The following is a 57,339-nucleotide window of genomic DNA, read 5'->3' on the forward strand; positions in this document are numbered from 1 at the left end:
GCATCACCTTCTTGTCCGCTTCGTCGTAGACGATCACGGCCTCGCTGCGGTCACTGTAGCCACTGGCCACACGCAGCGCGCTGCCCGCCAGCGCCTGCCACTCACCGCTGGCATCGTGGCTTCCCCCAGTGGATACACCCTCGACAATGGCGCCATCGCGCAGCATCTGGGTGCCGTAGGCCGGCCCGCCCATGCCCAGCTCGCCCCACTCCAACAGGACATCATGCGTGGGCGGCCGGGTGGCGAAGGGCAGCGTCGCCCGCGAGCGCAACAGTGCGCCACCTACGGCATCGCCAACCAGATCGAAGCGCTGCAGCACGCCGCCCAGGGCAAGGCAGGCAGCCAGGCCAACGACCACGCCCCAAGGCGACCACCACACCACGCAGATCGCTACCCATATCAGGAACGGCAGCCACTGGGTGAAACGGCGGAGGGCAATTCGATCAACGGTCATGCGGGCATGGTGGCGGCGACTGCGCACCATTCAAACCTTCAACGCTGTGCCAGGCAATGGGGTTCGAACCGGCAATGCCGCTAGACTCTCGCTGATGATGCAATCGATGACTGCCGTGAATCGCCGGAATCTGCTGCAGGACATGCTGCCGCGATGGAGAGCACTGGCCAAGGCCCCGGGCCAGCCGCGCCGCACGCTTCGCCTGCCGGATTGGCAGGCGGACTGGAACGCAGGCATGGCCTTGCTTGCACGCCATGCGCGCAATGGCGGTGAATCTGCGGAGGAACCGCTGCAGGGACATGCGGCCCTGGAGCATGCCTACGGCTGGGAGACGGTTGCACAGACCGGCAGCAACCTGCTGCTGAAAGGCGTTGATCGCGGCTTCGCTCCCGCGGTGTTGCAGCAGATGCATGCCGACGTAGCAGATCTCTGGCTCGAGCATGCGCGCTTGCTGGCCATTGCCCGGGAAAGCCTGCAGCAACAAGGCCACGACATCGCGCTGGCTGCGTCGTTGCAATCGCGTACAACGCAGCACTACGAATACGCACTACAGCTGTTGTCACTGGGCGTGCTGCTGGATGCGCAGGAACGCCTGCCGGCGCTGGTGGAGAAGGTGCTCTGTTTCGACACCGACCGCGTGCTGGACTACCTCAGCGCGCCGGCGCTGGGCCTGGTGGAAGCCAGTGATGAGGTCTTTCATCCGCGACCGTTCGCCGAGCTGTTCGCGCCGCTGCGCGACGGTGAAGCGTTCGACCCTTCACTGCTGGCCGGCTACCTGCAGGTGCAGTACCGCGACTTCTTCCTGCTGCCGCCAAAGGCTCAGAAGCGGACCCGACGCCTGATCGGGCCGAACGCGTGGGGCTACTGGGCATTTGAAGTGGCTGCGCTGGTGGTGCTGTATGGCGGTGACGACGCCACGCTGCGCACCTGCCCGCACTACCCTTCCGACCTGGTGGATTTCGTCCGGCGCTGAGTCAGGCGCCCGGCAGGCCGGAAATGCCGCCGAATCGATTCTCTTCCTCGTTGCCCGGCAGGAGCATGACCGGGAAGAGGACGAATACGCCCAACGGGATGAAGGCGATCACGACGTACCAGCCAGACTCGTCGATGTCATGCAGTCGTCGAACGGCCAGGGCCAGCATCGGCGGAAGGAGGACGATGACCGCGCAGACCGTCATGACACTCCCCAGCGTCCGGAACGGCTCGAAGGCCTCCCCATCGAGCAGCACAGTGCCCGTCAGCCAGTATCCGCCGTCCATCAAGGTGTAGCCCACTGCCACCACAAGGGCAGCAGACAGGGAGTACGACCAGAACTCTTTCCGGTTGGATCGCCCTGAAAAATCAAAGCAACGCCTGATGGGCAAAAGTGCGGGGATCATTCGCGCTCCGGGCAGCGGACGATGGGTCAACGGTTAACGATCTTTTAGCATCCCCAAGCCCAGCACCAACTGAACCCTGCGGCCCGACGGGCTCGCCAGACAGCGGAGGTTGCCCCGGGGCGGCCACGCAACTGCAAGCAAGGTGCGAACTGCCGCACATTTCCATAGCCGTGAGCATTTTGAATCGAGTCGCTGGCTCGCCGAAGTGGCGGATGGGTTCTATTCCCGTTTTCCAGACTCATGCCTCTGCTAGCGTCACGACTCACTCATGGATTCGAGGTTTTGAATGGCTGCGATTTCTTTTTCGCTGATGCTTGCACTGCTTTCCGCGCAGGCCCCGATGGCCGCAAACGCCGAACGTGATTACACCGGACCGGCAGGGACATCCTCGATCGGGCCTGGCATCTGCGACCCCGGCATGGACATGCTGCCGAACGGCGGAGGCGTGGTGATCCGGCGCTGCGGCAAGAATGGTACGGTCGCGGGCGTTGGCAGCAATATCGATGCTGCGACGGCCAACACCAATGGCTTCCTGGCCGTCGCCGAGGAAGGCCCGGTATGCAGTGTTTTCGCACGCGATCCCTATGTCAGCATCCCGGCACCGGGTGTGGGCATCAAAGGAGAGTGCAGTTCCACTCCGATTTCCGCCTATGGCATGACGACCACCACTGCGGGACAGAACCTGCTTGAGCTGGCCATCACTCTGGCGGCGACGCGGGCGCGGTGCAATGTCGACTACTACTATGGGTCGGCACATGGCTATAAGTATCCCTACGCCTGCACTCGCCCAGGCCAGTCCTGGAGCGTTGCCGGTCTTGGCTCCAGCGTCGACGATTCAAACGCCATGGCAATGCGGCTTGTGAAGAAATCATCCAAGACCGGTACGCACTGCTATTTTGACAACGCCGAGTTGAATGGCGTCGTCTTCCGCGCATACCTGCACTGCAACGGATCGACCTATACCGGTTTCGGGAGTTCCGTCACTGCCGCGGCCAAGGACGCGGCTGCGCAAGCGGGCGCATAAGCCGCTTCGGGCTGTGGTTCGGAGGAGCCACAGCCCAACACTGAGGAAAGAAATTCCGGCGCTGCCGCCACACGCTGGACTTGGGTGTGGTTCAACGATTGCGCCGCGTCTACCTGGGGTGAATACCCTGGAGACATGGAGCGGGCGATGGGAATCGAACCCACGTCAGTAGCTTGGGAAGCTACAGCTCTACCATTGAGCTACGCCCGCATTGCGGATGAAAGTCTATGCGGAGCGGCCGGTGTTGCGCAATGGTGCTCGCCACATCGGCACGGGGCCGGATCGCTTCCTCGCGGAAAGGGATCCGGCCCCGCCGGGTTCCTGCTTAGAAGCTACCTTAGAAGCTACCGCCCACGGTGGCGAAGATCGTCGCGTCACGGGCGCGCTTCTGCGCGGCCGTGGTGCTCAGGCCAACGTTGCCCTGCAGGCCGAACAGGTCCATGCGCGCACCCAGAACAGCGGTGGCGTAGTTCTTGTCGAAGTCCAGGCCCGGCACGCGGTAGCTGCCCAGTTCCGGCAGGGTCTGCAGCCAGGCGCTGGCCTGCTTGGTGTCCTCGAACTCGTGGTCGTAGGTCACCTGCACGTACGGCTTGACGGTGCCGCCATCGAAGCGGGCCTGCCAGCCGACGCGGCCGACGGTCGAGTCGACGTTCTGGCGGTCGTAACCCAGCGCGGTGGCCATGGTGCCGGCGGTGGCGCTTTCGGTGTAGCCGTCGATCTTCACCTTCTGCCAGATCACCGAAGCAATCGGGCCGTGGCGGAAGCCGCCTTCGGTGCCGAACTCGTAACCGGCATTCAGTGCAGCGGTCAGGTTGCTGCCGTCCGGCGAGCCACCATGCTCACGGGTGGCCGGGCCCAGCTGGACCTTGCGGTTCACGTCATACGACAACCAGGTGTAGCTGACCTGGCCGTTGACCCAGACGCGGTCGCCATACCAGGCAGCGAACAGGCCGGCGGTGGTGTCCTTCTGGGTGAAGTCGCCGCGGCTGTTGCCGAAGTCGGCACTCATGCGGCCGAAGCCAGCGAAGCCGCCGACCACCACGCCGTTGCGTGCCCAGTCGACACCGAACAGGCCGGCCGGCGCCACGCCGTCATACAGGTCGGCGTGGTCATAACGCTGCATGTCCCCACGCACGCCACCCCACCACGACAGGCCATCGGCCGGACGTGCGCCCAGGTGGTTGCTGACCTGGTCGGCACGCGAACGGCCGACGGTCTGTGCCGAGTGGCTCAGCACCTGCTGCAGGCGCGGGGCCTCAAGCACCGAAACCGCGTACTGGCCCAGCAGCTGGTGACCGGTCACGGTGGGATGCACGCCATCGGCGAACAGATAGGTCTGGTACGCATCCGGGCTGACGTAGGTGGTCGGGTTGCAGCCGATGATGCTGCCCGTGGTGTTGGCCGGGTTGATCTTGCAGGCGGTGCCAGTGACGTTGGTGAAGCCATACATGCCCGGGTTGGCGGTCACTTCGCGCAGGATGCTGAAGGTGTCGAGCGGAATGAACTCGATGCCCGCCTGCTTCAGGCCGCCATACAGGGCCTTGTTGTAGCCGACCGACATGGCGGTGGCGGCTGCCGCGTTGGGGCCGCGGAACTGCGGGGTGATGCCCACGTCCGGCAGGTTCGGCACCAGCACGTACTGGGCACCGGCCTGCTTCAGGGCGCCGACCAGCGCGATCTGGTCGGTGACCGCCGCGCCGATGATGCCCTGCACCTGGGCCGGCGGCGCACCCGCACCGGCAGCGCCGGCGGCGGCAAACAGGTCGTTGGCGCCACCCCATACGGTATACAGGGCGTTGCGGTCAGCCTTGCCACCGTTTGCAGCCAAATAGCGGGACGCCTGCGACTTCAACGACGGGATCGCGCCAAGGGCACCGCCGCCTTCAACCGACACGCGGGCACCACCGACGGCATAGTTGTCGCCGTTCTGGCCGTTGCCGTTGGGGTCCTTGTTGAGGCCGTAGTAGTTGGCGACCTGCTGCGACCACACCCAGCCCGGGTTGGTGGTGAACTGGCCGGAGAGCCCCTGCGTGGCCTCGGGCAGCAGCGGGCGGAAGTAGCCGGCGTCGGTGAGGCTGTCGCCGAAGAACACCGCCTTGGAATACGGATTTTCGCCTGCCATGGCCGGCAGCGCGGCGAGTGCGATCGCAGCCGCCATCAGGGAGCGGATCGGGTGTTTGCTGAGCTGCATCTAGGAACTCCTGTGGGGTAAATAGGTTGGAATCCGGCGCACGTACGCCGGCGCACGGTCAATGGTTTCACCGCGCCGCCGTTTGCTCACGCTGCGCCGCCGCATGGATTGTCGCCTGATCACGCCGAAACCCGCTGTGCTGGAGCTGGCGCCCGGTTCAAATTGCAAACGTTCCGATCCCGACGGGCTATCAGCGACAATGCAGGGATGAACATCCAGCTCAACGGCGAACCCCGCACCCTGCCCGCCTCGGCGACCCTCCACGACCTGCTCGAGGCCGAGCAGTTGCTGCAGCGCCGGGTGGCGGTGGAGGTCAACGGCGAGATCGTCAGCCGCAGCCGCCATGGCGAGCACGTCCTGGCCGAAGGCGACGTGGTGGAGATCGTGCACGCGCTGGGCGGGGGCTGAGGCCATCCCGGGTAGTGCCGGCCCCTGGCCGGCAATCCGACGCTGCCTGACGCCTCACATCTGCCGGCCAGCGGCCGGCACTACCCACATCGATCCACGGCCGGCACGCCATTGCGTGATCCCATCCTTCAGGCGGATAAGCGATAATCGCGCCATGAACGTTCATGTCTCCCCCGATTCGCTGGTGATCGCCGGCAAGACCTATGGCTCGCGGCTGCTCACCGGCACCGGCAAGTTCAAGGATCTGGAAGAAACCCGCCTGGCCACCGAGGCTGCAGGCGCCCAGATCGTCACCGTGGCCATCCGCCGCACCAACATCGGGCAGAACCCGGGCGAGCCGAACCTGCTCGACGTGCTGCCGCCGGAGCGCTACACCATCCTGCCCAACACCGCCGGCTGCTATACCGCCGAAGACGCGGTGCGTACCTGCCGGCTGGCGCGTGAGCTGCTGGACGGCCACAACCTGACCAAGCTGGAAGTGCTGGGCGACCAGAAGTCGCTGTACCCGGACGTGGTGCAGACCCTCAAGGCCGCCGAACAGCTGGTCAAGGACGGCTTCGAGGTGATGGTCTACACCTCCGACGATCCGATCCTGGCCAAGCGCCTGGAAGAGATCGGCTGCGCTGCGGTGATGCCGCTGGCCGCGCCGATCGGTTCGGGCCTGGGCATCCAGAACAAGTACAACCTGCTGCAGATCATCGAAGACGCCAAGGTGCCGATCATCGTCGACGCCGGCGTGGGCACCGCGTCGGATGCGGCAATCGCGATGGAGCTGGGCTGCGACGGCGTGCTGATGAACACCGCCATTGCCGGTGCACGCAGCCCGGTGCTGATGGCCAGCGCGATGCGCAAGGCAGTCGAGGCCGGCCGCGAGGCCTTCCTGGCCGGGCGCATCCCGCGCAAGCGCTACGCCAGCGCCTCCTCCCCGGTGGATGGGCTGATCGGCTGATGACCAATCCTTTCGACAGCGCCGGTTCCAAGGCTCCCCCCAAGCCCTTCACCGTGAGCGAGGGCCGCCGCGAGGTGCGCAGCTTCGTGTTGCGCCAAGGCCGCTTCACCCCTGCCCAGCAGCGCGCGTTCGACGAACGCTGGCCGCGCTTCGGCATCGACTACAACGGCCAGCCGCGTGACCTGGACGCCACCTTCGGCCGCCCGGCGCACAAGGTGCTGGAAATCGGCTTCGGCAACGGTGCCGCGCTGCGCTTCGCCGCCCAGCACGACCCGTCGCGCGATTACATCGGCATCGAAGTGCACGCGCCCGGCGTGGGCCGGCTGCTGAACGCGCTGGCCGACGACAACGCCGACCACGTGCGCCTGTACCACCACGATGCGGTGGAAGTGCTGCAGAACGAGATCGCCGATGGCGCGCTCGATGAAGTGCGCATCTACTTCCCGGACCCGTGGCACAAGAAGCGCCACAACAAGCGCCGCCTGCTGCAGCCGGCGTTCGCCGAGCTGCTGGTGCGCAAGCTGCGCCCGGGTGGCCGCCTGCACTGCGCCACCGACTGGGAAGACTACGCCGAGCAGATGTGGGACGTGCTTGACGCGACTGCCGGACTGGTCAACCGCGCCGGCCCGCGTGGCAGCGTGCCGCGCCCGGACTGGCGCCCGCAGACGCACTTCGAGACCCGCGGCCAGAAGCTCGGCCACGGCGTCTGGGACCTGTTGTACGACCGCACCTGACGATCGCCTGAGGACGCCGCGCCCCACATGGATACCGCGCTGACGCTGACCAACGACATGAAGCTCGTGCTCGGGCTGGTCGGCTTCACGATGGCGATGTTCCTGTTCGAGCGCATCCGCGCCGACGTGGTCGCGCTGGTGGTGCTGGTGGTGCTCGGTGTCACCGGGCTGATCGCGCCGGAGGAAATCTTCGGCGGCTTCTCCGGTAACGCGGTGATGAGCATCATCGCCACTACCATCCTCGGTGCGGGCCTGGACCGCACCGGGGCACTGAACCGGCTGGCCGCGTGGCTGCTGCGGCGCGGCCACGGTGTCGAGCAGCGGCTGCTGATGATGACCACGGCCATCGCCGGCCTGAACTCGTCCTTCATGCAGAACCCGTCGGTGATGGCGCTGTACCTGCCGGTCGCCTCGCGACTGGCGGCGCGCACCGGGCTGACGATGCAGCGCCTGCTGCTGCCGATCTCGGCGGCGATCGTGATGGGCGGCGCGCTGACCATGGTCGGCAATTCGCCGCTGATCCTGCTGAACGATCTGCTGGCCTCGGCCAACAACAACCTGCCCTCCGGCCTGGCCACCATCGAGCCGCTGCGCATGTTCGCGCCGCTGCCGATCGGCGTGGCCCTGCTGATCGCTTCGCTGTTGTATTTCCGCTATTACGGTGACCGCAAGCTGGTCGAGGAAGAAAGCCTGGTCAACGACGGGGTCACCCCGGCGCGCACCGAAAGCTACTTTGCCAAGACCTACGGCATCGAAGGCGATGTGTTCGAACTGGTGGTCAGTGCCGAAAGCCCCCTGGTGGGCATGACGCTGGGCGAAGCGGAGAACCTGCACGATGCCCCGCTGCTGCTGGCGCTGAAAACCGGCAATGACACCCGCCTGGCACCACCTGCAGAGATGCGCATCTGGGTGGGCAGCGTGCTCGGTGCAATGGGCCCGCGCGAGCAGATCAACGACTTCGCGCAGAACCAGTTCCTGCGCATGTCTTCGCGCCTGAAGCACCTGGGTGACCTGTTCAACCCGAGCCGTGCCGGTATTTCCGAGGCGGTGGTGCCGCCGACCTCGAACGTGATCGGCAAGAGCGCGGCCGACCTGCGCCTGCGCAAGGAGCGCGGCATCAGCCTGCTGGCGATCAACCGCGACAAGCAGGTGATCCGCGAGGACGTGCGCGACGTGCAGCTGCGTGCCGGCGACATGCTGGTCTTCCACAGCATCTGGACCGACCTGGCACAGGCGGCCAAGAGCCGCGACTTCGTGGTGGTGACCGACTACCCGACCGGCGAACAGCGCCCGCACAAGTTCAAGATCGCGATGGCGATCTTCGCGTTGACCATCCTGATCGCGCTGACCAGCAAGCTGCCGGTGGCGCTGACGCTGATGACCGGCGTGGCCGGCATGCTGCTGACCGGCGTGCTGCGCATGGACGAGGCCTATGCCTCGATCAACTGGAAGACGGTGTTCATGATGGCCGGGCTGATTCCGCTCGGCTGGGCGATGGACTCCAGCGGTGCGGCGGCATGGGTGGCCGGCCACACCATCGACAAGCTGCCCACCGGCATCCCGGTGTGGGTGCTGGAGGTGGCGCTGGCGCTGCTGACCACGGCGTTCTCGCTGGTGATCAGCCACGTGGGCGCGACCATCGTGATGGTGCCCATTGCGGTGAACCTGGCACTGGCGGCCGGCGGCAACCCGACCGCGTTCGCGCTGATCGTGGCGTTGTCGGCGTCCAACAATCTGATGACGGCCTCCAACCCGGTGATCTCGATGATCACCGGCCCGGCCAATTACACCCCACGCGAGATGTGGCGGGTCGGTGGACCGCTGTCGCTGATCTACACCTGCGTGGTGGTGCTGATGATCAACCTGATGTTCTGAGGGTTGGGTTTGTTGGCAGGGCTGCGCCCTGCACCTGCAGAAGCCGAAGCCGAAGCCGAAGCCGAAGCAACAGCGGGCATTCCGTGGGTTGGCGGGGCACTGTGGGTTTGCGGGGACGCCGTAAACCCATCCATGGGGGCTTGGTCGCGGCATCCATGCCGCTCACACCCCGCAAACCCACAGTGCCCCGCCTTCGACAGTTTCACGCGGCTGGTGGTGGGTGCCGACCGTTGGTCGGCACGGATCTCGCTCTGGTAGCTGTCGACCTTGGTCGACACGGCTTTTGTAGAGTCGAGCCGTGCTCGACTGCTTCCGTCCTCAAGCCAGGTAAACCTGCCCGTCGCGCACGTCCACCGGCACCGCGCGCAGGCGGTCGCCCTTGCAGGGTCCGGCGATGCAGTCGCCGCTGTCCAGAGTGAACGAAGCGCCATGCGCGGCGCAGACCAGGTGGCCTTCACGGCTCTTCAGGAACTGGCCCGGGGCCCAGTCCAGGCGGCGGCCGGCGTGCGGGCAGATGTTCAGGAACGCACGCACCTGCGCGCCATCGCGGTACAGCACCAGCGACTCGGCATCGCCATCAACCACCGCTTCGACCTCGGCAAACGCGCCATCGGCAATGGCATCAAGGGCGATCAGGGCAGCAGCGGCAGTCATGGCGAAGGCTCGGACAGTAAACCGGCATTGTCGCACGCCCACTCAGGTGACTGGCTGCGACATGAACACAAGTCATTGATCCGTAATAAGCACAGGCTATATTTAACGAGTTTTTCACTCAATGACAGTGGCGCGTCCCGATACTCTGGTTTCGCTGATCCCAGCCTATCGAGCCGCCATGTTCAATCGCGCATCCGCCTTCAACCAGTTCCGCACCCTGTTCGCGCCGCGCAAGCCGCGTCACCCGCTGGTGCGCGTTGCCGTGGGCCTGCTCGGCCTGGCGATCCTGGCCGCGATGGTGTTCATCGGTGTGTTCGTCGGTGCGGCGATGATCCTGGTCGGCCTGGCGTGGAAGCTGCTGGCCTCGCGCAAGCCGGGCGTTGCCCGTCCGGTCGACCCGACCGTGGTCGAAGGCGAGTACCGCGTGGTGCGCAAGCCGGTGTTGCCGGCCTCGCGTTGATCCAGGTCTTCCGCGCCCGCTGACGGCAGGCGCCATGCGTTCTAGACTGCGGGCACGCCCTTCCTGGATGCCCGCATGTCCGATGTCTCCGATGTCTCCGATGTGATCCCTGCTGTAGCCCTGCCGCGTGTCCCGGTGGTGGGCGGAGGCAGCTTCCCCGTGCACCGCATCTACTGCGTCGGCCGCAACTTCGCCGACCATGCCCGCGAGATGGGCGCGGCAGTGCCGGCGGCCGATGACCGCGGCCGACCGATGTTCTTCAGCAAGCCGGCCGATGCCATCGTGGTCGGCCACGACGATGCCATCCCCTACCCGCCAGCGACCGCCAACCTGCACCACGAAGTGGAGCTGGTGGTGGCGATCGGTCGCGATGCACCCGCGGGCGAGCTGGCCGTGGCCGACGCCGATGCGCTGGTCTATGGCTATGCCGTGGGCCTGGACCTGACCCGCCGCGACCTGCAGGCCGCCGCCAAGGACAAGGGCCACCCGTGGGATGCAGCCAAGGGCTTCGATGCCTCCGCGCCGATCAGCGAGATCGTGCATGCCGCTGAAGTGGGCGACCTGGCCGCGCTGAACCTGTCGCTGGAGGTCAACGGCGAGGTGCGCCAGCAGGCGCTGCTGGACCAGATGATCTGGAACGTGCCGGAGATCCTGCACGAGCTGTCCAAGCTCTGGCAGCTGCGTGCCGGCGACCTGGTGTTCATGGGCACCCCGTCCGGGGTGGCCGCACTGAAGCCCGGCGACCGCTTCAGTGCCCGCCTGGAAAACGTGGCCGAGCGCCACGGCGTGATCGCCGGCTGACATCACCTGCGCTACCCTGCGCGCTGTCCACTTCCCCCACCGGAGAAAAACAACAATGGGAATGCTCACCGAGTTCAAGGAATTCGCGATGCGCGGCAACGTCATCGACCTCGCCGTCGGCGTGGTGATCGGCGCGGCCTTCGGCAAGATCGTGACCGCGCTGGTCGAGAAAATCATCATGCCGCCGCTGGGCATGCTGATCGGCAAGGTGGATTTCTCGCAGCTGGCGTGGACGTTGTCGCCGGCCAGCATCGGTGCCGACGGCAAGGAAATCCCGGCCGTGGTGATCGGCTACGGCGACTTCATCAACACGTTGATCCAGTTCGTGATCGTGGCCTTCGCCATTTTCCTGGTGGTCAAGACGATCAACCGCCTGTCGCGCAAGCAGGACGCCGCCCCGGCCGCACCGGCCGAAGAAGTGGTGCTGCTGCGCGAGATCCGCGACAGCCTGAAGAAATAAGGCCGCAGAACGGTAGTGCCGGCCGCTGGCCGGCAACATCGGAACATGCGGGAGCCGGCCAGCGGCCGGCACTACCGCTGCTGCACGAAAGCCCCGCCCCGGCAGGGCTTTCGCTTTGCCGGTCATGGCGGAAAACAGCGTTCGCGCCAGCCATGACCTCCCGCCCATGCGCCGGGCTGAACGACTGTTAAGCTCCAAGGCTTGGTCCCTTCCCGGAGCTGTCCATGCGTCGCCGCGTCCTTGCCATCGCATCCTCCCTCGCCCTGCTGGCCGCCCCGGCCTTCGCGGCGCCACACACCACCACCCTGCCCCCGGCGTCGCTGGCCACCGCCGCACAGCTGCGCGACCAGGCGCTGGCCGATGACACCGGCTGGAAGGTGGTCGAATCGCTCACCACTGAAATCGGCCCGCGCATCGCCGGCAGCGAGGCTGATGCCCGCGCCGTGGCCTGGGCCGAAGCCAAGTTCAAGGCACTCGGCTTCGACAAGGTATGGAAGGAACCGGTGACCTTCCCGAAGTGGGAGCGCCGCAGTGAACACGCCGCCGTGACCGGCAGGAATCCGCAGCCGCTGCAGATCACCGCACTGGGCGGCAGCCCGGGCGGCACCGTGGAAGCCGAAGTGGTGCGCTTCGCCGACTTGGCCGCACTGCAGGCCGCACCGGCCGGTTCGCTGAAGGGCAAGATCGCCTTCGTCGATTACCAGATGCTGCCGTTCCGCGATGGCCGCGACTATGGCCGTGGCGGCGCGATCCGCAGCAAGGGCCCGTCCGAAGCGATCCGCAAGGGCGCGGTCGGCTTCCTGATGCGCTCGGCCGGTACCGACTCGCACCGCGTGCCGCACACCGGCATCACCCGTTTCGATGACGGCCTGACCCCGGTGCCGTCGGCGGCGCTGTCGGTGCCCGATGCCGACCAGCTGGCGCGCCTGCTGGCGCGTGGCAGCACCACGGTGAAGGTGGTGCTGGATTGCGGTTGGGATGGCACCGCTACGTCGTACAACGTGATCGGCGAGATCACCGGCCGCAGGCTGCCGAAGGAAGTGGTGGTGATCGGCGGTCACCTGGATTCGTGGGACCTGGGCACCGGTGCGGTCGATGACGGCGCAGGCGTAGGCATCACCATGGCCGCCGGCCACCTGATCGGCCAGCTCAAGCAGGCACCGAAGCGCACCATCCGCGTGATCGCCTTCGCCAACGAAGAACAGGGTCTGTACGGCGGCAAGGCCTACGCCGAAGCGCATGCCAAGGACGTGACCCTGCATCAGCTGGCCGCCGAGAGCGACTTCGGTGCCGGCCGCATCTATGCCTTCAACACCGGTTCGCCGAACCCGGAAGGCTCGCGCGAAGCGACCAGGCAGATTGCCGAAGTGATGAAGCCGCTGGGCATCGAGTACCAGGCCGACAAGGGTGGCCCGGGCCCGGACGTCGGTCCGCTGGCCGCCAAGGGCGGTGCGTGGGCGTGGCTGGCGCAGGATGGATCGGACTACTTCCACCTGCACCACACCGCCGACGACACGCTGGACAAGATCGACCCGAAGGCACTGGCGCAGAACGTGGCCGCGTACACCGTGTTTGCGTATCTGGCGGCGGAAGCCGATGGCAGCTTCGGCAGCGAGGCCAAGGCGACCACGCCGCCGAACGAATGATGCGGTAAACGCCGGGCCATGCCCGGCGAACGCAACGGGAAAAGCGGTACGAACCAAGGTTCGTACCCACCACGGCGGGTCCTGCATCGGTAGTGCCAGGCCATGCCCGGCGAGCGCAGCGGCGGAAGCGGTGCGAACCAAGGTTCGCACCCACCGGACACCCATCAGCCGCGGCGACTTGCCCACTGCGCCAGCAGCACGGCCGTGGCGGAAGCAACGTTCAGGCTTTCCACCGCGCCGCTGCCGGGAATCGAGACCTGCAGGTCGCATTCGCTGGCCAGGCCGCGGTCCATGCCCTCGCCTTCAGCGCCCATCACGTACACAAGACGCGACGGCAGCGACGCACGGAACACGTCGTCGCCACCCTCAACGAGGGTCGCCGCCAGCCCGAAGCCGGCTGCACGCAGCTGCGCCATCGCCTGAGCGATCTCCGGCAGCTGCACCAGCGGCACCGACTCCGCACCACCCTCGGCCACACGCGCGGCGGCACCGGACAGCGCCAGTGTGCTGCCAGCCGGCAGCAGCAGCGCCTTGGCGCCGAAGTGCGCGGCCGAGCGCAGGATCGCACCGAAGTTGTGCGGATTGCCGACACCGTCCAGCCACAGCGCCAACGCCGGGCCTTCGTCCAGTTCCTCCAGCCACTGCGCCAGCGGCACCACCGGCGCGCGCAGCACGTCGGCCACCAGGCCTTCGTGATGGGTGGTAGCGGCCAGCTTGTTGAGGTCGCCCTCCTCCACCACGCGGTAGCCCACGCGGTTGGCCACGCACCACTTCAGCACCGGCTGCATGCGCGGAATCAGCGCGTCCACCAGGTACAGCTTGCGCAGCGCCTGCGGGCGCTTGGCGAACAGGGCCTGCACGGCGTTCCAGCCATACAGGCGCAGCTCGTCGTTGCCACGCCCCGGCGGTGGCGGGGTGCCGCCCTCACGCGGTGGCAGCGGGGTGGCCCGCGGCGGTCGCGACGACGGGCGGCGGGCATTCTTCCAGGGATCATTCACTACGGGACAACTCCAGCTTGCGTTGACGCCAGAAATCGGCGTTCTTGATGCCCAGGGCATCGGGGTCGAAGGTCGGATCGAGGCCGAGCTTCTTCTGTCGTTCGTAATCACGCAGGGCCAGCATGGCCGGCTTCTGGATGATGAGGATGGCAATGATGTTCAGCCAGGCCATCAGGCCCACGCCGATGTCACCCAGCGCCCAGGCCAGGGTTGCATTATGGAACGCGCCGAACACCACCATGCCGATGATGCCCAGGCGCAGCACCAGCACGGTCAGCGGGCGCTTCTTGTTGTGGTTCACATAGCTGAGATTGGTCTCGGCCATGTAGTAGTACGCCATGATGGTGGTGAAGGCGAAGAAGAAGATGGCGATGGACACGAACGCCGAGCCCCAGCCCGGCAGCACGGCTTCCACACCGGCCTGGGCGTAGCCCGCGCCTTCCGGAATGCCGGCCAGGCCCTGGAAGATCGGCGGGGCGCCGGCACCTGCCGCCGAGTACACGTTGTAGGTGCCGCTGGCCAGGATCAGGAACGCGGTGGCGGTGCACACCATCATGGTGTCGAAGTAGATGGCGAAGGCCTGCACGTAGCCCTGCTTGGCCGGGTGCGAGACTTCCGAAGCGGCCGCAGCATGCGGGCCCGAGCCCTGGCCGGCTTCGTTGGCGTAGATGCCGCGCTTGATGCCCCACTCCACTGCCAGGCCCATCATCGCGCCGAACGCGGCGTGGGTGCCGAAGGCGCTGCTGAAGATGATGCCGAACATTTCCGGCACGCGGTCGTAGTTGATGATCATGATGACGATGGCCATCAGGATGAAGCCGGCGGCCATGAACGGCACCACCACTTCGGCGAAGTTGGCGATGCGCTTGACGCCGCCGAAGATCACCACGCCCAGCAGCAGCGCGACCACGATGCCGATGCCCAGCTTCAGCGCCTGCACCGACTCCATGCCGAAGGCCTGGCCATCGAGCGGGCCGCACAGTGCGGTGCCACGGCAGGCGTTGATGATGCTGTCGGCGATGGCGTTGGCCTGCACGCCCGGCATCAGGAAGCCGGCGGCGATGATTGTGGCGATGGCGAAGGCCAGCGCGTACCACTTCAGGCCCATGGCCTTTTCGATGTAGTACGCCGGGCCACCACGGTAGCGGCCTTCAGCGTCCTTGGTCTTGTAGATCTGCGCCAGGGTGCATTCCACGTACGAGGTGGATGCGCCGAGGAAGCCCATCACCCACATCCAGAAGATCGCACCGGGGCCGCCGAATGCGATGGCGGTGGCCACGCCGGCGATGTTGCCGATGCCCATGCGGCCGGCCATCGACATGGCCAGGGCCTGGAACGAGGACACGCCAGCGTCGGATTTCTCACCCTTGACAGTGAGGCGGCACATCTCGAAGAAGCCGCGGATCTGCATGAAGCGCGTGCGCAGGCTGAAGAACAGGCCGGCGCCAAGGCACACGAAGATCAGTGCCTTGCTCCAGATGATGCTGTTGATGAAGTGTACGGTAGCTTCCACGCGCGCTCTCTCCAGTCGGCGGGTTGTAAGGACGTCCCGTCGGCTGGAGGGGACCGGTCGATTCTCCCTGATCGAAGGCCGCTGCGGTAGCGCTGTTTTGCTGGGTCGAGCCCCTGCACGGCCCGGGCTGACGACGGCAACCGGGCCTGGGCTCGGCTCTACGGCGGCCAGCCTGCGTGTTCAGGACAGCTGCGTGCGTACCCGGGCGAAGCGGCGCAGGTCGTGCAGCACCCCGCGCTTGTAGACCGCACAGCGCTCCACGCCCTCTTCCTGGAAGCCGTTCTTCTCCAGCACCCGGGCCGAGCCGAGATTGAAGTCGACCACCGTGGCCTGCAGCCTGAACAGGCGCAGTTCGTCCATCACCCATGGCGCGAACAGGCTGACCACGCGGGTCATCAGTCCCTGCCCCCAATGGGTCTGGCCCAGCCAATAGCCCAGTTCCGCGGTATGCCCACGCTCGGCCACGCCCTGCTGGGCACCGACGCTGCCGCAGGCCTGGCCGTCGATCTCGATGGCCAGGTTCAGGGTGCCAGGGGCCAGCACGCGGCCGGCGAGGAAAGCCTCGCCATCCTCGCGCGTGTACGGGTACGGGAAGCGATCACGCAGGCCCCGCGATACCTCGGCGTCGTTGGCATGGCGCAGCAGCGATTCCAGATCATCCGGGCGCCAGGGGCGTAGCTGGAAGCCGTCGCCCCGCAGCAGAGTGGTTGGATCAGGCATGGCCACCCACCGAGGGCGATTCCGCTTCCTGCTTCTCCAGCTCGCGCTTCACCGCTTCCGGCGAGCGGGTGTACGGGGCCAGCCGCGCGTAGAACGCCGGCACCACGAACAGCGACAGGAACGTCGACAGGGTCACGCCGAAGATGATCACGATGCCGATCGTGCCACGGCTGGCCGAACCGGGGCCACCGGCCACCACCAGCGGGATCGCACCGACCACGGTGGCGATCGAGGTCATCAGGATCGGGCGCAGGCGCACCATCGCCGATTCGATGATCGCCTCGCGCACGGTTCTTCCATCGTCGCGCAGCTGGTTGGCGAATTCGACAATGAGGATGCCGTTCTTCGCTGCCAGGCCGACCAGCATGACGATGCCGATCTGGCTGAACAGGTTCACCGTGCCGCCGCTCACCCACAGCCCGACCAGCGCACCGAGCACGCCCAGCGGCACGGTCAGCATGATGGTGAGCGGGTGGATGAAGCTTTCAAACTGCGCGGCCAGCACCAGGTAGACCACCAGCAGGGCCATCGCGAAGGTCAGCAGCACCGCGCCACCAGCACTCTGGTATTCGCGTGATTCGCCCTTCCAGTTCACCTGCGCATACTGCGGCAGCTCTTCGCGCGTGACCTGCTGCGCCCAGGCGATGGCCTCGCCCAGCGGATACCCCGGCGCCAGGCCAGCATTGATGGTGATCGAGCGCAGGCGATTGAAGCGGTTCAGGGTGCCGGCCTCGGCCACTTCGCTCAGCGTGACCAGGTTGGACAGCGGTACCAGTTCGCCGGAGGTGGCGCGCACGCGGATCGCGGCCAGGTCGGCCGGGCTGGCGCGGCCATCGCGACCGGCCTGCACCAGTACGTCGTACTCCTCGCCGTTGTCGACGAAGGTGGTGACGCGGCGCGAGCCCATCATGGTTTCCAGTGCCGAACCGATCGCGGTGACCGGCACGCCGAGGTCGGCCGCACGCTGGCGGTCGATGTTGACCCGCATCTGCGGTCGCGTTTCCTTGTAGTCCGAGTCCGGGCCGACCAGGCCAGGATTGTCGGCCATGCGCAGCAGGATGCGGTCGCGCCACTGCGCGATCTCGGCATATTCCGGGCCGCCCAGCACGATCTGGAATGGCTGCCCGCCGCTGCGCACCAGGCCACCGCCGACCTGCGTGCGTACGCGCACGCCGCGGATGGTATCCAGTTCCTTCTGCAGCTCATTGGCCACTTCCGGCGTGCCCTCGCTGCGCTGGCGCCACGGCTGCAGGAAGATGCTGACGCGGCCGGTGTGCATTTCCTCGCTGGCGCCCCAGCCGCCCGGCACGCGCGGGTTGGCGCGCACGATGGGTTTGTCCGGGCCGACATGCGGTGCCAGCATCGCTTCCACCTGCTGCACCTGCTGCACGGTGTAGTCGTAGCCGGCGCCCTCCGGGCCGTCGATCATGATCTGGAACGAGCCGCGGTCTTCGGCCGGCGCCAGTTCCGACGGCAGCAGCTTGAGCAGGCCCCAGCTGGCGGCCAGTGCAGCCACCATCACCAGCAGGTAGATCCAGGTGCGGTCGACGTGGTGGTCGAGCACCCGCCCATAGGCACCTGCCAGGCGCTCCAGATTACGGTTGATGAAGCCATGCAGCCCGCGCGGTGCCTGCCCGGTGTGCGGCTTGAGCAGCTTGGAGGCCATCATCGGCGTCAGCGTCAGCGCCACGAAGGCGGACAACGCCACCGCCGCCGCCAGTGCCACCGCCAGCTCGCGGAACAGGCGCCCGGTGTTGCCTTCCAGGAAACCGACCGGCAGGAACACCGCCACCAGCACCGCGGTGGTGGCAATCACCGCGAAGGCGACCTGCGTGGTACCACGCTTGGACGCCACCAGCGGTGGCTCGCCCAGGTCGATGCGGCGCTGCACGTTCTCCACCACCACGATCGCATCGTCCACCACCAGGCCAATGCACAGCACCAGGGCAAGCAGGGTCAGCAGGTTGATCGAGAAGTCGAACGCATACAGCGCGATGAACGCCGCGACCAGGCAGACCGGCACCGTGACCGCTGGAATCAGCGCAGCGCGGAAACTGCCAAGGAACAGCCAGATCACCGCCAGCACCAGGATCATCGCTTCCACCAGCGTGGCATAGACGCGGTCCACCGCGGCTTCGATGAAGGTGGTGTTGTCGAAGGCGACGAAGATCTGCGTGCCCTTGGGCAGGGTCAGTGCCACCCGCTCGGCTTCAGCGCGCGCGGTACGCGCCACGTCCAGCGAGTTGGCGGTGGAGGTCTTGACGATGCCCAGGCCGATGCCCGGCTCGCCGTTGCTGCGGTAGTACGCGCGGCGCTCGGCCGAGGCCAGCTCGATCTTCGCCACATCGCCCATGCGCACCACGTAGCCGTCGCGGCCCTTGCCCAGCGGGATGGTCGCGAAGTCTTCCGGCTTGATGTAGTTGCGCTCCACGCGCAGGGTGAAATCGCGGTCGGTCGACTCGATGCGGCCGGCCGGCAGTTCCACGTTCTCGTTGCGCAGCGCGGTTTCCACGTCGCCGGTGGTCAGCCCGCGTGCGGCCAGCTGGTCGCGGTCCAGCCAGATGCGCATCGCATAGCGCTGGCGGCCACCGATACGGACCTGGGCCACACCGTCGAGGCTGGAGAAGCGATCGACCACGTAGCGGTCGGCGTAGTCGCTCAGCTCCAGCGTGTCCATGGTCGAGGAGACCATGTTGAACCAGATGATCGGGTCGGCATCGCTTTCGACCTTGGCGATTTCCGGCGGACGCGCTTCCTCCGGCATGCGGTCGGCGACGCGGCTGACCGCATCGCGCACGTCGTTGGCCGCCGCTTCGATATCGCGGTTGGAGGTGAACTCGATGCTGACCTGCGAACGGCCGTTGGTGCTGCGCGCGTTGATCGTATCGATGCCTTCGATGCCGGCCAGCGCATCTTCCAGCACCTGGGTGATGCGGCTTTCGATGACCGCCGCCGAGGCGCCGGTGTAGTCCACCGACACCGAGACGATCGGTGGATCGATGGCGGGCAGTTCGCGCAGGGTCAGGCGGGTAAAGGACATCACGCCCAGCACCAGCAGCAACAGGCTCATCACCACGGCGAATACCGGCCGCTGGATGGAGATGTCGGACAGCTTCATCCGCCGTGGCCCTCGGCCGCGACCGGTGCAGCGGCGTCAGCGGGCTTTGCACCACTGGCCGGCGCCGCGTCCTTGGCCGCGACCTTCAGGCCCGGGCGCAGCTTGCCGGTGCCATCGACCACGATGCGCTGGCCCGCTTCCAGGCCCTGCTTGATCTCGACCACGCCGGCACGGCGCGCACCGGTAATCACGTCCACGCGCTCGACGCTGTCGTCGGCGGTGATGCGGTATACGAAGGTATCGCGACCGACCTGCACCACCGCGATTTCCGGAATCACCAGCGCCGGGCGCTCGGGGTGGAACAGGCGCACGTCCAACAGCATGCCCGGGCGCAGGGCATGGTCACCGTTGGCGAAGTCGGCGCGCACGGTCACCGCACGGGTGGCCGGATCGATGCGTGCGTCGATGGTGCTGACCACGCCCTCGAAGGTACGGCCCGGCCACGCCACGCTGGTGGCACTGACCTTGTCACCGACGCCCAGCGCGGCCAGTTCCACTTCCGGCACCTGGAAATCGATGTGCATGTGTTCGATGTCATCGAGCGTGGCGATCACCGTGGTCGGCGTCAGCAACGTGCCCGGGCTGACCTGGCGGATGCCGAGCACACCGGCGAACGGCGCACGCACGCGGCGGTCACCGATGTCCGACTGCATCTGCGCCACGCGCGCCTCGGCGGCATCGCGGATCGATTTCTGCGTATCCAGCGTGGCGCTGGACACCAGCCGCTGCGTGGCCAGCTCGCGCTGGCGCTTGTACAGCTGGTCGGCCTCATGGAAGGTGGCCTGCGCCTGCACCAGCGCGGCCTCCTGGGCCTGCCCGCGCAGGGTCACGATCGGCGCACCGGCGGCGACATGCTGGCCGCTTTCGAAGTGCACCTTCTCGACGATCTCGCTGACCTTGGCGGTCACGCTGATGGATTCGCGCGCCTTGGCCGTACCCAGTGCCTGCAGGGTGTCGTTCCACTGCGTGGACTGCACGACCTGCGCGGTGACCGGCACCGCTTCTCCCTGCCGACGGGCGGCGGCCTCCTGTTTGCCCGCGCACCCGGCCAGCACGGCCAGGCTGAGGCCAAGGGCCAGGGTCGAAGCGATGCGAGCCAACATGAACGGTCCTGAGTGATCCACGGCCGCCGAGTGTAGGCAAGCGCCCACAGAAGCGATATGTGCCAAGCGTTTACCGGCGTGGAACCGGCGTCGCGATAGCGCCGTGAACCCGTTCCGTGCAAGGCTGGCAGCAGCGGTGTCGGCATGTGTCGAGGTGTATCCAGCCGTGCACCGCAGGCGTTGCCATCGTAGAGTCGAAGCTGCCCGACAGAGGGCGTCGGGCGGGGACGGATCCTGGCGGGGATCCGGCCCCGGTTTTTTACCTCCGGCGGATCAGTACCGGTAGTTCACCTTCATCCACAGGCTGCGGCCTGGCTCGTTGATGCGCACCGGGTCAGCCGGGAAACCAAAGTCGGCGCTGCCGGCCAGGTTCAGGTGCTCGCTGTAGGCACGGTCGAACAGGTTGTCGACACCCGCGCTGAGCTGCAGCTGCGAACTGAAGCGGTAGGCGGCGTTGAGCGCGAAGGTGGCGAAGCCGGCACTCGGCCCCAGGTCCTGCGCAACCACATTGCCCTGGCCATTTGCGACGCGATGCTGGTGGGTCACCGCGCGCAGCAGCGCACCGGCACTCCAGCGCTCGCCTTCCCAGTTCGCGCTCAGGCGTGCTTCCAGCGGCGGCATCTGCGGCAGCGGACGCTGCTGGTCGCGGTTCTCGCCCCAGGCATAGGCCAGCGTGCCGCCCAGCTTCCACTGCTCGGCCAGGCTCACTTCCAGGCCCGCCTCGGCACCGGCGATGCGCGCGTCGACATTACGGGCCTGGCTCATGCCCATCATGCCGCTGCCGTGATAGGCGAACAGGATGTAGTCCTGGATCTGCCCGGCGTACGCCGAAACCCACGCCTGCACGCGCGGGCCCTTGTACTGCAGGCCGACGTCGAGCTGGGTGGTGCGTTCGGGCTGCACGCCGGTGAACGCGTTCACTGCGCCGGCCGGGCCATGGTTGGGCGAGAACAGCTCCCAGTAGTCGGGCATGCGTTCACTGTGGCCGAGCCCGGCGTACCAGGTCAGGCCATCGGCCAGGTCCTGCTCGTAACGCAGGAAAGCGCTGCCGAGCCATTCCTTGCGCGTCTGCCCGGCGGTGGGGTTGGGCCGGTTGCCCATCATTCCACGGATCGATTGCCGCTCATCGCGGACGCTGGCGCGGTCGATGCGCAGGCCACTGATCCAGCGCTGGTCGGTGCCGGCGCCGAGGGTCAACTCGGTGAACACGCCATAGCGGCGGAAGTTGGCATCGGTCTCCCAGGCCGCCTGCCGGTAGGTGTCGCGGCCCATGCCCATGCGTCCACGATGGCGGCTGTCTTCGCCATCCACACCCGCCACCAGCTGCACGTCCTGCCAGCGCCACTCGGAACTGACCCGGCCGCCCTGGGTACGACGATCCACGTTCGAGGCCATCGGCATTGGCATCATGCTGTGCGGGTTCGGCGTGCGCAGCGTGTAGTTGTCCATCACGTGGTCGGCTTCGTTGTAGTACACGTTGGCCTGCAACGTGTCCCACGCACCCGGCAGATTGCGTTTCTCGAAGCGCGCCGCGTAGCTGGTGCGTTCGAACGCGGCGCCGTCCATGCCGCGCCCGGCGTAACGCGCGATGGCATCGCCGGCACCGGCGGAGATTTCCAGCAGCGTGTCGGCATCCGGCGTCCAGCCGATGGCCACGTCGCCATTCCACTTGCGCCACTTCGATGGCACCACATCACCGTGGCCATCCTTGTAGTCATCGGCCTCGGAACGGTTGCCGCTGGCGCGTACATAGCCGGTCGGATTGCCCAGGGTCAGGTCCAGCACTTGGTCATTGCGGTTGCGTGAGCCGACCAGCGCACTGGCATCGGCACGCAGGCCAGGTTCCTCGAAGCGCGGCGTATCGCGCTCGAAACGCACGGTGCCGGCCGAAGCTCCTGCGCCCCAGCGCACGCTCTGCGGGCCCTTGATGATGGTCAACCGGTCGAAGCTCTCCGGTGCGATGTAGGACAGCGGATTGTCCATGCGCGACGGACAGGCACCGATCAGGTTGCCGTCATTGCTGAGGATGTTCAGCCGCGAACCGAACATGCCGCGCAGCACCGGGTCACCGTTGGTGCCGCCATTGCGGATGGCGGAGAAGCCGGGGACGGTCTTCAGGTAATCGGCACCGTCGCTGGCCGGCACCGGCTGCCGCGGCAGGCGCGGATCGGTCACCCAGTGCAGCGGCGAGGACGGTGCGGCGGCGGTGACCACCATCGTGTCGAGGGTGCGCGCCTGCTCGGCGGGCGCAGCGTGGGCCAGTGATGCGGCCACGGCCAGGCCAAGGGCAACCGGCAGGCGCGCACAGGCGCCCGCGGGGCGGGAAGTCATTTTCATCGGAACAGCTCCAAAGTACGCACGCGCGCACGGCGCCCGGTCAGGCGTCGTGCGGCAGATTCGATAGGGAAATCAGCGAACGATGGAGGGGCGCGGTGGCCCGCGTGCGGCATGCGCCGGCCAGCGCAGTGCTGGTAGTACCTGCTGTGACCAAGGAAAGGCCAGTCGCGGCCGCCACAACACGGGCAACAGCAGTACCAGCACCGCCAGCCACGGCAGCAGGCGCATGGCCAGCACGCAGTATTCGCAGGCTTCGCCGTGCATGGCGTGGGGGTCGGCCGGGCGGCTGGGCGCAGCCGGCGCGGCGCCGTGCTGATCGTGCCCGGCCATGGCCATGGCGTGCATGTCATGGCCCATCGCGGCATGGTCCATGCCCGCCATCGCGGCGTGCTCCATCGGCTGTGCCTGCAGCGCGCGGCTGACCAGTGGCGCAAGCACCATCAACAGCGTCGCCAGGACGGCGAGCTGGAGCAGAAGGCGTTGCGGGCGGGACAGGCGGGTCACCCCGCTAGTGTAGAGCCGGGTCCAGGGTTGCCCGTGCGACGAACGGTCGCAGGAGGGGGGGTTATCGGCAGGGCTGCGCCCTGCACCCGCTGCGAGCTGGAGCAACAGCAACAGCAACAGCAACAGCCGAAGCAAAAGCGGGCTTCCTGTGGGTAGGCGGGGTGGGTCCGGTTGCGGGAGACGCCGTAAACCCATCCTTGGGGGCTTGGCCGCGGCATCCATGCCGCGGACACTCCCGCAACCGGACCCACCCCGCCTTCGACAGATTTCCGCGATCTGCAGTAGATCCACGCCATGCGTGGATGAATCTCCATCGGAATCGAATATTTCGAATTGGAATCCAGAAGCATCCACGCATGGCGTGGATCTACCGTGTCGACCAAGGTCGACACCTACCAACAGCCATCGGAATCTGTCAGAGGTGGGGCGGTGTCGGAGTGCGGGGTGTCAGCCGCATGGATGCGGCTGCCAAGCTTACAGGGACGTACTTGCAGCGTCCCCGCACTCCGACACCGCCCCGCCAACCCACGGAATGCCGCTTCTGCTGTTGCTGTTGCTTGAATGTCGTAGTGGGTGCAGGGCTGCAAGCCCTGCTCGACCAACCTCACACCGTGATGGTCTGGGTCAGTGACTCCCAGGTCGGTGGTACTGGCCACGCGGCCGCCTGGTTGCCATCCAGCACCCGCCGCAGATCGCGCGGATCGATCTGTGGAGCCAGAACGTGCACCAGCTCCAGCGCGTAATCACGCAGCACGCGGTCGCGCGGCAGTACCGCCCAGGCAATGCACTCGCTGATCGGGTCCGGCGCCGGCCACGATCTCAGGTCTTCGTCGTTGGAACTGACCGCCATCTCGGCCAGCAGGCCTACGCCCAGACCGGTACGCACGTAGGTCTTGATCAGATCGGCATCGAGCGCGGTCAGTGCCAGGTCGGGCACCAGCCCATTGGCGGCGAAGGCGCGTTGCAGGGACGAGTTGGGGCGGGTCGAGGATTCGTAGCTGATCAATGGCTGGCGGGCCAGCGCGGCCAGGTCCGGTGCGCGGCCCGCACGGTCCAGCGGGTGGCCCTTCGGTACCACCACCAGACGCCGCCAGCGGAACAGAGGCACCGCGATGCCATCGGTGGGCTCACCACCGGCGGTGCTGATGATGGCGATATCCGCGTCACCCTGGTTCAGGCGATCCAGCGCGTCGGCTTCGCCGGCCTGCTGCAGGTGCACGCTCACCTGCGGGTAGGCCTGCTTGATCGCTGCCACCGCCGGCGGCAGCACGAAGCGCGCCTGGGTGTGGGTGGTGGTCAGGATCAGCTGGCCCTGGCTCTCGCGGCGCTGGTTGGCCGCGTAGGTGCGGATGTTGTTGGCCTCGGCCAGCACCGCGCGGGCGCGGGCGATCACCTCGGTGCCGGCCGGGGTGACCGACTCCAGGCTGCGGCCCTTGCGCACGAACAACAGGAAGCCGAGCTCGTCTTCCAGCTGCTTGAGCTGCTTGGACAGGCCAGGCTGAGTGGCATGCACGCGCGAGGCGGCGAGCGTGATGTTCAGCTCGGCGTCGGCGATGGCAACCAGGTAGCGCAGCTGGGTCAGCGTCATGGCAGGCGGGCGATGTGGGGGCGGAGGTCCACTCTAGGGTCAATTGCCGTCACCAGCTTATAACCAAAGGTTGTTTAAGAAAGGTATCTGGTCATTTCCGGGCGTCATATGCCGGCGCTACGGTCAGCCGGCAGCCGCTGGCCTGAACAGCCAGCCCTCCCCCTTCGCCCGCCGAAGCCCGGCGCGGCCCCGTTTCCGGAGCGCTTCCATGGCCCTGTACGACTCCATCCTCGATACCGTCGGCAACACCCCCATCGTCAGGCTGCAGCGCCTGGCGCCCCCACAGGTCAGCGTCTACGCCAAGGTCGAGTCGTTCAACCCGGGCGGCTCGGTCAAGGACCGCCTGGCGCTGGCAATCATCCTCGACGCCGAAGCGCGTGGCGTGCTCAAGCCGGGCGACACCATCGTCGAAGCTACTTCAGGCAACACCGGCGTGGCACTGGCGATGGTCGCCGCCGCGCGCGGCTACAAGTTCGTGGCCACCATGGTCGAAACCTTCTCGGTGGAGCGCCGCAAGCTGATGCGCGCCTATGGCGCCAAGGTGATCCTGACCCCGGCCGCCGAACGCGGCAGCGGCATGGTGCGCAAGGCGGCCGAACTGGCTGAGCAGCACGGCTGGTTCCTGGCCAGCCAGTTCGCCAACCCGGCCAACCCGGCGTACCACCGCAACACCACCGCCGCTGAGATCCTGCGCGACTTCGCCGGCAAGCGGCTGGACTACTTCGTCAGCGGCTGGGGCACCGGCGGCACGCTCACCGGTGTTGGCGAAGTGCTGAAGGTCGCGCGACCGCAGACCCGCATCATCGCCACCGAACCGGCCGGCGCCGCACTGTTGAAGGGTGATGACTGGAAGCCGCACAAGATCCAGGGCTGGACGCCGGATTTCGTGCCGGACGTGCTCAACCGCGATGTGGTGGATGAACTGGTGACGGTGGAAGATGACCGCGCCATCGCCACCGCACGCCGACTGGCTGCGGAAGAAGGCATCTTCGTCGGCATCTCCGCCGGCGCTACCGTGGCCAGCGCGCTGGACGTGGCGGCCCGTGCTGAACCGGGCTCGGTGATCCTGGCGATGCTGCCGGACACCGGTGAACGCTATTTCTCCACGCCGCTGTTCGCCGATGTGAATGAGGGTTCCGACGACGACTGGCTGGCCGGCCTGCCGTAATGCACAGGGTCGGATCCCTTTTCCGTCGGGAAAAGGCTCTGATCCCCTTCTGCTTCAGCCTGCGTGAAGGCGTCGCCCGCCATCGTGCGTGAAGGCCGTCGGATCGCAGCGCGTGAGACGGTCATGACGCAGTATCGATGCCCTGTCCCCTACCGTGGGAACAGCCGGCGCAGATGCTGCGCGGAACACCTCACAGGCAGGAGACGGACGCATGAAGATCGAAGTTTGGCAGGGCGATATCACGACCCTGGCGGTGGATGCGATCGTCAACGCGGCCAATGAAACACTGCTCGGCGGTGGCGGCGTCGACGGCGCGATCCATCGCGCAGCCGGCCCGGCATTGCTGGCCGAGTGCGAGCGGTTGCCGGAACTGCGCGCGGGCGTGCGTTGCCCGACCGGCGAAGTGCGCGCCACTGACGCTTATGCATTGCCGGCGCGGCATGTACTGCACACGGTGGGCCCGGTCTGGCACGACGGCCAGCGCGACGAACCGGCATTGCTGGCCAACTGCTACTGGAAATCGCTGCAGCTGGCCGAATCGCTGGGCGTGAAGTCGATCGCGTTCCCGGCGATCAGCTGCGGCGTGTATGGCTATCCGCTGTACCAGGCCGCGCAGATCGCAGTGACCGAAACACTGGCGTGGCAGCGCAGCCATGCACAGCCGATGCGCATCGTGCTGGTGGCGTTCAATACTGCCACCGCGAAGGCCTACCAGCAGGCGTTGACAGCCGCGGGACAAAGCACGGACAACGAACCGCGCGCGTCGGTGCTGCCGCCTCTGGGCGATGCGGGCTTCGCCGCTGCGCACTGAACCACCGCACTGCAGGTAAAAGAAAAGGCCGGGCATTGCCCGGCCTTTTCCGTTGCAGCCTTGATGTCATCCACGCTGCGCGTGGATCACCTCAACGGCTGGCAGCTTCGACCGCAGCAGCGGCGTCATCGGCCACGGCGGCGGCATCGGCAGCGGCACGCGCGGCCGAGGCGGCAGCACCGTCGGCGCTGGCACCCTCGACCTGCACCCGTACTTCCACCAGGCCCGCACCGTTGTTCAGGCTGGACACGTCCACCGTGTAGTGACCGGCCGGCAGGGTCTCTTCCAGGCGTGCGTTGGTGCCATTGCCACCGTCGTCGTCGGTCAGTTCGACGGCGGCGCCGACCACACGCAGCACGGTATCGACCTGGCTGGAAATCGCATCCAGGCGCACGTCGGCCGGACGATCCAGGGTCAGCAGGAAGCGGCGGCGGCCTTCGTTGTCGAGCATGGTGTACGCGCTGCCCGACTTCGGCAGTGCCGTGCCGTCGCGGTCCACCAGGTTGCCTGGCAGCTCGATGCGGGTGGCCGACAGGGTGAACATGCCATTGACGCCGTCGCCGAGGCCGCGCGCAGTCAGCGTGTACTTGCCCGGCTTCAGCGAAAGGTTCAGGCGCGAGTTGGTGCTGTCGCCACCATCATCGTTCTCGGCATCCACGCCCTGGCCGGACAGCTTCAGCACCGGATCGAAGACATCCGAGACCAGACGGATCTCGTACAGGCCCGCCTTCTCCACCTGCAGGGTGTAGTCCTGCGAGTTGCTGGCCAGCATGTCGACGATCTCGCCACTACCTGCCAGCGGCTTGCCGTCGTACGGCTTCAGCTTCTCGGCGCGCAGGCGGTAAGGACCAAAGGCGCTCGGACCGTTGGCGTTGACCGCCACCTGGTAGGTGCCGCCACCGTTGGCACGGAAGGCCAGCGAGACATCGCCTTCGCGTTCGTAACCGGTATTGCTGGTAGACACCAGGCTGCCGTTGCTGAACACGGCGATCGAGCCGGTCAGTGCGCCGGTGAGCTTCAGGCCGACCAGTTCCCTGTCTTCCAGCTTGATCTGGTAGAGCTGGTGATGGCTGCCGTCGTTGAAGTTGATGCCGCTGCGCGAGGTGATCTCGCCGGACACCGGCTTGTCGAAATCGAGCGACGCGGCCTTGCCTGCCTCTGCGCCGCCGCCACCGATGCGGTTGCACCCGCCGGCGACCAGGACCGTGGCTACGGCCAGTGTGATTGCTGCCAAACGCATGTTGTTTCTCCTTGGCCTTCCATGTGGTTCCCACGCACCGGCCGGGCGCGTGGGGGCGGAAACGATACCCGCAAAAGCAAACGCCGGCGTGATGCCGGCGTTGCCTTGTTCATCCAGCGATGGGACGGATCAACCGTTCCACTTGCCCAGCGCGGCCAGGCCGTTGTCCTTGGCGCGCTCGTACACGGTCTTCTGGGCAGCAGCGTAGTTGCCCTTCATGTCCTTGGCCCACAGCTTCAGCGCGGCCTGCTGCATGGCGCGGCCGTAGGAGAAGCTCAGCGGCCACGGCAGGTTGCCCAGCTGGTTCATCGCGTTCAGGTGCTCGGTGGACTGCTCGTCGCTCTGGCCACCGGACAGGAACACCACGCCCGGCAGGATGGCCGGCACGGTGCTCTTCAGGCACATCACGGTCGACTCTGCCACTTCCTCTGCGTCGGCCTGCTCATCGCAGCCCTTGCCGGAGATGACCATCGAGGCCTTCAGGATGGTGCCTTCCAGCAGCACGTTCTGCTGGTACAGGGCATCGAACAGCGAACGCAGGGTGGCTTCGGTGACTTCGTAGCAGGTCTCGATGTCGTGGTCGCCGTCCATGATCACTTCCGGCTCGACCATCGGCACCAGGCCGCATTCCTGGCACAGGGCGGCATAGCGGGCCAGCGCGTGGGCGTTGGACTCGATGCAGGTGCCCGACGGAATGCTTTCGCCGATGTTGATCACCGCACGCCACTTGGCGAAGCGCGCACCCAGCTTGTAGTACTCCTGCAGGCGCTCGCGCAGGCCGTCCAGGCCCTCGGTCACCAGCTCGCCCGGGCAGCCGGCCAGCGGGTGCGCACCCTTGTCCACCTTGATGCCCGGAATCATGCCGTGGTCGGCCATGTACTTGGCGAACGGCACGCCGTCCTTGGTCGACTGACGGATGGTTTCGTCAAACAGGATGGCGCCGGAAATGTGCTCGTTGAGCTTCGGCGTGGTCAGCAGCAGTTCGCGGTAGGCACGACGGTTCTCCTCGGTATTCTCGATACCGACGCCAGCGAAACGCTTGGCGATGGTAGCGGTGGATTCGTCGATCGCGATGATGCCCTTGCCCGGGGCAACCATGGCCTGGGCGGTTTCAGCCAGCTGTTCGATGCTCATGTACTTCCTGTGGCGGGTGCGGGAAAAACGTAAGTATAGCCCCGCCGCCCGTTGCGCCGACGTGCAGGCCAGTCTGGAAACGATTCCAATGTCCGCGCGGGACAATCATTGACCCATGCGGACTGAGCGTGGGTACCGCGCAAACCCGGATCCCGGGACGAGTGCCCCCTGAGTCAGGGGGCGGCCGCGCAGCGGCGGGGGTCTGGATGCTGGTAAGAAGGGGCCCACGATCTGCACAGCAGATCGTGGGGCGACAGCGCGCATGCGATGGCGCGTACCTTACAGGTCGCCCAGGCCGCTGGCACGGCCGTCTTCGCCCACTTCCAGCAGGCGCAGGGTGTTGGTCGCCCCCAGGGTTTCCATGTGCTCGCCGCTGGTGAACACGACGCGGTCACCGGCCTGCAGCAGTTCGGCTTCCACCAGCAGGCGGATGCTGCCGCGTGCGGCTTCGCGCGGGGTCAGGCCACGGCTGTCGAAGTTGATCGGGTAGACATCGCGCATCAGTGCCATCTGGCGGCGTGCACCGTCGTGGCGGGTGACCGCGAACACCGGCGCCTTGGCGCGGAAGCGCGACAGGTAGCGGGCGGTGCCACCGGATTCGGTCATCGCCACGATCGCGCGCACGCCTACGTGCTGCGACAGGAACATGGTGGCCATGGCGATGGCCTGGTCGGCACGTTCCAGGTTGCGCGGCGAAGCGTTGAAGTCGGTCTCGGTCTGGAACTGGCGCTCGGCGCCCAGGCAGATGCGTGCCATCGCTTCCACGGCCTTGACCGGGTAGGCACCGGCAGCGGTTTCGGCCGACAGCATCACCGCGTCGGTACCGTCGATGACCGAGTTGGCCACGTCCAGCACTTCGGCGCGGGTCGGGATCGGGCTTTCGACCATCGACTGCAGCATCTGCGTGGCAGTGATCACCACCTTGTTCTGTGCCAGCGAGGCCTTGATGATCTTCTTCTGCAGGCCCGGCAGTTCGGCGTCGCCGATTTCCACGCCGAGGTCGCCACGGGCCACCATCACCACGTCGCTGGCCTCGACAATCTCTTCCAGGTTCTCAATCGCCTCGGTGCGCTCGATCTTCGACACCAGCGCGGCATCGCAGCCGTGCGAGCGGGCGATCTCACGCGCGTCGTTCATGTCCTGCGCGTTGCGGCAGAACGACACGGCGATGAAGTCGACACCGATCTTGGCGACGATGCCGATCAGCTCCTTGTCGCGCTCGGTCAGCGCGCCCAGCGACAGGCCACCGCCCTGCTTGTTCAGCCCCTTGCGATCAGACAGCGCGCCGTCGTTGAGCACGGTGTTGATGATGCGCTCGCCCTGCACCTCGACCACCTGCAGCTGCATCAGGCCATCGTCGAGCAGCAGCACATCGCCCGGGCCGACGTCCTGCGGCAGGCCGAGGTAGCTGACGCCCACCTGGGTCGCATCGCCGGGGCCGGCGTTGGTGCTGGCGATCAGGTCGAAGCGGTCACCCGCCTTGAGCTGCACCTTGCCTTCGGCGAAGCGTTCGATGCGGATCTTCGGGCCCGGCAGGTCGGCCAGGATGCCCACTTCCACGCCCACGCGGGCTGCAGCAGCACGCACTTCGGCGGCACGCTTGGCCTGGCCGGAGGGATCGCCGTGGCTGAAGTTCAGGCGCACCACGTTGACGCCGGCGCGGAACAGATCCTCCAGCACGCCCGGCGGATCAGTGGCCGGACCGAGGGTGGCAAGGATCTTGGTGCGACGCTGACGCTCGAACATGGTGAATGGGCCTCTCCCGATAAAGAACGGAAATTAGCACATCCTTCACGCCGCATGTATACGGTTACAGCCTTGTGCTGCCTGACTTCGCGGGTCATGGAACGGACATCGGCCGGACATACGCTGGCGCAGGGCGCGCTGTAGCCGAGCCCACGCTGTGCTGGGAACACGCCGGAGCAGCCGAGCATGGGCTCGGCGCCCCAGGAAGCTAGGCCAGCAGCGTTTCCAACTGTGCCGGCTCACGGGCCAGCTGGCCGGCACCGGCTTCGGTGAGTTCGGCCTCACCGCCGAAGCCCCACAGCACACCGACGCTGCGCAGGCCATGGTGACGCGCGCCTTCGATGTCCATGCGGCGGTCGCCGATCATCCAGCACTGCGCGGGCTGCACCTGCAGCCGGCGCAACGCCTCGCCGACCAGTTCCGGCTTGTGGCTGCGCGAGCCGTCCAGGGTCGAACCGACGATCTCCTCGAACAGCCCGCCGAACGGCAGGTGGGCGAGGATGCGGCGCGCGTGCGGCTCGTTCTTGGCAGTGACCACCGCCAGGCGGTGGCCACGACCATGCAGCGTGCGCAGGGTGTCTTCCACCTGCGGGTACACCGTGTGCTCGCGCCAACCCTCGGCGTCGAAGCGCTCACGGTAGTAGCCCACCGCCTGCTCCACCCGCGCCGGTTCGACGAACAGCGGCGCGAAGGTGGTGCGCAGCGACGGACCGATCCAGCCCAGCAGGGTTTCCTGCGGCGGCACCGGATGGTCCATCTTCTGCAGCGCGTAAGCGATGCAGGCGGTGATGCCCACCTGCGAATCGATCAGCGTGCCGTCGAGGTCGAAGAACAGGACATCCTTGCTGCGGTCGGCACTCATGCGCCGCGCGCGTCGAGTGCGGCCACCGCCGGCAGGGTCTTGCCTTCCAGGAACTCCAGGAACGCGCCGCCGCCGGTGGAGATGTAGCTGACCTGCTGGGCGATATCGAACTTGTCGACCGCGGCCAGAGTGTCGCCGCCACCGGCGATGGAGAATGCCGGCGAGCTGGCGATGGCGCGGGCCAGCGCTTCGGTGCCCTTGCTGAAGGCCTCGAACTCGAACACACCGACCGGACCATTCCAGACCACGGTACCGGCCTTGCCGATCAGCTGCGCGTACTGCGCAGCGGTCTGCGGGCCGATGTCCAGGATCAGATCGTCTTCGGCAACCGCGTCGACCGCCTTCACTTCGGCAACCGCGTCGGGCATGAACTGCTTGGCGGTGACCACGTCGACCGGCAGCGGGATGTCAGCGCCACGCGCCTTGGCATCGGCCACGATCTTCTTCGCGGTGTCCAGCAGATCCGGCTCGTACAGCGACTTGCCGACGTTGTAGCCAGCGGCAGCAATGAAGGTATTGGCGATGCCGCCACCGACGATCAGCTGATCGACCTTGCCGACCAGGTTGGCCAGCAGTTCCAGCTTGGTGCTGACCTTGCTGCCGGCGACGATGGCCAGCAGCGGCTTGGCCGGTGCATCCAGCGCCTGCGCCAGCGCGTCCAGTTCGGCCATCAGCAGCGGGCCACCGGCAGCGACCGGGGCGAAGCGGATGACACCGTGGGTGGAGGCCTGCGCACGGTGCGCGGTACCGAAGGCATCCATCACGAACACATCGCACAGCGCCGCGTACTTCTTCGACAGGGCTTCATCGTCCTTTCCCTCGCCGACGTTCATGCGGCAGTTTTCCAGCAGCACCAGCTGGCCCGGCTGCACGTCGACACCGTCGACCCAGTCACGCACCAGCGGAACCTCACGGCCAAGCAGCTCGGACAGGCGCTGGGCGACCGGCGCCAGCGAATCGGCTTCGCTCCACACACCTTCCTTCGGGCGCCCCAGGTGCGAGGTGACCATCACCGCCGCGCCCTGCTCCAGCGCGCGCTTGAGCGTCGGCAGCGAAGCGGTGATGCGCTGTTCGGAGGTAATGCGGCCATTCTCGATCGGCACGTTCAGATCCTGGCGGATCAGCACGCGCTTGCCGGAGAGGTCGAGGTCGGTCATGCGGACGATGGACATGGGCAACTCTTTGGCTCAGGGACGGGATGCCGGGTACGGCAGACGGCCATTGTATCGGGTGCGGGTGGTGGGAGGGTCGATGCCTGCGGCAGGCAGAGGCGCACAGCAACAGCAACAGCCAGAGTCAAAGCCAAAGCCAAAGCCAAAGCGCTGGCGCCTTGTGATGCTGTGGGTGGGCCGGGGCGGTGTGAGCTGGCAGGGGACGCCGTGAATCCGTCCGTGGAGGCTTGGCAGCCGCATCCATGCGGCTGACACCCCTGCCATCCCACACCGCCCCGGCCTCGACAGGTTCATGAGGCAGAGCGGATGGCAAAAGGCAAGAGCGGTTTCTGATGTCGGACGGAGAAGGAATGTAGAGCCGAGCCGATGCTCGGCTGGAGATTTCGCGGAGAGCAGCCGAGCGTGGGCTCGGCTCTACAAAGAGCATCCAGCCAAGCAGCTTTTGCTCTTCTTTTTTTCTTTCCGTGGGTGGACGCACACGGAAACTGTCAGAGGCCGGGCGGGTGGGCTGGGCAGGGGTATCCGCGCCATGGATGGCGCGGCTAAGCCTCCAGGGACGGATTCACGGCGTCCCCTGCCCAGCCCACCCGCTCGGCCCATCCCTGGGATCGCGCTTTGCAGCCACCCACGAGGGGCTGCGCCGTTCGCGGGAACCTATTCCGAAGACGCAGGCTTCTGCCGCAGCAGGCTGACCGCCAGGCCGCCAACAACCAAGACACCCAGCCCCAGCAACGCCCACAGCAACCACGACTTCCAATCATGCTGCGGCTTCAGCGCCGCCTCGCCGGCCAGCGGCTCCGGGCTGCCTTCCAGTCGTGCCAGCGTCGGCTGCCACGACGGGTCGTTGCGCAAGCGCAGTTCCTCGATCAGCACGCCAATCGGCGCCTCCGTGCGGCGCGCGGTCGAGCTGCCCACCGCCAACGCGTAGGGCGCCGCGCCCTGGCTCAGGAATACCAGTACTTCGGGCTGGTAACCCAGGCGCAGGGTCGGTGCAGTTGCCGTTTCGGCGGGGTTCGCCACCAGTTTCCAGTAGCGATCGCGGTGCACGCCGCCCAGCGGCTGCGCGGCTGATTGCTGCCGTTGGCCCTGCGCGCCCTGCTGCAGCTGATAGGCAATCCACGGTGCACTGCGGCGCTGCCATTCCGCGCTCTCGTCATCGCGGCTGAACAATGTCCACTGCACCAGGCTGTTGTCGGTGCTGGCCACGTCGGCACGCGCCGCCGGGAAGCGACCATCCATCTCGAAGGTGTACTCGCCCTTGCCCTTCGAGGTCGGTTCCAGCGACAACCACTCCCACGGCAATGTGGCCGGTGCCGGCGGCAACTCGGCCAGTACGCTGCGCAACGTTGGCAGACGCGCATCGCCCTGGGCCAGCACGCGCAGATAGCGCGCTTCACCATCCACCTGCAGGCGGCGCTGCAGCAGGCGCTTGCCGGCGCGCTGCAGATCCACCAGCGGGATGTCGCGGCCAACCGCACGCCAGTGCTGCAGGTCGTCGCTGACGTCCAGCTGCACCTGTGCCTGCAACGGCTGGCCACTCTCGGCCCAATCCAGCACCAGCGCCGCCAGCGGCTGCTGGCCCAGCACACTGGCGTCGATCAGCCAACCGCCCTGCCCGTTGGCCACGGCACCGCCACTCACGCGCGCTTCCACGCGACGCACGCGGCCATCGGTATCGCGCTCGGTCAGCAACTGCAGGTCGTTGCGCTGTGCTTCGGCCAGCGGCGGCAACGCGAACCACGGCAGCTCACGCTGCACCGGCGGCTGTGCCAGCGGCTGGTCCGGCGCCAGCAATGCCGACGGCAACGATTGGCCGGCAGCATTGAACACCTGCACATCGCCCAGGTCCGCACTACCGGCGCGACGGTAGATCGCCGGTTCCAGCACGACACGGTAGGCACCCGATTGTGCACTGGACAACGTCAGCGGCCACTGCTCGGCGTACTGGGTACGGTAATCGGCGGCCTGTGCGGTGACGGCTGCCAGCATGCCGAACATCGCCGGCAGCAGCGCCCTGCTCCACGTCTTCATTGTTTTTCCTCCACGGTCGGCGCCGCGCTGGGCGGTGCCGGTGCCAGATAACCCACGACCGTGCACAGCAGGCCGTAGGCGATGAACGATGCGATGCCCAGCAGGTTGCCCAGGTGCTGGCGATCGACAAGCACCAGCTTGGCCAGCACCACGCCCATCAGCACCGCACCCACCATCCACAACACGCGCTGGCCGCGGCGCGAGCCCCAGACCCAGGCGATCACGCCGAGCACGCTCCACAGCACGGTCAGGCTGGTCTGCGCCAGGCTGGAACGCATCATCGACGCACTCCACGACAGGCCGCCCCACTGATGCACGCCGTGCAGCACCAGGCTGGTCAGCGCGACGAAGGTGGCCAATGCCAACAGCGGCAGCCGGATCTTCACCAGTGACTGCGGCGCCTGCGCGCTGTACAGCCAGCGCGCCAGCAACGCCAGGCTCAGCCACTGGCCCAGCTCGGCCGGGTTCAACACCGGTAGCCACAGCAGCGGCGCTGCGTCACCCGGCAGCAACTGGCCGAACAACCAGCCTGCGGACAGCAGACCGAACAGCACGCACTGCAACGGCAGGCGCACGCTGTCGAAGGCAGCCCCCAGCGGCCAACGCAGTGCATCCCAGCGCCACAACGACAGCGCCGCCATCAGCAGCCATGGCAGCGTGAACAACAGCAGCGTCCAGCCCTGTGCCAGCCCGGCCTCGCCGCCGCCCCACAGGCCCAGCAACGAAAGCAGCGACGGCCACAGCAGCCACCACAGGAACTGCGCGATGCGTGCCACGGTGTTGCCGCCCTGGCGCAGGCACAGCAACGTACGCACGCCCAATGCCGCGAACACCGCCCAGGCCAGTGCGCCATAGCCGGCGAACGGCTGCTGGTGCGCATCGCTCTGCATCAGCGCCAGCGGGAAGCCGAGGGCCAGCATCGCCAACGCGGTCACCCCCAGTGCGCGCGCCGGCTGGCGGCGCTGCATTTCAGCCGCCAGCCAGGCCGTGGCCGCGACCAGCACCAGCAACGCGTCGGCCTGCGTGCGGTGCGGGAAGAAGCGGAAGATCTCGTGCACCAGGCCACCCAGCCACCACAACAGGCCCCACAGGTAGTAAACCAGTGCGATCTCGTGGCGCTCCCTGCGCTGATAGCTCCACGCCGAGGCGAACCCGGCCACGGCCAGCAGCAACGCACCGATGGCGGTCGGGTTGAGTAGGAAGCGTGCGTCTTCGAGCCAGTGGTCGGCGCCGGCCACAAAGGCGAACGCAGCACCGATCTGCAGCAACGCACCGGACACCTGCGGCAGCCAGCGTTTCTGGCGCAGGCCCAGCCAGGCCAGGCCCGCACCTTCCAGCGCGAACACCGCGCCGGTGGCACGCGCAGACAATGCCAGTGGCACTGCCAGCGTGGCGAAGCCCACCGCCAGCACCGCATGCGACTGTGCCAGCACGGTGTACGACGCGCGCGCGATCAGTGCCCGCGCCAGTACGGCGTAGATCGCCGCCAGGCCCAGTGCGCACAGCGCCAGCGTCATCGGCTGCTCGTGCAGCATGCCGGCCTGCATCGAGAAGGCAACCAAGGGCGTACCGAACACCAGGCTGCCGTCGACCAGGTCACGCCGTCCGGCGGGCTGCCGGCGCGCGTACAGCAGCGGGATCAACAGGTAGAAGGCGAAGAACAGCAGCAGGAACGGCTCGGTGCTGCTGAACTTGTCCGGCGCGTACTGCAGCACGCCCCAGAACGTGCCGATGCCGAAGGTAAAGGCGAAACCGAGCAGGTTCAGCGCACGCCATGGACGGAACCAGGCGATGGCGAAGATGCCAGCGTTGAGCACCGCGTAGTAGCTGAACAGCCCCACGTGGTTGCCACTGCCGGTGGACAGCCACAGCGGTGCCATGAAGCCGGCGAGGATGCCCAGCACCGCCAGCGTGCGCGAGTTCTGCACCACCGCCAGCACGCACAACCCGGCCACCAGCGCGATCGAACTGGCAAAGGCAAATCCGGGGTTGAGCAGCTCGAACCGCTTGAACGCGGCGAAGATGGTCAGCAGCAGCACGCCGATGGCACCACCCTGCAGCGCCAGTGCGAACAGGCGCCGGCGCTCGCGCTGATGCCAGCCGAACGCCAACAGGCCCAGCGCACCCACGGTGACACCGGCCAGGCGCAGCTCGATCGGCAGCACCAGCCAGCCCTGGTCACTGACGTACTTCAGCAGCGCGGCAACACCGGCCAGCAGCACCAGCATGCCGATCTTGACCGGCACGTTGCCCTCGGTGAACCAGCGCTTGACCGCTCCGAGGCCACGCTCGATGAAGTTGGGCAGTGCCGGTTCGGAAGGCAGCGGCGGCTGTACCGGCGCGTGTGGCACCGGCGGTGGTGCGACCGGGCGCGGCGCCTCCGCTGCCACAGGCACCGCTTCGCGCACCGGCGGCGGCGTTGGCTGGGGGGGAGGCGGTGCGGCAGCCGCCACCGGCCGCAGGAACGGCGGATCGGCGCCGGCCGCAGGCATGGGCGCAGCCCGTTCTGGCGCAGGCTCGGCTGCAACCGGCCGGGCGGCCGGCGCGGCGGACAGGGCACCTTCCAGCGCGGCCACGCGGCGGCGCAGGCCGGCAATCATCACCAGCGCCACCACCAGCAGCAGCGGGATGGCCAACAGGACCAGTACCACCAGGGCTATCAATGCTTCCATTGCATGCTTCCATTGCAATCCCGCGCCCCAGCGGCAGCGGTCGACCGCCCCATGCTACGACAGGGCTGGCCCCATAAACGACGAACCCCGGTCAGGCCGGGGTCCGCGTGCGATCTTGGCCAGCCTTACTTGGCGGCGACGACCTTGGCCATTTCCAGGCACTTGTTCGAGTAGCCCCACTCGTTGTCGTACCAGGTGACCAGCTTGACGAAGGTGCTATCCAGGGCGATACCGGCTTCGGCGTCGAACACCGAGGTGCAGGTCTCGCCGCGGAAATCGGTGGCCACGACCTTGTCTTCGGTGTAGCCGAGGATGCCCTTCAGCGGGCCTTCGCTCTGTGCCTTCACTTCCGCGCAGATCTCGGCGTAGGTGGCTTCCTTTTCCAGCTCGACGGTCAGGTCGACCACCGACACGTCCGAGGTCGGGACACGGAAGCTCATACCGGTCAGCTTCTTGTTCAGTTCCGGGATGACCACGCCGACGGCCTTGGCCGCACCGGTGGACGACGGAATGATGTTCTCCAGGATGCCGCGGCCACCACGCCAGTCCTTGTTGGACGGGCCATCGACGGTCTTCTGGGTGGCGGTCGCCGCATGCACGGTGGTCATCAGGCCACGCTTGATGCCCCACTTGTCATTGATGACCTTGGCCAGCGGGGCCAGGCAGTTGGTGGTGCACGAAGCGTTGGAGACGATCGCCTGGCCGGCGTAGGTCTTGTCGTTCACGCCGTACACGAACATCGGCGTGTCGTCCTTCGACGGGGCCGACATGATGACCTTCCTGGCGCCGGCATCGATGTGCTTCTGCGCGGTTTCCTTGGTCAGGAACAGGCCGGTGGACTCGATCACCACGTCCACGTCCACTTCGTTCCACTTCAGGTTGGCCGGGTCGCGTTCCTGGGTCAGGCGGATCTTCTTGCCGTTGACCAGCAGGTCGTTGCCCTGCACCGCCACGTCAGCCTTGAAGCGGCCGTGCACGGAGTCGTACTTGAGCATGTACGCCAGATAGTCCGGCTCGAGCAGATCGTTGATGGCCACGATTTCGATGTCGTCGCCGAAGTTCAGCACCGCCGAGCGCAGGACGTTACGCCCGATGCGACCGAAACCGTTGATACCAACCTTGATTGCCATGTTCTCAAGCTCCTGCGGCCGCGACGGGTGCGGCGGGATGGATAGGGCCCACAAGTCTAGCAAACCGGGGCTGGCCACCGCGGGCCAGCCCCGGCGGGCAGCAGGCCGGCGGACAGGATTTGATCCGGATCAAAGCGTTAGCGCGATGTGAGGCCGAGACTGGCCGCATCCACCCAGCAACGAGATCACCCCCATGCGCAAGACCTCCCCCCTGATCGTGGCCAGCCTGGCCGCCGCCCTGTCGCTCGCCGCGGCCCCGGCCATGGCCCAGTCCAAGGGCGACTGGACCATTTCCGCCGGCGTGCACCAGGTGGCCCCGAAGTCGAACAATGGCTGGCTGGCAAACCACACCCTGAAGGTCGACGTCGACAACGACGTCAAGCCGACCATCACTGGTGAGTACTTCATCGCCGACAACCTGGGCATCGAAGTGCTGGCCGCGCTTCCGTTCAAGCACGACATCAACATCAATGGCCTGGGCCGCGTGGGCAGCACCAAGCAGCTGCCGCCGGTGGTGACCGTGCAGTACCACTTCAACAGCAAGGGCAAGGTGTCGCCGTTCATCGGTGCGGGCGTGAACTACACGACCTTCTTCAGCGAAGACACCACCGGTGCGCTGAAGGACAGCCGCCTGAAGCTGCAGGATTCGTGGGGCCTGGCCGCGCATGCGGGCGTGGACTTCGCGATCGGCGAGAAGGGCGCGCTGCGCGTGGACATGCGCTGGATCGACATCGACAGCAAGGTGAAGTTGAACGGCGAGAAGATCGGCACGGTCAACATCGATCCGCTGGTCTACGGCGCATCGTACGTTTTCAAGTTCTAAAGCGGTGTGTTGAGCGCGGGGGCTTCGCCCCCGCTCCCCCGCTACACGCAAAACCCTCGCAGCATGTTGCCCCGGTGATTGCCGGGGCTTTTTTGTGCCTGGGACTGAAGCGGTTCCGGAGCTGGGGCAAGGCGGGGAGCGGAGCCGGGACACGCCGTAAACCCCTCCCGCTGTGCTCCCACTTCGGAACAGGAACGCGCCGCTCTTCAATCCACCTACCCCGCTAGAATGTGCACATGAAAGCCCTGCACTCCCTGTTCCTCGCCGCCGCCCTGGCGCCGGCCCTGCTGTCCGCCTCCGCCCCCGCCCATGCCTGGGGCGCGCAAGGCCACCGCCTTGTCGCCGAAGTTGCCGACGCCCGCCTCAACCCCACCGCCCGTGCCGAAGTGGACCGCCTGCTGGCCACCGAACCGGACGCCACGCTGGCCAGCATCGCGCCCTGGGCCGACCAGTTGCGCGCCAAGGACCCGGGCCTGGGCCGTCGCTCGGCCGGCTGGCACTACGTCAACATCGCCGAAGACAACTGCCACTACGAAGCACCGAAGCACTGCAGGAACGGCAACTGCATCGTCGAGGCCCTGAAGGCACAGAGCGCCATCCTCGGCGATCGCAGCCTGACCGACGGCGAGCGCCTGCAGGCGCTGAAGTTCGTCGTGCACCTGGTCGGCGACATCCACCAGCCGATGCACGCCGGTTACGCCCACGACAAGGGCGGCAACGATTTCCAGCTGCAGTTCGGCAACCGCGGTACCAACCTGCACTCGCTGTGGGACAGCGGCATGCTCAACACCCGCAAGCTGGACGACGCGGGCTACCTGCCGCTGCTGCAGAGCCAGCGCGCGCCGAAGCTGGCGCGCCAGTCCAACCCGCAGCGCGACCCGCAGACGTGGGCCGAGGCCAGCTGCCGCATTTCCATGCAAGCTGGCGTTTATCCGGCCACGCGTAAAATCGGTGACGAATACACCGAGCGCTACCGGCCGCTGGCCGAAGCGCAGCTGCGACTGGCCGGTGAGAACCTGGCGCAGTTGCTGAACCGCGTGCTCGGCACGCGCTGAGGAGAGTTCCGATGTCGGTCCAGGTGCAGTCGTTCTTCCACCGTGACAGCAACACCTTCAGCTATCTGGTCAGCGATCCGGCCAGCGGCGAGGCGGCGCTGATCGACCCGGTCCTGGACTACGACCCGGATACCGACGCCAGCAGTGAAGCGCCGCTGCATGCCGCGTTGCAGGCCATCGAACAACAGGGCCTGCAGCTGCGCTGGCTGCTGGAAACCCACGCCCACGCCGACCATGTATCGGCCGGGCGCCGCCTGAAGGAGCGCTTCCCGCAGGCCACGCTGGCCATCGGCGAAGGCATCCGCGCGGTGCAGGCCACGTTCGCGCCGCGCTACGGCCTGCAGCTTCCTGCGGCCGATGAAATCTTCGACCACCTGTTCAGCGATGGCGAAATCTTCGCTCTGGGCGAACAGCGCTGCCAGGTGATCGCCGTGCCCGGCCATACCAGCGACAGCATCGCCTACCTGATCGACGATGCACTGTTCACCGGTGACTCGCTGTTCATGCCCGACGGCGGCACTGCCCGCTGCGATTTCCCGGGTGGCGATGCCGCGCAGTTGTACCGTTCAATCCAGCGCCTGCTGGCCCTGCCCGATGCGACGCGCGTATTCGTCTGCCACGACTACGGTCCGGGTGGTCGTGCATTCGCCAACGAAACCACCATCGGCGAACAGCGAGCGCACAACATCCACGTGCACGACGGCGTGGCCGAGGCAGAGTTCGTCAGCGTGCGCCAGGCCCGCGATGCGACGCTGGAAGAACCCAAGCTGATGCAGCCCGCGGTGAAGGCCAACATCCAGGGCGGCGCCTGATCCACGCCGCTGCGCTCGCCGGGCATGGCCCGGCGTTACCCCGGTCATCGCAAGCGATCATTTTCCCTGCATGCGCACCACGTGCTGTCCCTTCACGATCTCGAAGGTAAAGGCGTATTGCAGGGTGACGGCCACCGGCTCGACGCGCTCGGCGCCGCGACAGTCGCCGCGGTCGGCAGGCACCTTGCCAGCCGCGAAGTGGCAGACCGCTGCGGACGAGTACTTCCACATCGCCACGGCTTCCTGCGCAGCCTGCAGCAGGGGCGCATTCTCGCGTGCAGCCCCTGCGGCGCATTCCTGGCGATCGGTCAATGGCAGGCTGCGCTCGACGATGCCGTTGGCATCAACCACCACCTGCAGGCAGATGGTGGTCGGCGCCAGTTCCGCGCGCGGGTCACGATCGCCCACTTCCGGGTCCGGTGCCGCGTACAACTGCGGCATCCGGTAGCCCTCGCTCGCGCCCAGCGAATAGGTCTGCAGCTGCCCACTGCCGCCACCCGCCTGCGGCTGCAGGCGCTGATGGCCGACATTCTCGCTGCGGGTATCCACGGTGGTCAGGCGGTCCTGGGTCGCGCACCCTGCCAACAGCGCCGCCATCATTAGCAGCGGCGCGGACTTCACTGGGAGTCCTCGGTGTTGTCCATGGCATAGGTGATCGGAATCTTCACAGCCCCTGCAACCGGCTTTCCGTTCTTCATCGCCGGACGATAGGTCCAGCTCCGCGCGGCGGCGATCGACACCGCATCGAACACACCCGGATTCGTAGCACTGAGCACCTGGACGTCAGTCGGATGGCCCTTGGCATCCACTTCCACGCGTAGGTTCACCACGCCCACCTGGCGCTGTTCGATGGCGGACTTCGGATAGGACGGCGGCGGCATCTTGTCGACCTCTATCTCCCGATCCATGGCGGCCTCTGCCTGGCCGTCTGCGGCTGCACCGCCCTGACTGGCCCACGCCACCGCGCCCATTCCCACGCACAATCCGACCACCAGCACCTGCCCCGACACCCACGGCAATGCCTTCCGCTTCGACTGCTTCAACATGGCGATACGCTCCTTCAACACGGGTTGGCTGCGCCAATGGCAGACCGCGGGCGCAACCGGGTGAACCAGCTGCGCCTTCAGCAGCGTGCTGGCGTAGAGGCCGCGCAGCGCAGGCTGCGGGGCGATGGTGCGGGCATCACAGGCCAGCTCCTGGTCGCGCAGGAAGCGGCGTGCAGCCCATGGCAGCAGCGGGTGAAACCAGAACACCGCGCGCGCCAGCAGCAACGCGCCGTTGGCCCAGTGATCGCCATTGCGACGGTGGCTGCGCTCGTGCTGCAGGATCAGGCCCTGTTCCTGCGCGCTGAACTGCTGATCGAACTCCGGGCCAACCACGATGCGCGGCCGCCACAGGCCAACCAGTGCTGGCAGACCTGGGTCGCCGCTGGCCTGCCAGCTGCCATCGGTGCGCGGCGTCAGTGAGCCCATCCGCCGCTCGAAACGACGCTGCGCGCGCAGGTCGCGCAGCAGGCAGAGGGCCGTGCCCAGTACCCACAGTGCCAGCAACAGCCCGGCCCATGGCAACGACGGTCCGTTCAGGGCATCGATGGCACCGGGCATCACTTTCAGCGGCAGCGTGGGTACCTGCTGCAACAACGCAACCTGCGGCAACGGCAACATCAGTGCCACCAGCAGCATCGGCAGCAGCCACCAGCTGCGGTAGGCCAGCCCAGCGCCGCCCATCCGCACCAGCAACGGTCGCAGTGCCGCCAGCAGGACCACGCCCACCGCCAGCCACACGCTGGCCTGCAACAGTCCGTCGAGCAGCTCAGTCATGATCCAGCTCCTGGATCAGCTTCTTCAGTTCGGCGATATCCTGCGCGCTCAACTGGCCGCGCTCGCTGAAGTGCGCGACCAGCGGCGCCACGCGCCCTTCAAAGACACGCCCGATGAAGTCCTGGCTCTGCGCCTCCACCCATGCCTGGCGCTGCAGCAGCGGCCGGTACAGGTAGCGTCGGCCATCGCGCTCGGCGGCGATCGCGCCCTTGGTCAGCAGACGATTGAGCAGGGTCTTGATGGTCGGTTCGGCCCAGTCACGGTGGGCCAGCGCGGCGACCACTTCATCGGCGCTACGCGGTGCCTGCTGCCACAGCACCTCCATCACAACGGCTTCGGCTTCGCTGATCGGGGTCATGGTTTACATCCGTAATCGACGGCCCGATTACGCGCGTAATCGAATCGCCTGTCAAGCCCTCGACTCCAGGTTCATCCCGACTGCGCCAGCATCGATTCCTCCCGCCCTAGGCCCCGGATGAAAGCGCTGCCCAAGAAGGATTTCCCGATCGAGCAGGCCCGCCGCTTCCTCGAACCCGGCCCGATCGTGCTGGTCAGCACGGCCTGGCGCGGCCAGCGCAACCTGATGACGATGGGCTGGCACATGGTGATGGGCTTCTCACCGTCATTGGTCGCCACCTACCTGTGGGACGCGAATCACAGCCATGCGCTGGCCCGTGGCAGCGGCGAGTGCGTGATCAACGTACCCGGCGTGGAGCTGCTCGATACCGTGGTGGACATCGGCAACTGCAGCGGCCGCGAGGTCGACAAGTTCGCCCGTTTCGAGCTCGATGCGCTGCCCGCGCGCGAGGTCGGCGCGCCGCTGGTTGGGCAGTGCCATTCGTGCTTCGAATGCCGTCTTTACGACGACAGCCGGGTGCAATCGAGCAACCTGTTCATCTGGGAAATCGTGCGCGCCCACGTGGCACCACGGCCGAAACTGCCGCGCACGGTGCATTACCGGGGCGATGGGCAGTTCATGGTGTCCGGCGCGGAAGTCTCGCGTCGACGGCGGTTCAAGCCCGACATGCTGTAATGCCAGCACTCCCCCACACGCAGGACCGCCGCGCATGACCGAACACCTCACCGACCTGGACGCCGCTGTCGACTGGTTGTTTGCGCGCGTGGACGGGCCGCTGCGGATCGGGGCACCGCTGGCACTGGGCAAGCCACATCGGTTGCTCAATGCCCTTTACGCACGCGTCGAGCACGACCCTTCGCGACCGCTGCAGCTGTATACCGCGCTGTCGCTGAACCCGCCGAAGGCACGCGGCAACGGGCTGGAAGCACGCTTCATGGCGCCGTTCGCGCAGCGCCATTTCGGCGACGATTTCCCGCGCCTGGCCTATGCCGATGCAATCGCGCGCGACGCGCTGCCGGCGCACGTGCAGGTGGAAGAGTTCTACATGCAGTCCGGCGCCCTGCTCGGTTCGCGCCAGGCGCAATCCAGCTATACCAGCCTGAACTACACCCACGCCGCCGATGCAGTCGCGCAGCGCGCGCCGCAGGTGATCGTGCAGAAGGTGGCGATGCGACCGAACGATCGCCGGCTTTCGCTGTCGTGCAACAACGACATCACCCAGGACACGCTGGATGCGATGACCGCTCGCGGGCTGCCGCGCCCGTTGCTGATCGCCGAGATCGATCCGCAGCTGCCTTACATGGGGGGCTCGGCCACGGTCGATGTGTCGTTCTTCGATCTGGTGATCACCCCGCCGCCGCCGTATCCGGCGCTGTTCGGGCTGCCGCGGCAGCCGGTCGGCGATGCCGACTACGCCATCGGCCTGTATGCCAGCACGCTGGTGCGCGATGGCGGCACGCTGCAGATCGGCATCGGCACGCTGGCCGACGCGCTCAGCCATGCACTGGTGCTGCGCCACACCGACAACGCGCGCTACCGCCGCGTGCTGCATGCACTGGATCCGCAGCTGGCCAGCCACCCGCTGGTGCAGGAGATCGGCGGCGTGGAGCCGTTCGAGGTGGGACTGTATGGCTGCAGCGAGATGCTCAACGAAGGCTTCCGCCGGCTGGTGCAGACCGGGGTGATCAAGCGCAAGGTGCATGACGACCTGGCGCTGATGCAGCGCATCGAGAACGGCAGCACGCTGTCCATCGACCACGCCACCCTGGCTGCCGAAGGTGAGTACCTGCACGGCGCGTTCTACCTGGGTTCGCCGGAGTTCTACGAATGGCTGCGCACGCTGCCGGAAGACGAGTGCCGTGCAATTGGCATGCGCCGCATCAGCGAGATCAACCAGCTGTACGGCGGCAACGAAACGCTGGAACGCCTGCAGCGCCGGCACGCGCGCTTCTTCAACTCCTGCATGATGGCCACCGCGCTGGGCGCGGCAGTCTCGGATGCGCTGGACGACGGACGCGTGGTGTCCGGCGTGGGCGGCCAGTACAACTTCGTGGCGATGGCACATGCCCTGCCGGAAGCGCGCAGCGTGCTGATGTTCCGCGCCGCGCGCGATGACAAGGGCCAGCGCGAATCCAACGTTCGCTGGAACTACGGCCACACCACCATCCCGCGTCACCTGCGCGACATCTACCTCAACGAGTACGGCATCGCCGACCTGCGTGGACTGACCGACGAGGACTGCGTGCATGCGATGACCGCAATCACCGAAGCCCCGTTCCAGAGCGGCCTGCTGCAGCAGGCACAGGCCTCGCGCAAGCTGCTGGCAGCCGCGCAACCAGATCCGGAGCGCCAGCAGCGCAACACGCCACAGGCGCTGGCGGCGGCGCTGGCACCGTTCCGCGCCGACGGCAGCCTGCCGGACTATCCGCTGGGCAGCGACTTCAACGAGATCGAGCAGGTGCTGGTGAAGGCGCTGGGCTGGCTGAAGGCCAACACGCAGACCCGCGGCGACAAGCTGCGTACGGTCTGGGCGGCGCTGCGCCAACCCGCTGGCGACGGCGATGCCGTGTACCTGCAACGCATGGGCCTGCAGGCACCGAAGGATTTCGCCGAACGCCTGGACGCACGCCTGCTGCGGCTGGCACTGGCGCGTACCGCCTGAGAAAAGGGGACGGAGGGGATTAAGTCGCATGTGCACAAACGACTTAATTCCCTCCGTCCCCTTTTTCTCATCCACGCATGGCGTGGATCTACCGCTCTATCCTTACTGCATCCTCAAGATACAGGCGGGCAATCGGTGGATGTGCTCGATGCTCGACCTGCCACAGGTCATATGCCGCCTGCATCGCCAGCCACATGCGGGCATTGCCCAGACCTGCAAGTTCAAGACGGTACGCGAGTTCAGCAGAGATGCCGGCGTGCCCGTTGATGATGGTCGACAGCTGTCCGCGCGAATAGCCAAGATGCTGCGCCAGCGCACTGATCGACATGCTGATCGCCGGTAGGATGTCTTCGCGCAGCGATTCCCCGGGATGCGGCGGATCATGCAACGGCATCGAGCAGACTCCTAATGGTAATCAAGGTAATCGACCAGTTCGACGTCAAGCCCACGAAAGCGGAACACCAATCGCCAACTCGCCGAGACACTTACAGCCCAGTAGCCGCTATAGCTTCCCCGCAGAGGGTGCAGGCGATTTCCGGGCAGCCCCATGTCTCCAGGCAGCCGGGCCTGATCCAGCTGCAGAAGTAGACGTCGCAACCGAGCCACATGATCAGCACGGACTCCCGAAATGTCGCCCCGCTCATAGAGCGCTTTCAGGCCCTTGTGCCTGAAGCTGACGATCATGCGCCACCAGTGTAAGGCAACACCTTACACATCGCAAATACGCCATGGGTTTTCGCGCCGCTTTTGCTGTCCATGCCTACTTCTGAGGGAGCCTCGGCAGCCCTCCTTTTCGCAGACATCGCAGGTCAGATGAAGAGGCCAACGCGACAGCCGCACCGCCGGGCGGAGCGTGCCGGACAAAGGAAAAAGGGGACGGAGGGGATTAGGTCGCATGTGCACAAACGACTTAATCCCCTCCGTCCCCTTTTTCCTGCGGCAAAGAAAAGGCCGGCGTGCGCCGGCCCTTCCTTCTTTACGTCGCGAAGCTGCTTACAGCGACTTGGCGGCTTCCACCACGTGGGCGGTGGTGATGCCGAAGTGCTTGTACAGCTGGTCGGCCGGGGCCGAGGCACCGAAGGTGTCGATACCGATCACCGCACCGTCCAGGCCGACGAACTGGCGCCAGAAACCGGTGACGCCGGCTTCCACGGCCACGCGCTTGCGCACGGCGTTCGGCAGCACCGATTCACGGTAGGCCGCATCCTGGCGCAGGAACACGTCGGTGGACGGCATCGAGACCACGCGGGTCTTGAGGCCGGCCGCGTCCAGCTGGGCCTTGGCTTCGGTGGCCAGCGAGACTTCCGAACCGGTGGCGATCAGGATCACGTCCGGGGTACCAGCCGCATCGGCCAGCACGTAACCACCCCGCTCGATCTGGCCGATCTGCTCGGCGTTGCGCGGCTGGTGCGGCAGGTTCTGGCGGCTGAACACCAGGCAGCTCGGACCATCCTGGCGGGTGATTGCAGCCTTCCAGCTCACCGCCGACTCGACCGCATCACACGGACGCCACACGTCGTTGTTCGGGATGTAGCGCAGCGAGGCCAGGTGCTCCACCGGCTGGTGGGTCGGGCCGTCTTCGCCCAGGCCGATCGAGTCGTGGGTGTAGACGTGGATGGCGTGGGCCGGGATCAGCGCGCTCATGCGCACGCCGTTGCGGGCGTAGTCGCTGAACACCAGGAAGGTGGCGTCGAACGGAATGAAGCCACCGTGCAGAGCCAGGCCGTTGGCGATGGCGGTCATGCCGAACTCGCGCACGCCGTAGTACACGTAGTTGGCGTTGGCGTCGTCGCTGGCGACCGACTTGCTGCCCTTCCACAGGGTCAGGTTGGAGTGCGCCAGGTCGGCCGAGCCGCCGACGATTTCCGGCAGCAGCGGGGCATAGGCTTCGATGGCCAGCTGCGAGGCCTTGCGCGAGGCAATCGTCGGGCCTTCAGCGGTCACCTGGGCGATGTAGGCATCGGCCTTGGCAACGAAGTCGGCCGGCAGTTCGCCGTGCGAGCGGCGGGTCAGTTCGGCGGCTTCGCCCGGGTACTGGCTGGCGTACTTGTCGAACAGCTGTTCCCACTCGGCCTGGCGCAGCGTGCCGGCGCCATTGGCGCGCCAGCCGTCGTAGATCGCCTGCGGGATCTCGAACGGACCGTATTCCCAGCCCAGCTGCTTGCGGGTGGCTTCCAGCTCGTCCTTGCCCAGCGGTGCGCCGTGGCTGGATTCCTTGCCCGCCTTGTTCGGCGAACCAAAACCAATGGTGGTGCGGCAGCAGATCAGGGTCGGCTTGTCGCTCTGCGACAGCGCGGCTTCGATGCCGGCCTTGATGCTTTCCGGGTCGTGGCCATCGACGTCGCGGACCACGTTCCAGCCATAGGCCTCGAAACGCTCCGGGGTGTTGTCGGTGAACCAGCCTTCGACGTTGCCGTCGATGGAGATGTGGTTGTTGTCCCAGAAGCAGACCAGCTTGTGCAGGCCCCAGGTACCGGCCAGCGACGCCGCTTCATGCGACACACCTTCCATCAGGCAGCCATCGCCCATGAACACCCAGGTGCGGTGGTCGACCACTTCCAGCTCCGGGCGGTTGAAGCGCTGTGCCAGCAGCTTCTCGGCCAGGGCGAAGCCCACGGCATTGGCGAAACCCTGGCCCAGCGGGCCGGTGGTGGTTTCCACGCCCGGGGTCTCGTGGCGTTCCGGGTGACCGGCGGTGTGGCTGCCCAGCTGGCGGAACAGCTTGAGCTGCTCGATCGGCAGGTCGTAACCGCTCAGGTGCAGCAGCGCGTACTGCAGCATCGAACCGTGGCCGTTGGACAGCACGAAACGGTCGCGGTTGAACCAGTGCGGATTGCTCGGGTTATGGCGGAGGTAGTCGTTCCAGAGGACTTCGGCGATGTCGGCCATGCCCATGGGCATGCCGGGGTGGCCGGACTTTGCGGTTTCAACCGCATCGGCGGCAAGGAAGCGGATGGCGTTGGCCAACTGGCGACGGGTAGGCTGCGTCATGGTTCTGTCGGAATCGGGAGGCGGCCGCGGACGTGCGGGCGGCCTATTGTCCCATAGTCGCCGGGCGGGGGGTCAGTTCACCTTGCCCGGTAATGCCGGCCGCTGGCCGGCAGTTGCGCAGAATTCAATGAAGATCATGAAGTTGCCGGCCAGCGGCCGGCACTACCCGTCCCTGGGACTCCAGGGGCTGCGCCGAAGGCGCGGGGGAGAGTACCCGGCCAGCGGCCGGCACTACCGCCCCCGGAGTCCGGGGGCGGGAATCCGGACTCAGTCCTGCTGCGGGCCCAGCGCCGGGCCATCGTGCGACTCACCCTTGGCCACCAGCGTGGTCAGGGCCAGGTCGCCGGTCACGTTCAGGGCGGTACGGCACATGTCCAGGAAGTGGTTCACGCCCAGGATCAGGCCGATGCCCAGCGGGTTCACGCCCACCATCGCGCAGATCATCGCCACCACCGGCAGCGAGCCCGACGGCACACCTGCGGTGCCGATGCCGCCGAGGATGCAGACCGCCATCACCATGATCTGCTGGCCGATGCTCAGGTCCACGCCAAAGAACTGGGCCAGGAAGATCACCGTCACGCCTTCGAACAGCGCGGTGCCGTTCTGGTTGGCGGTGGCGCCCACGGTCAGCACGAAGCGCGACACGCGCTGCGGCAGGCCCATCTGGTCAGCCACGCGCAGCGCGGTCGGCAGGGTGGCGTTGCTGGAGGCGGTGGAGAACGCCATCACCGTCGCTTCCTGGGTATCGCGGAAGAACGACAGCGGCGAGCGACCGGACAGCCACACGGCCGTACCGTAGGTCACCACCATGTGCAGGCCGAGCGCCAGCACCACCACGCCCACGTAGGCACCGAGGCGGATGATCAGCTCGAAGCCGAACAGCGCGGCCAGGTTGAACATGAAGCAGGCCACCGCATATGGGGCCAGGCGGATGACCAGGTTGATCAGGGTCATCGAGATTTCGAACACGCCTTCGATGGCACGGCGCAGCGGGGCCACCTTCTCGTTGTCGGTCAGCACCATGCCGATGCCGAACATCAGCGCGAAGAACATCAGCGACAGGATCGCGCCGTTGTCAGACGCAGCCTGCAGCACGTTGCTCGGCACGATCGACAGCAGCATGTCCATGCCCTTCGGCGTGCCATGGATGCCCGCGACAATCTCCTTGCTGCGCTCGGCGTTCTCCGACAGCATCATCGCGGCGACCTGCGGATCCACGCCGGCGCCCGGCTTGAGCAGGTTGACCAGCACCAGGCCGATGCCCACGGCAATGCCGGACAGCAGCACGGTATACGCCAGGGTCTTCCAGCCGATGCGGCCGAGGGCGCGGATGTCGCCCATCTCCGACACGCCCATGATCAGCGCCGAGAAGATCAGCGGCACGATCAGCATGAAGATCAGGTTGAGGAACAGGCCCGACGCCGGGGTGGTGATGTAGTCCATTACCCACTTGGCACCGGCCTGCAGACCATCGACGCTGCCGCCCAGGGCGTGCACGATCAGTCCCAGGATCAGGCCGATCGCAAAGCCGATGCCCATCTTCCAATGCAGGGGCAACTTCTTCTTGTCGGCAGCAGCTGCTGTCATGCGCGGGTTTCCTCGAAAAATGAATGCACTCTAACAAAGCGCGCAAGCGGCGCCGGTTCAGGTTCGCCGCGGCGGATACAGCGGCGCCAGACCAGTGTCAGCGGTCATCGCTGCCGCCGACCAGTGCGGTCCGTCACGGAAGACCTCGCGCAGGCGCGTGCGCAGCGGCGCCAGATCACCCTGCCCGCCCCATCGGGCCTGCTGCAGATCCTGCAGCACCTGGCGCTGGGCCGGGTCATCGAGCCGCGTGATGACCTGCTCGATGCGTTCAACACCGGCCATCGCACACAGTTGTGCTTCCACCTGGTCGAATCCCTCGCCATCCAGCGCACGGCGCAGTTCGGCCACGCCTGCACGTCCGCTCGCCACAGTCGGCACAGAGGGCTTGCCAGCCACAGGCGCCACTGCACGCGGGCGACGGCCACGCTGCCAGCCCCACAACAGGGTCAACAGCCACAGCAGTGCCAGGCCGATGGCCGCCGCCATCCATGGCCACGGACGCTCGGCCAGGCCGCTGGCGCGCGGATCGGTGGCCGCGATACGGCTGTCCTGGCCGTCGGTGCCAGGCAGCGCGGCATCGGTGTCGATCGGCGGCAGCGGTGCCGGCGAAGCAGTACCCGCGCCGGCGCCAGCCGCAACGGCCAGCGTCAGGTCCGGCAACTTCGCTTCCTGCGCCTTGCCATTGCGTACGTCCCACCACGGCAGGCGCGGCCCTGGCACCACCAGCGCGCCCGGCTGGCGCGGCACGATCGAATAGCGCCGGGTGATCTTCAGCCGCGGTGTACTGCCGTTGAAGGTTTCTTCGTACTGCGCGGGTTCGGCGAACACCTGCGCAGCGCTGCCGACATCCGGCACCGGCAGGTCGGTGAACTGCGCGCGGGTCGCCCCTTCAGCAATCGCCTCGACCACCACGTTGGCCGCTTCGCCGGTACGGGCACTGGTCGGCGCACTGGTATAGCGCAGCTGCAGGCCCTGCAGCGGCAGCCATGGCTGCGGCGCCTGTGCCGGCTGTGCCTGCACCTGCAACGTGCGGTCCGCGCCGGTGGCATTCATGCGGCCGTCGCCGCCACCAAAGAAGTCATCGAAGAAGCCGCCCGCACTGCGCCCGTTGAAGCGCGCACCGGCGAGTCGCAACGCGCCGCTGCGCTCCGGAATCAGCAGGAAGCGCCGCTCGACCACGTTGTAGCGGCGGCCATTGACCTGTCGCACATCGGTGCGATCGTCGCCCACGCGCTGCAGCGACGCCCCGGCCGGGGTATCCAGCACCAGTTCGCCGGAGGCCAGCTGCGAAGCGAAATACAAGCGCACCACCACGCCTACGCTCTGCTGCACGTACGGCGTTTCGTCATCGACAACGGTCTCGATGAATGCCACCGCATTGCTGTCGGGGCCGGCCACGGCAGCGGCATCCACCTGCAGGGTCAGCGGCGCGGTACGGACGCTGCCCACCTCCAGGCTCGGCACCACCAGTGCACCGCTACGCCGTGGCGTGAGTGCCACGCCATACAGATTGCGCTGCTGCATGCTGCCGTTGCTCCACTCCACCTGACGGCTGCTGGTCTGCCCGCTGAGATCGAAGTCGGTACGCAACGGCGTGAAGTCTGGCGCGCCCTGATCGCTCTCGACATTGAGGGTGACCGTGTCGCCCATCGCAATGCGGTCGCGGTCCAACCACGCGCGCGGCTGCGCCCAGGCCAGCAGCGGCAGCCACAGCAGCAGTGCCGCCAGTACCTGCAGTGGCCAGCGCCCGTGCATGTTGATCGCCCGCGTCATCGCCCTTCCCTCTTCCTGCGTTCGTTTTCCAGCTGGAACTTGGCCCGCAGCAGTGCCCCCGGATCATCCGGTACACGCCGCATCCAGGCCTCCACCGCTTGTTGCTCCTCGCGCTGGCGCGGCGTGGTGCCGTCGCTGCCTGTCACGGGTTTGCCATCCTGTTCGCCCTTGCCCTCACGTGCCTGCTGCATGGCCTGCTGCATGCGCTGGCGCTGCTGCTCATCAGCCTGGGCCTGCGCCTTGGCATCCTCCACCTGTGGTGGCGCCTGCTGTCCATCGCGCCCGCGCTCGCCGGGCTGAGGCGTCGACGGCGCGTTGTCGTCACCCGCCTTGGGCTGCCCCTGCTGGCCCGGCTGCGGTTGGCCCTGCCCCGGATCCTTCTGGCCCTGCTGCGGTTGCTGGCCCTGCGGGTTCTGCTGGCCCTGTGAATTGTTCTGCTGCTTCTGCTGCCCGTTCTGCGGTGGCTTCTGCTGATCCTGGCCTTTGCCACCCGATTGCTTGCGCTTGCGCGCGGCATCGACCACGGCACGGTTGGCGACCGCATCGGCCATGCCGGGATGCAGCACCAACGCGCGGTCGTAGGCGGCAATGGCTTCGTCGTAGTTGCCCTGGCGTGCCAGTGCGTTGGCCAGGTTGTACCAGCCTGCATCACTGTCGATGCCTTCGAATTGCTTGCGTGCGTTGGCAAAGTCGCCGTTGCGGTAAGCCTGTACGCCTTCCGCCAAGCGCTGGTGCTGCAATTGATCAGCACGCTTCCACAGCGTGCCCTGCACGGGCTGCGAAGCGGGCGCTGGAGGTGCCTGTGCCTGCACATCCCCCATCCACGGCAGCAGGCCCACCGCCAGCACGGCGGCCAGTACAGCGCGGCGACGGAAGGCGAGCAGCGCCAGCAGCATCACCGGTGGCACCAGCCAGAACCCTTCATCACGCCATTGCTTGCCCTCGCCGGGCCGCTGCGCCGAAGTGCCTTCGCGTGCATCAAGTACACCCAGTGCGCGCAGGTCACTGTCATCGGCGGCGATGCGGGCATAGCGGCCACCGCCTGCGGTGGCCACCGCACGCAGGCTGCCTTCGTCCAACGCAGCCTGGCGGATCTGCCCACGGCCATCCCGGTACGCCGCACCAGTGGGCGTACCCAGGCCCAGTACCGACACCTGCAGGCCGAGGCTGCGCGCCTGCGCTGCGGCCAGTGCCGCTTCACCATCGGCCTGATCGCTGACCAGCAGGATCTGCCCCCGCAATGCCCCGATCTGGCGCATCAACCGCGTCGCCCAGTCGATACCGCGGTCGGCACGCTGGCCGTCACGTGGCATCACATCCGGTGACAGCGCGTCCAGATACAACGCGACATTGCTGCCGTCGTCGGTCAGCGGCGCCACCGTGTAGGCATCCTCTGCGTAGACCACCAGGCCTACCTGGCCGCCCTGGCGGGCACGCAGCAGCTCGCCCACTTTCGCCCGTGCCTGCAGCAGGCGCGACGGCGGCAGGTCGGTGGCATTGATCCGGCTGGACAGATCCAGCACGACCAGCAGCGGTGCGCTGGCCTGGAACATCGGTTGTGCCTGCTGCCGCCAGCTCGGCCCGGCCATGGCCAGCGAAGCCAGCGTCCAGCCCAGCAGCACGGCCCAGGGCAGGCGTGCACGGCGGCGCTTGCCCGCAGCCAGCAGATGCGGCAACAGGTGGGCATCCACCGCTGTTCGCCACACATCGCTGCGGCGCTGCCGGTACAACGCCAGCGCGAGGATCAGCGGCAACGCCAGCAAGGCCCACAGCCATTCCGGGCGCAGGAAGTGCAGCGCATTCCAGTCGGGAAGATGGGAAGCCAACGCGATCATCGACGGCGCTCCGGCCACACCCATGCCAATGCCCCCAGCAACAACGCCAGGCCCAACGGCCACGCATAGCGCTCTTCGCGCGGGCGCAGGCTCGGCCCCTTCGCCGCGATCGGCTCCAGCCGATCCAGTTCGGCATAGATGCCGGCCAGCTGCGCGGTATCGCGGGCGCGGAAGAACTGGCCACCGGTCATGCTGGCAATCTTCTTCAAGGTGGCCTCATCGACCGGGTCCTGATCGGCGGAAATGGGAATGCCGAACAGGCGCATGCTGCCATCGCCACCAAATGCAACGGTATGGATGCGTACACCCTCGGCTCGGGCCACTTCCGCCGCACGCAGCGGTTCCAGCACGCCGGCATTGCTGACGCCGTCGGTCAGCAGAATCAGCACGCGCTGTCCCTCGGGTTGGCTGCGCAGGCGTTTCACTGCCAGGCCGATGGCATCACCGATGGCCGTCTCGCGCCCGGCCAGGCCGACCACGCTGTCGCGCAGCTGGTCGCGCACGCTGGCCAGATCAGCAGTAAGCGGCGTAAGCGTGTAGGCGCGGTCGCCGAAGATCAGCAGGCCGATGCGATCACCGGCGCGGCGGTCGAGGAAGTCGGCCAGCACCGCCTTCGCGGCAGTGAGGCGATCCACCGCCTGGCCGCCCAGCACCATGTCGCCCTCGCCCATGCTGCCGGACACGTCCATCGCCAGCATCATCTGCCGGCCCTGCTGAGGTGGGGTGATGGCCTCGCCCAACTGCTGCGGGCGCGTGAGTGCGACGCACAACGCGCACCAGCCCAGCCACAACAGCAGCGTGCGCAGCCACGACACATCAACGCGGCCGCCGCCGGCCAGCGCTTCCAGTTCCGTCGCCGCATAGGGCACGCGCAGCGCAGCGCCGGGATCGGCACGACGCTTCCACCAGCGCATCAGCAACGGCAACGGCAGCGCCAGCAGGGCCAGCGGCCAGGCCAGCTGCAGGTCCGGCCATGGCCAGTAACTTGCCAGCAGGTTCATCGGCGCCGCTCCAGCAGCATGGCCAGATAGCGCTCGCGCGCCCAGCTGCGCAGCGCCGCCACATCGTTGGCGTCCACCCGCGGGCGATAGGCACCTTCCGCCAGCAGACTGCGACGTGCCGCGGGCAACGTGCCTTTCGGATCCACGCGCTGCCACCAGGCGTCATCGCGCAGGGATTCACTGCCGGGCTGTGCCTGGCGTGCAGCGCGACGCAGCAGTCCTGCGATCGCCGCCAGTTCGGCAGCAGCATCGGCGGTGGTTGCCAGCTCCTGATCGAACAGCTGCAACCAGCGTTGGCGGCGTCGGCGGCGCTGCCACCACAGCAAGGCCATCGCCACCAGCAACAGCAGCACCACGCCGCCGATCATCAGATAGCCCGGCGCCGGTGGCCACCATGATGGCGCCGGCGGCAGCTGCACATCGCGCAGCGGCAGGTTGGCGCTCATGCCGGCACCTCGGTCGGGGATGGCGCCAGCCAGGCATCGCTGGGCGCATCGGTGGACAGCACCTGCACATCGACGCGGCGCGCTCCCAGCTGGCGTCGCAGTTCCTGCAACGGTTCAACGAAGTGGGCCTGCCAATGGGCCTGCACCTCGCTGCGGCGCAGGTCGAGGCCGATGCGCTGTTGCAGGGTCTGGAACTGCAGCGCGGCCGACGGAGGTTGCAGTTCCAATGGATCGACCAGCAGCACCAGGCTGAGGTCATGATGCTGGGCCAGCGCACTCCAGCGCGCAGGCGGAATACGGATGGCCTGCTGCGGATCGGCCAGCACCAGCACACGTGCACCCGGGCGCAGGACGCGACCGGCATGGTCCAGCGCGCGCTCCAGGCCAAGGTCATCGGCCGGGGGCTGCGCATACCAGCGGGTGAGCGCATCCAGTACGCGCAGCACGCCGCGCGGGCCTCCTGCCGGTGCGATCGGTGGTTCACGGTCGCTGCCCCGCAGGGCGCCGATGCGATCGCCACGACGCTGCGCCGACCACGCGGCGACGGCGCCCGCACGTGCGGCCTGCACCGATTTGAAGCGCACGCGGGTGCCGAAGTACAGCGACGGCGAGGTATCGGCCACGATCAGGCTGACCCGCTCGCGCTCGGCCTGGAACAGTTTGGTGTGGGCACGACCGGTCCGCGCGGTCACCCGCCAGTCGATATGGCGTGCATCGTCCCCGGCCACGTACTCGCGTGATTCGGCATATTCCATGCCACGCCCACGCAGCGGCGACGGCGCCTGCCCGGCGTTGCCGGCACGGCCACGGCGTGGCGGCGGCGGTCGCTGTGCAAGACGGCGCAGCGCCACCAGCTCGGACAGTTGCGGGCGCAGGCCATCGCCATCACTGACGTTGGAGACGGGTTCCTGGGATGGGTCGGTCATGCGCAGGCTCAGGGTGCCGGCACCCGGGCCAGCAGCTCCTGCACCAGGCGTTCGCCATCCCAGCCTTCGGCAGTAGCTTCGTAGCTGGGCAGCACGCGATGGCGCAGTACATCGGCGGCAACCGCTCGCACGTCATCGGGGGTGACGAAATCTCGGCCGGTCAACCAGGCGCGCGCACGCGCGCAGCGTTCCAGCGCGATGGAACCGCGCGGGCTTGCCCCCCAGGCAATGCGGCGGCCAAGACCAGCGTCATAGCGCGACGGATCGCGCGAAGCCAGCACCAGTTCGATCAGGTAGCGTTCCAGCGCCGGCGCCATGTGCAGGCCCAGCACTTCGCGGCGGGCATCGAACACATCCTGCATCGGCAG

Annotated in this window: 50 protein-coding genes and 1 tRNA gene (2 of these 51 cut by a window edge); 17 read left to right on the forward strand and 34 right to left on the reverse strand. The window is 67.0% G+C overall.

Annotated elements, in window-relative coordinates; genetic code table 11:
- A protein-coding gene (locus AC13GF_RS12655) for a hypothetical protein (protein WP_483004832.1) crosses the window boundary here: on the reverse strand, window positions 1-454 show its 5' portion. Its footprint begins 728 nt before the window's first position; only the first 454 of its 1,182 coding nucleotides appear in the window; its start codon is at window positions 452-454; its stop codon lies beyond the left edge, outside the window.
- A gap of 115 nt (window positions 455-569) precedes the next feature.
- Between AC13GF_RS12655 and AC13GF_RS12660 the strand changes: the two genes are divergently transcribed.
- A complete protein-coding gene (locus tag AC13GF_RS12660; RefSeq protein ID WP_483004833.1) occupies window positions 570-1,427 on the forward strand; it encodes a PoNe immunity protein domain-containing protein in 858 nt (285 codons plus the stop codon).
- Between the two features lies 1 nt (window position 1,428).
- Here the strand turns inward: AC13GF_RS12660 and AC13GF_RS12665 are convergent, their stop codons facing one another.
- Complete coding sequence (locus AC13GF_RS12665; protein WP_483004834.1) at window positions 1,429-1,833, reverse strand: DUF805 domain-containing protein; 405 nt, start codon at window positions 1,831-1,833, stop codon at window positions 1,429-1,431.
- A gap of 286 nt (window positions 1,834-2,119) precedes the next feature.
- Here AC13GF_RS12665 and AC13GF_RS12670 point away from each other — a divergent pair, with 286 nt between their 5' ends.
- A complete protein-coding gene (locus AC13GF_RS12670) occupies window positions 2,120-2,857 on the forward strand; it encodes a hypothetical protein (RefSeq protein WP_483004835.1) in 738 nt (245 codons plus the stop codon).
- 136 nt (window positions 2,858-2,993) lie between these two features.
- Here the strand turns inward: AC13GF_RS12670 and AC13GF_RS12675 are convergent.
- Both AC13GF_RS12675 and AC13GF_RS12680 read right to left on the reverse strand, forming a co-directional pair.
- Window positions 2,994-3,067: transfer RNA gene (locus AC13GF_RS12675), tRNA-Gly, on the reverse strand.
- Between the two features lie 127 nt (window positions 3,068-3,194).
- Window positions 3,195-5,048, reverse strand: coding sequence for an autotransporter outer membrane beta-barrel domain-containing protein (locus AC13GF_RS12680; protein WP_483004836.1), 1,854 nt, complete (start codon window positions 5,046-5,048; stop codon window positions 3,195-3,197).
- A 207-nt stretch (window positions 5,049-5,255) separates the two neighbouring features.
- Between AC13GF_RS12680 and thiS the strand changes: the two genes are divergently transcribed.
- From thiS to AC13GF_RS12700, 4 genes are all read left to right on the forward strand, one after another.
- Window positions 5,256-5,456: a sulfur carrier protein ThiS gene (gene thiS, locus AC13GF_RS12685; protein ID WP_008265079.1), complete on the forward strand. Its 201-nt coding sequence runs from the start codon at window positions 5,256-5,258 to the stop codon at window positions 5,454-5,456.
- A 154-nt stretch (window positions 5,457-5,610) separates the two neighbouring features.
- Window positions 5,611-6,405, forward strand: coding sequence for a thiazole synthase (locus AC13GF_RS12690; protein WP_010481470.1), 795 nt, complete (start codon window positions 5,611-5,613; stop codon window positions 6,403-6,405).
- On the forward strand, window positions 6,405-7,139 hold the full coding sequence (trmB, locus tag AC13GF_RS12695; RefSeq protein ID WP_010481468.1) for a tRNA (guanosine(46)-N7)-methyltransferase TrmB: 735 nt from the start codon (window positions 6,405-6,407) through the stop codon (window positions 7,137-7,139). Before AC13GF_RS12690 ends, trmB begins: the two co-directional genes overlap by 1 nt.
- A gap of 27 nt (window positions 7,140-7,166) precedes the next feature.
- The gene (locus AC13GF_RS12700) at window positions 7,167-9,014 is read left to right on the forward strand and encodes an SLC13 family permease (protein ID WP_099553757.1); all 1,848 of its coding nucleotides are present in this window, start codon (window positions 7,167-7,169) and stop codon (window positions 9,012-9,014) included.
- A gap of 318 nt (window positions 9,015-9,332) precedes the next feature.
- Here AC13GF_RS12700 and AC13GF_RS12705 read toward each other — a convergent pair whose 3' ends face one another.
- Entirely contained in the window at window positions 9,333-9,668 is a 336-nt protein-coding gene (locus AC13GF_RS12705; RefSeq protein ID WP_100440271.1) for a Rieske (2Fe-2S) protein, read from the reverse strand.
- A 178-nt stretch (window positions 9,669-9,846) separates the two neighbouring features.
- On the opposite strand from AC13GF_RS12705, the gene AC13GF_RS12710 reads away from it, so the two are divergent.
- From AC13GF_RS12710 to AC13GF_RS12725, 4 genes are all read left to right on the forward strand, one after another.
- The gene (locus AC13GF_RS12710) at window positions 9,847-10,128 is read left to right on the forward strand and encodes a hypothetical protein (protein ID WP_005410817.1); all 282 of its coding nucleotides are present in this window, start codon (window positions 9,847-9,849) and stop codon (window positions 10,126-10,128) included.
- 75 nt (window positions 10,129-10,203) lie between these two features.
- A complete protein-coding gene (locus AC13GF_RS12715) occupies window positions 10,204-10,929 on the forward strand; it encodes a fumarylacetoacetate hydrolase family protein (RefSeq protein WP_483004837.1) in 726 nt (241 codons plus the stop codon).
- 55 nt (window positions 10,930-10,984) lie between these two features.
- Window positions 10,985-11,389, forward strand: a complete 405-nt coding sequence (mscL, locus tag AC13GF_RS12720; protein WP_107432151.1) for a large-conductance mechanosensitive channel protein MscL — start codon at window positions 10,985-10,987, stop codon at window positions 11,387-11,389.
- Window positions 11,390-11,613: 224 nt separating this feature from the next.
- Window positions 11,614-13,035: a M28 family peptidase gene (locus tag AC13GF_RS12725; RefSeq protein ID WP_483004838.1), complete on the forward strand. Its 1,422-nt coding sequence runs from the start codon at window positions 11,614-11,616 to the stop codon at window positions 13,033-13,035.
- A 164-nt stretch (window positions 13,036-13,199) separates the two neighbouring features.
- Here AC13GF_RS12725 and AC13GF_RS12730 read toward each other — a convergent pair whose 3' ends face one another.
- The 8 genes from AC13GF_RS12730 to AC13GF_RS12765 form a co-directional block, all read right to left on the reverse strand.
- Window positions 13,200-14,033: a TrmH family RNA methyltransferase gene (locus tag AC13GF_RS12730; RefSeq protein ID WP_483004839.1), complete on the reverse strand. Its 834-nt coding sequence runs from the start codon at window positions 14,031-14,033 to the stop codon at window positions 13,200-13,202.
- Entirely contained in the window at window positions 14,026-15,546 is a 1,521-nt protein-coding gene (locus AC13GF_RS12735) for an alanine/glycine:cation symporter family protein (RefSeq protein ID WP_483004840.1), read from the reverse strand. The genes AC13GF_RS12730 and AC13GF_RS12735 overlap by 8 nt, the downstream gene beginning before the upstream one ends.
- Window positions 15,547-15,726: 180 nt before the next feature.
- Entirely contained in the window at window positions 15,727-16,266 is a 540-nt protein-coding gene (locus AC13GF_RS12740; RefSeq protein ID WP_483004841.1) for a GNAT family N-acetyltransferase, read from the reverse strand.
- Window positions 16,259-19,384: an efflux RND transporter permease subunit gene (locus AC13GF_RS12745; RefSeq protein WP_106468968.1), complete on the reverse strand. Its 3,126-nt coding sequence runs from the start codon at window positions 19,382-19,384 to the stop codon at window positions 16,259-16,261. Before AC13GF_RS12745 ends, AC13GF_RS12740 begins: the two co-directional genes overlap by 8 nt.
- Entirely contained in the window at window positions 19,381-20,487 is a 1,107-nt protein-coding gene (locus AC13GF_RS12750) for an efflux RND transporter periplasmic adaptor subunit (protein ID WP_483004842.1), read from the reverse strand. Before AC13GF_RS12750 ends, AC13GF_RS12745 begins: the two co-directional genes overlap by 4 nt.
- Before the next feature lie 273 nt (window positions 20,488-20,760).
- Window positions 20,761-22,824, reverse strand: a complete 2,064-nt coding sequence (locus AC13GF_RS12755; protein WP_483004843.1) for a TonB-dependent copper receptor — start codon at window positions 22,822-22,824, stop codon at window positions 20,761-20,763.
- A gap of 72 nt (window positions 22,825-22,896) precedes the next feature.
- Complete coding sequence (locus AC13GF_RS12760) at window positions 22,897-23,328, reverse strand: DUF2946 domain-containing protein (protein WP_483004844.1); 432 nt, start codon at window positions 23,326-23,328, stop codon at window positions 22,897-22,899.
- 604 nt (window positions 23,329-23,932) lie between these two features.
- Window positions 23,933-24,916: a LysR family transcriptional regulator gene (locus AC13GF_RS12765; RefSeq protein ID WP_010481448.1), complete on the reverse strand. Its 984-nt coding sequence runs from the start codon at window positions 24,914-24,916 to the stop codon at window positions 23,933-23,935.
- 208 nt (window positions 24,917-25,124) lie between these two features.
- Between AC13GF_RS12765 and cysK the strand changes: the two genes are divergently transcribed.
- Entirely contained in the window at window positions 25,125-26,084 is a 960-nt protein-coding gene (cysK, locus tag AC13GF_RS12770; protein WP_126930632.1) for a cysteine synthase A, read from the forward strand.
- A gap of 211 nt (window positions 26,085-26,295) precedes the next feature.
- The gene (locus tag AC13GF_RS12775; RefSeq protein WP_126930633.1) at window positions 26,296-26,895 is read left to right on the forward strand and encodes an O-acetyl-ADP-ribose deacetylase; all 600 of its coding nucleotides are present in this window, start codon (window positions 26,296-26,298) and stop codon (window positions 26,893-26,895) included.
- Between the two features lie 91 nt (window positions 26,896-26,986).
- Here AC13GF_RS12775 and AC13GF_RS12780 read toward each other — a convergent pair whose 3' ends face one another.
- From AC13GF_RS12780 to gap, 8 genes are all read right to left on the reverse strand, one after another.
- On the reverse strand, window positions 26,987-28,135 hold the full coding sequence (locus AC13GF_RS12780) for an ABC transporter substrate-binding protein (RefSeq protein ID WP_483004845.1): 1,149 nt from the start codon (window positions 28,133-28,135) through the stop codon (window positions 26,987-26,989).
- Window positions 28,136-28,264: 129 nt separating this feature from the next.
- Window positions 28,265-29,269 (reverse strand): class I fructose-bisphosphate aldolase, encoded by a 1,005-nt coding sequence (locus AC13GF_RS12785; RefSeq protein ID WP_126930588.1) that lies wholly within the window; start codon window positions 29,267-29,269, stop codon window positions 28,265-28,267.
- Between the two features lie 279 nt (window positions 29,270-29,548).
- Window positions 29,549-31,015: a pyruvate kinase gene (gene pyk / locus AC13GF_RS12790; RefSeq protein ID WP_126930587.1), complete on the reverse strand. Its 1,467-nt coding sequence runs from the start codon at window positions 31,013-31,015 to the stop codon at window positions 29,549-29,551.
- A gap of 208 nt (window positions 31,016-31,223) precedes the next feature.
- Window positions 31,224-31,877 carry an HAD hydrolase-like protein gene (locus tag AC13GF_RS12795; protein WP_126930586.1) on the reverse strand — a complete coding sequence of 218 codons (654 nt, stop codon included), beginning with the start codon at window positions 31,875-31,877 and terminating at the stop codon, window positions 31,224-31,226.
- Window positions 31,874-33,049, reverse strand: a complete 1,176-nt coding sequence (locus AC13GF_RS12800; protein ID WP_032127869.1) for a phosphoglycerate kinase — start codon at window positions 33,047-33,049, stop codon at window positions 31,874-31,876. Before AC13GF_RS12800 ends, AC13GF_RS12795 begins: the two co-directional genes overlap by 4 nt.
- A gap of 654 nt (window positions 33,050-33,703) precedes the next feature.
- Window positions 33,704-35,080, reverse strand: coding sequence for a DUF3999 domain-containing protein (locus AC13GF_RS12805; protein ID WP_483004846.1), 1,377 nt, complete (start codon window positions 35,078-35,080; stop codon window positions 33,704-33,706).
- Window positions 35,077-37,752, reverse strand: coding sequence for a DUF2339 domain-containing protein (locus tag AC13GF_RS12810; protein ID WP_483004847.1), 2,676 nt, complete (start codon window positions 37,750-37,752; stop codon window positions 35,077-35,079). Before AC13GF_RS12810 ends, AC13GF_RS12805 begins: the two co-directional genes overlap by 4 nt.
- A 125-nt stretch (window positions 37,753-37,877) precedes the next feature.
- Window positions 37,878-38,882 carry a type I glyceraldehyde-3-phosphate dehydrogenase gene (gap, locus tag AC13GF_RS12815; RefSeq protein ID WP_483004848.1) on the reverse strand — a complete coding sequence of 335 codons (1,005 nt, stop codon included), beginning with the start codon at window positions 38,880-38,882 and terminating at the stop codon, window positions 37,878-37,880.
- Between the two features lie 193 nt (window positions 38,883-39,075).
- Here gap and AC13GF_RS12820 point away from each other — a divergent pair, with 193 nt between their 5' ends.
- The 3 genes from AC13GF_RS12820 to AC13GF_RS12830 all read left to right on the forward strand — a co-directional run bounded on the left by AC13GF_RS12820 (window position 39,076) and on the right by AC13GF_RS12830 (window position 41,572).
- Entirely contained in the window at window positions 39,076-39,705 is a 630-nt protein-coding gene (locus tag AC13GF_RS12820) for an OmpW/AlkL family protein (RefSeq protein ID WP_049437095.1), read from the forward strand.
- A gap of 236 nt (window positions 39,706-39,941) precedes the next feature.
- The gene (locus AC13GF_RS12825) at window positions 39,942-40,760 is read left to right on the forward strand and encodes a S1/P1 nuclease (RefSeq protein ID WP_126928548.1); all 819 of its coding nucleotides are present in this window, start codon (window positions 39,942-39,944) and stop codon (window positions 40,758-40,760) included.
- Between the two features lie 11 nt (window positions 40,761-40,771).
- Window positions 40,772-41,572, forward strand: coding sequence for an MBL fold metallo-hydrolase (locus AC13GF_RS12830; protein WP_483004849.1), 801 nt, complete (start codon window positions 40,772-40,774; stop codon window positions 41,570-41,572).
- A 57-nt stretch (window positions 41,573-41,629) separates the two neighbouring features.
- Here AC13GF_RS12830 and AC13GF_RS12835 read toward each other — a convergent pair whose 3' ends face one another.
- From AC13GF_RS12835 to AC13GF_RS12845, 3 genes are read right to left on the reverse strand one after another with little or no spacing between them, the layout of a single operon-like run.
- Entirely contained in the window at window positions 41,630-42,193 is a 564-nt protein-coding gene (locus AC13GF_RS12835; RefSeq protein WP_483004850.1) for a hypothetical protein, read from the reverse strand.
- Window positions 42,190-43,392 (reverse strand): M56 family metallopeptidase, encoded by a 1,203-nt coding sequence (locus AC13GF_RS12840; RefSeq protein ID WP_483004851.1) that lies wholly within the window; start codon window positions 43,390-43,392, stop codon window positions 42,190-42,192. The genes AC13GF_RS12835 and AC13GF_RS12840 overlap by 4 nt, the downstream gene beginning before the upstream one ends.
- Window positions 43,385-43,750 (reverse strand): BlaI/MecI/CopY family transcriptional regulator, encoded by a 366-nt coding sequence (locus AC13GF_RS12845; RefSeq protein WP_012481135.1) that lies wholly within the window; start codon window positions 43,748-43,750, stop codon window positions 43,385-43,387. Before AC13GF_RS12845 ends, AC13GF_RS12840 begins: the two co-directional genes overlap by 8 nt.
- 117 nt (window positions 43,751-43,867) lie before the next feature.
- On the opposite strand from AC13GF_RS12845, the gene AC13GF_RS12850 reads away from it, so the two are divergent.
- Both AC13GF_RS12850 and AC13GF_RS12855 read left to right on the forward strand, forming a co-directional pair.
- A complete protein-coding gene (locus AC13GF_RS12850; RefSeq protein ID WP_483004852.1) occupies window positions 43,868-44,425 on the forward strand; it encodes a flavin reductase family protein in 558 nt (185 codons plus the stop codon).
- Window positions 44,426-44,459: 34 nt separating this feature from the next.
- A complete protein-coding gene (locus AC13GF_RS12855) occupies window positions 44,460-46,412 on the forward strand; it encodes an acetyl-CoA hydrolase/transferase C-terminal domain-containing protein (RefSeq protein ID WP_483004853.1) in 1,953 nt (650 codons plus the stop codon).
- Between the two features lie 88 nt (window positions 46,413-46,500).
- Here the strand turns inward: AC13GF_RS12855 and AC13GF_RS12860 are convergent, their stop codons facing one another.
- The 10 genes from AC13GF_RS12860 to AC13GF_RS12905 all read right to left on the reverse strand — a co-directional run.
- Window positions 46,501-46,806, reverse strand: coding sequence for a HigA family addiction module antitoxin (locus AC13GF_RS12860; RefSeq protein ID WP_134731848.1), 306 nt, complete (start codon window positions 46,804-46,806; stop codon window positions 46,501-46,503).
- A gap of 11 nt (window positions 46,807-46,817) precedes the next feature.
- Entirely contained in the window at window positions 46,818-47,096 is a 279-nt protein-coding gene (locus AC13GF_RS12865) for a type II toxin-antitoxin system RelE/ParE family toxin (RefSeq protein ID WP_032962148.1), read from the reverse strand.
- Between the two features lie 309 nt (window positions 47,097-47,405).
- The gene (gene tkt / locus AC13GF_RS12870) at window positions 47,406-49,403 is read right to left on the reverse strand and encodes a transketolase (protein WP_483004854.1); all 1,998 of its coding nucleotides are present in this window, start codon (window positions 49,401-49,403) and stop codon (window positions 47,406-47,408) included.
- 267 nt (window positions 49,404-49,670) lie between these two features.
- Window positions 49,671-50,990 (reverse strand): dicarboxylate/amino acid:cation symporter, encoded by a 1,320-nt coding sequence (locus AC13GF_RS12875; RefSeq protein WP_349744311.1) that lies wholly within the window; start codon window positions 50,988-50,990, stop codon window positions 49,671-49,673.
- Window positions 50,991-51,047: 57 nt separating this feature from the next.
- Window positions 51,048-52,763, reverse strand: coding sequence for a BatD family protein (locus AC13GF_RS12880; RefSeq protein WP_483004855.1), 1,716 nt, complete (start codon window positions 52,761-52,763; stop codon window positions 51,048-51,050).
- Window positions 52,760-54,598: a tetratricopeptide repeat protein gene (locus AC13GF_RS12885; protein ID WP_483004856.1), complete on the reverse strand. Its 1,839-nt coding sequence runs from the start codon at window positions 54,596-54,598 to the stop codon at window positions 52,760-52,762. Before AC13GF_RS12885 ends, AC13GF_RS12880 begins: the two co-directional genes overlap by 4 nt.
- Complete coding sequence (locus tag AC13GF_RS12890; protein ID WP_483004857.1) at window positions 54,595-55,599, reverse strand: vWA domain-containing protein; 1,005 nt, start codon at window positions 55,597-55,599, stop codon at window positions 54,595-54,597. The genes AC13GF_RS12885 and AC13GF_RS12890 overlap by 4 nt, the downstream gene beginning before the upstream one ends.
- Complete coding sequence (locus AC13GF_RS12895; protein ID WP_483004858.1) at window positions 55,596-56,045, reverse strand: DUF4381 family protein; 450 nt, start codon at window positions 56,043-56,045, stop codon at window positions 55,596-55,598. The genes AC13GF_RS12890 and AC13GF_RS12895 overlap by 4 nt, the downstream gene beginning before the upstream one ends.
- Window positions 56,042-56,971 (reverse strand): DUF58 domain-containing protein, encoded by a 930-nt coding sequence (locus AC13GF_RS12900; RefSeq protein ID WP_483004859.1) that lies wholly within the window; start codon window positions 56,969-56,971, stop codon window positions 56,042-56,044. Before AC13GF_RS12900 ends, AC13GF_RS12895 begins: the two co-directional genes overlap by 4 nt.
- A gap of 8 nt (window positions 56,972-56,979) precedes the next feature.
- Window positions 56,980-57,339: the end of an AAA family ATPase gene (locus AC13GF_RS12905; protein ID WP_483004860.1), read on the reverse strand. It continues 666 nt past the right edge of the window; 360 of the gene's 1,026 nt are visible here — the last part of the coding sequence; its start codon lies off the right edge, out of view; its stop codon occupies window positions 56,980-56,982.

The sequence above is a fragment of the Stenotrophomonas sp. 22LJNL06-5-1 genome, assembly GCF_056861455.1.

Coding starts and splice junctions, on each gene's coding strand:
- AC13GF_RS12665 (WP_483004834.1), bottom strand. CDS start 1,833: ATGATCCCCGCACTTTTGCCCATCAGGCGTTGCTTTGATTTTTCAGGG.
- AC13GF_RS12670 (WP_483004835.1), top strand. CDS start 2,120: ATGGCTGCGATTTCTTTTTCGCTGATGCTTGCACTGCTTTCCGCGCAG.
- AC13GF_RS12680 (WP_483004836.1), bottom strand. CDS start 5,048: ATGCAGCTCAGCAAACACCCGATCCGCTCCCTGATGGCGGCTGCGATC.
- thiS (WP_008265079.1), top strand. CDS start 5,256: ATGAACATCCAGCTCAACGGCGAACCCCGCACCCTGCCCGCCTCGGCG.
- AC13GF_RS12690 (WP_010481470.1), top strand. CDS start 5,611: ATGAACGTTCATGTCTCCCCCGATTCGCTGGTGATCGCCGGCAAGACC.
- trmB (WP_010481468.1), top strand. CDS start 6,405: ATGACCAATCCTTTCGACAGCGCCGGTTCCAAGGCTCCCCCCAAGCCC.
- AC13GF_RS12700 (WP_099553757.1), top strand. CDS start 7,167: ATGGATACCGCGCTGACGCTGACCAACGACATGAAGCTCGTGCTCGGG.
- AC13GF_RS12705 (WP_100440271.1), bottom strand. CDS start 9,668: ATGACTGCCGCTGCTGCCCTGATCGCCCTTGATGCCATTGCCGATGGC.
- AC13GF_RS12710 (WP_005410817.1), top strand. CDS start 9,847: ATGTTCAATCGCGCATCCGCCTTCAACCAGTTCCGCACCCTGTTCGCG.
- AC13GF_RS12715 (WP_483004837.1), top strand. CDS start 10,204: ATGTCCGATGTCTCCGATGTCTCCGATGTGATCCCTGCTGTAGCCCTG.
- mscL (WP_107432151.1), top strand. CDS start 10,985: ATGGGAATGCTCACCGAGTTCAAGGAATTCGCGATGCGCGGCAACGTC.
- AC13GF_RS12725 (WP_483004838.1), top strand. CDS start 11,614: ATGCGTCGCCGCGTCCTTGCCATCGCATCCTCCCTCGCCCTGCTGGCC.
- AC13GF_RS12740 (WP_483004841.1), bottom strand. CDS start 16,266: ATGCCTGATCCAACCACTCTGCTGCGGGGCGACGGCTTCCAGCTACGC.
- AC13GF_RS12745 (WP_106468968.1), bottom strand. CDS start 19,384: ATGAAGCTGTCCGACATCTCCATCCAGCGGCCGGTATTCGCCGTGGTG.
- AC13GF_RS12750 (WP_483004842.1), bottom strand. CDS start 20,487: ATGTTGGCTCGCATCGCTTCGACCCTGGCCCTTGGCCTCAGCCTGGCC.
- AC13GF_RS12755 (WP_483004843.1), bottom strand. CDS start 22,824: ATGAAAATGACTTCCCGCCCCGCGGGCGCCTGTGCGCGCCTGCCGGTT.
- AC13GF_RS12765 (WP_010481448.1), bottom strand. CDS start 24,916: ATGACGCTGACCCAGCTGCGCTACCTGGTTGCCATCGCCGACGCCGAG.
- cysK (WP_126930632.1), top strand. CDS start 25,125: ATGGCCCTGTACGACTCCATCCTCGATACCGTCGGCAACACCCCCATC.
- AC13GF_RS12775 (WP_126930633.1), top strand. CDS start 26,296: ATGAAGATCGAAGTTTGGCAGGGCGATATCACGACCCTGGCGGTGGAT.
- AC13GF_RS12780 (WP_483004845.1), bottom strand. CDS start 28,135: ATGCGTTTGGCAGCAATCACACTGGCCGTAGCCACGGTCCTGGTCGCC.
- AC13GF_RS12785 (WP_126930588.1), bottom strand. CDS start 29,269: ATGAGCATCGAACAGCTGGCTGAAACCGCCCAGGCCATGGTTGCCCCG.
- pyk (WP_126930587.1), bottom strand. CDS start 31,015: ATGTTCGAGCGTCAGCGTCGCACCAAGATCCTTGCCACCCTCGGTCCG.
- AC13GF_RS12795 (WP_126930586.1), bottom strand. CDS start 31,877: ATGAGTGCCGACCGCAGCAAGGATGTCCTGTTCTTCGACCTCGACGGC.
- AC13GF_RS12800 (WP_032127869.1), bottom strand. CDS start 33,049: ATGTCCATCGTCCGCATGACCGACCTCGACCTCTCCGGCAAGCGCGTG.
- AC13GF_RS12805 (WP_483004846.1), bottom strand. CDS start 35,080: ATGAAGACGTGGAGCAGGGCGCTGCTGCCGGCGATGTTCGGCATGCTG.
- AC13GF_RS12810 (WP_483004847.1), bottom strand. CDS start 37,752: ATGGAAGCATTGATAGCCCTGGTGGTACTGGTCCTGTTGGCCATCCCG.
- gap (WP_483004848.1), bottom strand. CDS start 38,882: ATGGCAATCAAGGTTGGTATCAACGGTTTCGGTCGCATCGGGCGTAAC.
- AC13GF_RS12820 (WP_049437095.1), top strand. CDS start 39,076: ATGCGCAAGACCTCCCCCCTGATCGTGGCCAGCCTGGCCGCCGCCCTG.
- AC13GF_RS12825 (WP_126928548.1), top strand. CDS start 39,942: ATGAAAGCCCTGCACTCCCTGTTCCTCGCCGCCGCCCTGGCGCCGGCC.
- AC13GF_RS12830 (WP_483004849.1), top strand. CDS start 40,772: ATGTCGGTCCAGGTGCAGTCGTTCTTCCACCGTGACAGCAACACCTTC.
- AC13GF_RS12840 (WP_483004851.1), bottom strand. CDS start 43,392: ATGACTGAGCTGCTCGACGGACTGTTGCAGGCCAGCGTGTGGCTGGCG.
- AC13GF_RS12845 (WP_012481135.1), bottom strand. CDS start 43,750: ATGACCCCGATCAGCGAAGCCGAAGCCGTTGTGATGGAGGTGCTGTGG.
- AC13GF_RS12850 (WP_483004852.1), top strand. CDS start 43,868: ATGAAAGCGCTGCCCAAGAAGGATTTCCCGATCGAGCAGGCCCGCCGC.
- AC13GF_RS12855 (WP_483004853.1), top strand. CDS start 44,460: ATGACCGAACACCTCACCGACCTGGACGCCGCTGTCGACTGGTTGTTT.
- AC13GF_RS12860 (WP_134731848.1), bottom strand. CDS start 46,806: ATGCCGTTGCATGATCCGCCGCATCCCGGGGAATCGCTGCGCGAAGAC.
- AC13GF_RS12865 (WP_032962148.1), bottom strand. CDS start 47,096: ATGATCGTCAGCTTCAGGCACAAGGGCCTGAAAGCGCTCTATGAGCGG.
- tkt (WP_483004854.1), bottom strand. CDS start 49,403: ATGACGCAGCCTACCCGTCGCCAGTTGGCCAACGCCATCCGCTTCCTT.
- AC13GF_RS12875 (WP_349744311.1), bottom strand. CDS start 50,990: ATGACAGCAGCTGCTGCCGACAAGAAGAAGTTGCCCCTGCATTGGAAG.
- AC13GF_RS12880 (WP_483004855.1), bottom strand. CDS start 52,763: ATGACGCGGGCGATCAACATGCACGGGCGCTGGCCACTGCAGGTACTG.
- AC13GF_RS12885 (WP_483004856.1), bottom strand. CDS start 54,598: ATGATCGCGTTGGCTTCCCATCTTCCCGACTGGAATGCGCTGCACTTC.
- AC13GF_RS12890 (WP_483004857.1), bottom strand. CDS start 55,599: ATGAACCTGCTGGCAAGTTACTGGCCATGGCCGGACCTGCAGCTGGCC.
- AC13GF_RS12895 (WP_483004858.1), bottom strand. CDS start 56,045: ATGAGCGCCAACCTGCCGCTGCGCGATGTGCAGCTGCCGCCGGCGCCA.
- AC13GF_RS12900 (WP_483004859.1), bottom strand. CDS start 56,971: ATGACCGACCCATCCCAGGAACCCGTCTCCAACGTCAGTGATGGCGAT.